General features: G+C 72.4%; 55 protein-coding genes and 1 pseudogene (1 of these 56 only partly in view). 28 read left to right on the plus strand and 28 right to left on the minus strand.

Going from position 1 to position 54,006, the window contains the following annotated elements; all coding sequences use genetic code 11:
- Window positions 1-263: pseudogene (locus tag J5Y09_RS19145) on the minus strand (hypothetical protein); the annotation flags it as partial.
- Window positions 264-501: 238 nt separating this feature from the next.
- Between J5Y09_RS19145 and J5Y09_RS19150 the strand changes: the two are divergent.
- Both J5Y09_RS19150 and J5Y09_RS19155 read left to right on the plus strand, forming a co-directional pair.
- On the plus strand, window positions 502-1,548 hold the full coding sequence (locus J5Y09_RS19150) for a patatin-like phospholipase family protein (RefSeq protein WP_209353431.1): 1,047 nt from the start codon (window positions 502-504) through the stop codon (window positions 1,546-1,548).
- Between the two features lie 3 nt (window positions 1,549-1,551).
- Window positions 1,552-3,006, plus strand: a complete 1,455-nt coding sequence (locus tag J5Y09_RS19155; RefSeq protein WP_209353432.1) for a GntP family permease — start codon at window positions 1,552-1,554, stop codon at window positions 3,004-3,006.
- Between the two features lie 14 nt (window positions 3,007-3,020).
- On the opposite strand, the gene J5Y09_RS19160 is transcribed toward J5Y09_RS19155, so the two are convergent.
- Window positions 3,021-4,052, minus strand: a complete 1,032-nt coding sequence (locus tag J5Y09_RS19160) for an AI-2E family transporter (protein ID WP_209353433.1) — start codon at window positions 4,050-4,052, stop codon at window positions 3,021-3,023.
- A gap of 68 nt (window positions 4,053-4,120) precedes the next feature.
- Between J5Y09_RS19160 and J5Y09_RS19165 the strand changes: the two genes are divergently transcribed.
- From J5Y09_RS19165 to J5Y09_RS19210, 10 genes are all read left to right on the plus strand, one after another.
- Entirely contained in the window at window positions 4,121-5,575 is a 1,455-nt protein-coding gene (locus J5Y09_RS19165) for an alpha/beta hydrolase (RefSeq protein ID WP_209353434.1), read from the plus strand.
- Window positions 5,576-5,726: 151 nt separating this feature from the next.
- A complete protein-coding gene (locus tag J5Y09_RS19170; RefSeq protein ID WP_209353435.1) occupies window positions 5,727-6,806 on the plus strand; it encodes an efflux RND transporter periplasmic adaptor subunit in 1,080 nt (359 codons plus the stop codon).
- Window positions 6,803-9,859 carry an efflux RND transporter permease subunit gene (locus J5Y09_RS19175; RefSeq protein ID WP_209353436.1) on the plus strand — a complete coding sequence of 1,019 codons (3,057 nt, stop codon included), beginning with the start codon at window positions 6,803-6,805 and terminating at the stop codon, window positions 9,857-9,859. The genes J5Y09_RS19170 and J5Y09_RS19175 overlap by 4 nt, the downstream gene beginning before the upstream one ends.
- Before the next feature lies 1 nt (window position 9,860).
- A complete protein-coding gene (locus J5Y09_RS19180) occupies window positions 9,861-10,334 on the plus strand; it encodes a Na+/H+ antiporter subunit E (RefSeq protein WP_209353437.1) in 474 nt (157 codons plus the stop codon).
- Window positions 10,327-10,581: a monovalent cation/H+ antiporter complex subunit F gene (locus tag J5Y09_RS19185; RefSeq protein ID WP_209353438.1), complete on the plus strand. Its 255-nt coding sequence runs from the start codon at window positions 10,327-10,329 to the stop codon at window positions 10,579-10,581. Before J5Y09_RS19180 ends, J5Y09_RS19185 begins: the two co-directional genes overlap by 8 nt.
- Window positions 10,578-10,871 carry a cation:proton antiporter gene (locus tag J5Y09_RS19190; RefSeq protein ID WP_209353439.1) on the plus strand — a complete coding sequence of 98 codons (294 nt, stop codon included), beginning with the start codon at window positions 10,578-10,580 and terminating at the stop codon, window positions 10,869-10,871. The genes J5Y09_RS19185 and J5Y09_RS19190 overlap by 4 nt, the downstream gene beginning before the upstream one ends.
- A complete protein-coding gene (locus J5Y09_RS19195) occupies window positions 10,868-11,782 on the plus strand; it encodes a hydrogenase subunit MbhD domain-containing protein (protein ID WP_209353440.1) in 915 nt (304 codons plus the stop codon). The genes J5Y09_RS19190 and J5Y09_RS19195 overlap by 4 nt, the downstream gene beginning before the upstream one ends.
- The gene (locus J5Y09_RS19200; protein WP_209353441.1) at window positions 11,779-12,066 is read left to right on the plus strand and encodes an NADH-quinone oxidoreductase subunit K; all 288 of its coding nucleotides are present in this window, start codon (window positions 11,779-11,781) and stop codon (window positions 12,064-12,066) included. Before J5Y09_RS19195 ends, J5Y09_RS19200 begins: the two co-directional genes overlap by 4 nt.
- Window positions 12,063-13,523 carry a complex I subunit 5 family protein gene (locus J5Y09_RS19205; RefSeq protein WP_342451507.1) on the plus strand — a complete coding sequence of 487 codons (1,461 nt, stop codon included), beginning with the start codon at window positions 12,063-12,065 and terminating at the stop codon, window positions 13,521-13,523. The genes J5Y09_RS19200 and J5Y09_RS19205 overlap by 4 nt, the downstream gene beginning before the upstream one ends.
- Entirely contained in the window at window positions 13,520-15,121 is a 1,602-nt protein-coding gene (locus J5Y09_RS19210) for a complex I subunit 5 family protein (RefSeq protein ID WP_209353442.1), read from the plus strand. The genes J5Y09_RS19205 and J5Y09_RS19210 overlap by 4 nt, the downstream gene beginning before the upstream one ends.
- On the opposite strand, the gene J5Y09_RS19215 is transcribed toward J5Y09_RS19210, so the two are convergent.
- From J5Y09_RS19215 to J5Y09_RS19240, 6 genes are all read right to left on the minus strand, one after another.
- Window positions 15,099-16,091, minus strand: coding sequence for a lipid A deacylase LpxR family protein (locus J5Y09_RS19215; RefSeq protein ID WP_209353443.1), 993 nt, complete (start codon window positions 16,089-16,091; stop codon window positions 15,099-15,101). The two genes, J5Y09_RS19210 and J5Y09_RS19215, sit on opposite strands and share 23 nt — an antisense overlap.
- Window positions 16,088-16,594 (minus strand): DUF1269 domain-containing protein, encoded by a 507-nt coding sequence (locus J5Y09_RS19220; protein WP_209353444.1) that lies wholly within the window; start codon window positions 16,592-16,594, stop codon window positions 16,088-16,090. Before J5Y09_RS19220 ends, J5Y09_RS19215 begins: the two co-directional genes overlap by 4 nt.
- A 12-nt stretch (window positions 16,595-16,606) precedes the next feature.
- Window positions 16,607-17,590 (minus strand): asparaginase, encoded by a 984-nt coding sequence (locus tag J5Y09_RS19225; RefSeq protein WP_209353445.1) that lies wholly within the window; start codon window positions 17,588-17,590, stop codon window positions 16,607-16,609.
- Window positions 17,587-19,239 (minus strand): MFS transporter, encoded by a 1,653-nt coding sequence (locus tag J5Y09_RS19230; protein WP_245217240.1) that lies wholly within the window; start codon window positions 19,237-19,239, stop codon window positions 17,587-17,589. Before J5Y09_RS19230 ends, J5Y09_RS19225 begins: the two co-directional genes overlap by 4 nt.
- A 28-nt stretch (window positions 19,240-19,267) precedes the next feature.
- On the minus strand, window positions 19,268-20,272 hold the full coding sequence (gene glsA / locus J5Y09_RS19235; RefSeq protein WP_209353446.1) for a glutaminase A: 1,005 nt from the start codon (window positions 20,270-20,272) through the stop codon (window positions 19,268-19,270).
- Window positions 20,273-20,416: 144 nt separating this feature from the next.
- On the minus strand, window positions 20,417-21,430 hold the full coding sequence (locus tag J5Y09_RS19240; RefSeq protein ID WP_209353447.1) for a helix-turn-helix domain-containing protein: 1,014 nt from the start codon (window positions 21,428-21,430) through the stop codon (window positions 20,417-20,419).
- A 411-nt stretch (window positions 21,431-21,841) separates the two neighbouring features.
- Between J5Y09_RS19240 and J5Y09_RS19245 the strand changes: the two genes are divergently transcribed.
- Window positions 21,842-22,819, plus strand: a complete 978-nt coding sequence (locus J5Y09_RS19245) for an NAD(P)H-dependent glycerol-3-phosphate dehydrogenase (RefSeq protein WP_209353448.1) — start codon at window positions 21,842-21,844, stop codon at window positions 22,817-22,819.
- A 6-nt stretch (window positions 22,820-22,825) separates the two neighbouring features.
- Here the strand turns inward: J5Y09_RS19245 and J5Y09_RS19250 are convergent, their stop codons facing one another.
- The 3 genes from J5Y09_RS19250 to ccmA form a co-directional block, all read right to left on the minus strand.
- Window positions 22,826-23,101 carry a hypothetical protein gene (locus J5Y09_RS19250; RefSeq protein WP_209353449.1) on the minus strand — a complete coding sequence of 92 codons (276 nt, stop codon included), beginning with the start codon at window positions 23,099-23,101 and terminating at the stop codon, window positions 22,826-22,828.
- A 388-nt stretch (window positions 23,102-23,489) separates the two neighbouring features.
- Window positions 23,490-24,149 carry a heme exporter protein CcmB gene (gene ccmB / locus J5Y09_RS19255; protein WP_209353450.1) on the minus strand — a complete coding sequence of 220 codons (660 nt, stop codon included), beginning with the start codon at window positions 24,147-24,149 and terminating at the stop codon, window positions 23,490-23,492.
- The gene (gene ccmA / locus J5Y09_RS19260) at window positions 24,146-24,757 is read right to left on the minus strand and encodes a heme ABC exporter ATP-binding protein CcmA (RefSeq protein ID WP_245217241.1); all 612 of its coding nucleotides are present in this window, start codon (window positions 24,755-24,757) and stop codon (window positions 24,146-24,148) included. The genes ccmB and ccmA overlap by 4 nt, the downstream gene beginning before the upstream one ends.
- Window positions 24,758-24,858: 101 nt before the next feature.
- On the opposite strand from ccmA, the gene acnA reads away from it, so the two are divergent.
- Both acnA and J5Y09_RS19270 read left to right on the plus strand, forming a co-directional pair.
- The gene (gene acnA / locus J5Y09_RS19265; protein WP_209353451.1) at window positions 24,859-27,555 is read left to right on the plus strand and encodes an aconitate hydratase AcnA; all 2,697 of its coding nucleotides are present in this window, start codon (window positions 24,859-24,861) and stop codon (window positions 27,553-27,555) included.
- Between the two features lie 165 nt (window positions 27,556-27,720).
- The gene (locus tag J5Y09_RS19270) at window positions 27,721-28,014 is read left to right on the plus strand and encodes a hypothetical protein (protein WP_209353452.1); all 294 of its coding nucleotides are present in this window, start codon (window positions 27,721-27,723) and stop codon (window positions 28,012-28,014) included.
- A 19-nt stretch (window positions 28,015-28,033) separates the two neighbouring features.
- Here the strand turns inward: J5Y09_RS19270 and arfB are convergent, their stop codons facing one another.
- From arfB to J5Y09_RS19285, 3 genes are read right to left on the minus strand one after another with little or no spacing between them, the layout of a single operon-like run.
- Window positions 28,034-28,459, minus strand: a complete 426-nt coding sequence (gene arfB, locus J5Y09_RS19275) for an alternative ribosome rescue aminoacyl-tRNA hydrolase ArfB (RefSeq protein WP_209353453.1) — start codon at window positions 28,457-28,459, stop codon at window positions 28,034-28,036.
- Window positions 28,456-29,244 carry an ethanolamine ammonia-lyase subunit EutC gene (gene eutC, locus J5Y09_RS19280; protein WP_209353454.1) on the minus strand — a complete coding sequence of 263 codons (789 nt, stop codon included), beginning with the start codon at window positions 29,242-29,244 and terminating at the stop codon, window positions 28,456-28,458. Before eutC ends, arfB begins: the two co-directional genes overlap by 4 nt.
- A complete protein-coding gene (locus J5Y09_RS19285) occupies window positions 29,241-30,605 on the minus strand; it encodes an ethanolamine ammonia-lyase subunit EutB (protein WP_209353496.1) in 1,365 nt (454 codons plus the stop codon). The genes eutC and J5Y09_RS19285 overlap by 4 nt, the downstream gene beginning before the upstream one ends.
- An 84-nt stretch (window positions 30,606-30,689) precedes the next feature.
- On the opposite strand from J5Y09_RS19285, the gene J5Y09_RS19290 reads away from it, so the two are divergent.
- The 5 genes from J5Y09_RS19290 to J5Y09_RS19310 are packed head-to-tail and all read left to right on the plus strand — an operon-like array spanning window position 30,690 to window position 35,240.
- The gene (locus J5Y09_RS19290) at window positions 30,690-31,241 is read left to right on the plus strand and encodes a thiamine pyrophosphate-binding protein (protein WP_209353455.1); all 552 of its coding nucleotides are present in this window, start codon (window positions 30,690-30,692) and stop codon (window positions 31,239-31,241) included.
- Between the two features lie 4 nt (window positions 31,242-31,245).
- Window positions 31,246-31,848 (plus strand): thiamine pyrophosphate-dependent enzyme, encoded by a 603-nt coding sequence (locus J5Y09_RS19295; protein WP_209353456.1) that lies wholly within the window; start codon window positions 31,246-31,248, stop codon window positions 31,846-31,848.
- A 58-nt stretch (window positions 31,849-31,906) separates the two neighbouring features.
- Window positions 31,907-32,875: a Bug family tripartite tricarboxylate transporter substrate binding protein gene (locus J5Y09_RS19300; protein WP_209353457.1), complete on the plus strand. Its 969-nt coding sequence runs from the start codon at window positions 31,907-31,909 to the stop codon at window positions 32,873-32,875.
- Window positions 32,876-32,884: 9 nt separating this feature from the next.
- On the plus strand, window positions 32,885-33,859 hold the full coding sequence (locus J5Y09_RS19305) for a hydroxyacid dehydrogenase (protein ID WP_209353458.1): 975 nt from the start codon (window positions 32,885-32,887) through the stop codon (window positions 33,857-33,859).
- Window positions 33,860-33,869: 10 nt separating this feature from the next.
- Window positions 33,870-35,240, plus strand: coding sequence for an MmgE/PrpD family protein (locus J5Y09_RS19310; RefSeq protein WP_209353459.1), 1,371 nt, complete (start codon window positions 33,870-33,872; stop codon window positions 35,238-35,240).
- A gap of 46 nt (window positions 35,241-35,286) precedes the next feature.
- Here J5Y09_RS19310 and J5Y09_RS19315 read toward each other — a convergent pair whose 3' ends face one another.
- The 6 genes from J5Y09_RS19315 to J5Y09_RS19340 form a co-directional block, all read right to left on the minus strand.
- The gene (locus J5Y09_RS19315) at window positions 35,287-35,517 is read right to left on the minus strand and encodes a hypothetical protein (protein ID WP_209353460.1); all 231 of its coding nucleotides are present in this window, start codon (window positions 35,515-35,517) and stop codon (window positions 35,287-35,289) included.
- Window positions 35,518-35,530: 13 nt separating this feature from the next.
- Window positions 35,531-35,704 (minus strand): hypothetical protein, encoded by a 174-nt coding sequence (locus J5Y09_RS19320; RefSeq protein WP_209353461.1) that lies wholly within the window; start codon window positions 35,702-35,704, stop codon window positions 35,531-35,533.
- Window positions 35,705-35,765: 61 nt separating this feature from the next.
- Window positions 35,766-35,972 carry a cold-shock protein gene (locus tag J5Y09_RS19325; RefSeq protein WP_198374655.1) on the minus strand — a complete coding sequence of 69 codons (207 nt, stop codon included), beginning with the start codon at window positions 35,970-35,972 and terminating at the stop codon, window positions 35,766-35,768.
- Between the two features lie 229 nt (window positions 35,973-36,201).
- The gene (locus J5Y09_RS19330; protein WP_209353462.1) at window positions 36,202-37,170 is read right to left on the minus strand and encodes a Bug family tripartite tricarboxylate transporter substrate binding protein; all 969 of its coding nucleotides are present in this window, start codon (window positions 37,168-37,170) and stop codon (window positions 36,202-36,204) included.
- Window positions 37,171-37,222: 52 nt separating this feature from the next.
- On the minus strand, window positions 37,223-38,200 hold the full coding sequence (locus J5Y09_RS19335) for a Bug family tripartite tricarboxylate transporter substrate binding protein (protein ID WP_209353463.1): 978 nt from the start codon (window positions 38,198-38,200) through the stop codon (window positions 37,223-37,225).
- A 55-nt stretch (window positions 38,201-38,255) separates the two neighbouring features.
- Window positions 38,256-39,038: an enoyl-CoA hydratase/isomerase family protein gene (locus J5Y09_RS19340; RefSeq protein ID WP_209353464.1), complete on the minus strand. Its 783-nt coding sequence runs from the start codon at window positions 39,036-39,038 to the stop codon at window positions 38,256-38,258.
- A 118-nt stretch (window positions 39,039-39,156) separates the two neighbouring features.
- Here J5Y09_RS19340 and J5Y09_RS19345 point away from each other — a divergent pair, with 118 nt between their 5' ends.
- Window positions 39,157-40,332, plus strand: coding sequence for a CaiB/BaiF CoA transferase family protein (locus J5Y09_RS19345; RefSeq protein ID WP_209353465.1), 1,176 nt, complete (start codon window positions 39,157-39,159; stop codon window positions 40,330-40,332).
- 4 nt (window positions 40,333-40,336) lie between these two features.
- Here J5Y09_RS19345 and J5Y09_RS19350 read toward each other — a convergent pair whose 3' ends face one another.
- Complete coding sequence (locus tag J5Y09_RS19350) at window positions 40,337-41,302, minus strand: Bug family tripartite tricarboxylate transporter substrate binding protein (RefSeq protein WP_209353466.1); 966 nt, start codon at window positions 41,300-41,302, stop codon at window positions 40,337-40,339.
- A gap of 221 nt (window positions 41,303-41,523) precedes the next feature.
- Here J5Y09_RS19350 and J5Y09_RS19355 point away from each other — a divergent pair, with 221 nt between their 5' ends.
- Genes J5Y09_RS19355 through J5Y09_RS19370 form a run of 4 tightly spaced genes read left to right on the plus strand, consistent with a single transcriptional unit; the run spans window position 41,524 to window position 45,467 of the window.
- Entirely contained in the window at window positions 41,524-42,702 is a 1,179-nt protein-coding gene (locus J5Y09_RS19355) for an enolase C-terminal domain-like protein (protein ID WP_209353467.1), read from the plus strand.
- Between the two features lie 2 nt (window positions 42,703-42,704).
- Window positions 42,705-43,355, plus strand: coding sequence for a class I SAM-dependent methyltransferase (locus J5Y09_RS19360; RefSeq protein WP_209353468.1), 651 nt, complete (start codon window positions 42,705-42,707; stop codon window positions 43,353-43,355).
- On the plus strand, window positions 43,352-44,200 hold the full coding sequence (locus J5Y09_RS19365) for a MipA/OmpV family protein (RefSeq protein WP_209353469.1): 849 nt from the start codon (window positions 43,352-43,354) through the stop codon (window positions 44,198-44,200). The genes J5Y09_RS19360 and J5Y09_RS19365 overlap by 4 nt, the downstream gene beginning before the upstream one ends.
- Before the next feature lie 4 nt (window positions 44,201-44,204).
- Window positions 44,205-45,467 carry a cation:proton antiporter gene (locus tag J5Y09_RS19370; protein WP_209353470.1) on the plus strand — a complete coding sequence of 421 codons (1,263 nt, stop codon included), beginning with the start codon at window positions 44,205-44,207 and terminating at the stop codon, window positions 45,465-45,467.
- Here the strand turns inward: J5Y09_RS19370 and J5Y09_RS19375 are convergent.
- Genes J5Y09_RS19375 through J5Y09_RS19405 form a run of 7 tightly spaced genes read right to left on the minus strand, consistent with a single transcriptional unit; the run spans window position 45,464 to window position 50,516 of the window.
- A complete protein-coding gene (locus J5Y09_RS19375) occupies window positions 45,464-46,207 on the minus strand; it encodes an ABC transporter ATP-binding protein (protein ID WP_209353471.1) in 744 nt (247 codons plus the stop codon). The two genes, J5Y09_RS19370 and J5Y09_RS19375, sit on opposite strands and share 4 nt — an antisense overlap.
- A gap of 10 nt (window positions 46,208-46,217) precedes the next feature.
- The gene (locus J5Y09_RS19380) at window positions 46,218-47,267 is read right to left on the minus strand and encodes a FecCD family ABC transporter permease (protein WP_342451508.1); all 1,050 of its coding nucleotides are present in this window, start codon (window positions 47,265-47,267) and stop codon (window positions 46,218-46,220) included.
- Window positions 47,255-48,382: an ABC transporter substrate-binding protein gene (locus J5Y09_RS19385; protein WP_209353472.1), complete on the minus strand. Its 1,128-nt coding sequence runs from the start codon at window positions 48,380-48,382 to the stop codon at window positions 47,255-47,257. Before J5Y09_RS19385 ends, J5Y09_RS19380 begins: the two co-directional genes overlap by 13 nt.
- Before the next feature lie 15 nt (window positions 48,383-48,397).
- Window positions 48,398-48,859 carry a copper chaperone PCu(A)C gene (locus J5Y09_RS19390; protein WP_209353473.1) on the minus strand — a complete coding sequence of 154 codons (462 nt, stop codon included), beginning with the start codon at window positions 48,857-48,859 and terminating at the stop codon, window positions 48,398-48,400.
- Between the two features lie 56 nt (window positions 48,860-48,915).
- Window positions 48,916-49,290, minus strand: coding sequence for a DUF2946 family protein (locus tag J5Y09_RS19395; RefSeq protein ID WP_209353474.1), 375 nt, complete (start codon window positions 49,288-49,290; stop codon window positions 48,916-48,918).
- 44 nt (window positions 49,291-49,334) lie between these two features.
- Window positions 49,335-49,886 carry an RNA 2',3'-cyclic phosphodiesterase gene (thpR, locus tag J5Y09_RS19400; protein WP_209353475.1) on the minus strand — a complete coding sequence of 184 codons (552 nt, stop codon included), beginning with the start codon at window positions 49,884-49,886 and terminating at the stop codon, window positions 49,335-49,337.
- Window positions 49,887-49,913: 27 nt separating this feature from the next.
- Window positions 49,914-50,516, minus strand: coding sequence for an arylesterase (locus tag J5Y09_RS19405; RefSeq protein WP_342451509.1), 603 nt, complete (start codon window positions 50,514-50,516; stop codon window positions 49,914-49,916).
- A gap of 76 nt (window positions 50,517-50,592) precedes the next feature.
- Between J5Y09_RS19405 and J5Y09_RS19410 the strand changes: the two genes are divergently transcribed.
- From J5Y09_RS19410 to J5Y09_RS19420, 3 genes are all read left to right on the plus strand, one after another.
- Window positions 50,593-51,321: an ABC transporter ATP-binding protein gene (locus J5Y09_RS19410; RefSeq protein WP_209353477.1), complete on the plus strand. Its 729-nt coding sequence runs from the start codon at window positions 50,593-50,595 to the stop codon at window positions 51,319-51,321.
- Window positions 51,321-53,819 carry an ABC transporter permease gene (locus J5Y09_RS19415; RefSeq protein WP_209353478.1) on the plus strand — a complete coding sequence of 833 codons (2,499 nt, stop codon included), beginning with the start codon at window positions 51,321-51,323 and terminating at the stop codon, window positions 53,817-53,819. Before J5Y09_RS19410 ends, J5Y09_RS19415 begins: the two co-directional genes overlap by 1 nt.
- A gap of 145 nt (window positions 53,820-53,964) precedes the next feature.
- Window positions 53,965-54,006 carry the start of a hypothetical protein gene (locus tag J5Y09_RS19420; RefSeq protein ID WP_209353479.1) on the plus strand. 552 nt of this gene lie beyond the right edge of the window, so only the first 42 of its 594 coding nucleotides appear in the window; the start codon lies at window positions 53,965-53,967; its stop codon lies beyond the right edge, outside the window.

Genomic DNA, 54,006 nt, shown 5'->3' on the forward strand with positions numbered 1-54,006 from the left:
TTGCGCGGCGGCGGCGGGCGGCGCGTCGCGGGTACGGGGGCGGGCGCGACGGCGACCGCGGGCGCGCCCTGGCGGGCAGCCGCGCGGGCCTCGAGCGTCTCGAGCCGGCGCCGCATCTCGTCGAGCTGGCGGCGCAACTCGGCGATGGTCGCCGCGTCGTCCGCGGCGCCCTGCGCGCGCGCCGGCGCCGCGACGCCGGACAGGAGCATCAGCGTGGCGGCCAATGCCGCGGAGGCGCCCGCCACGCGCGATGAACCGACCATGCCACCCTCGCTGCGCGTTGTCCGTCGCCAAGCCTGACCGAGCCCCGGCGGGCGCGGAACACGGCGCGATGAGCAACCCATTCCGGCCTTGTGCGCTGCGTCCCGCCCCTGCCCCGCACGTCCTTGCCGGGTGCGGCCCGGTGGCGAAGCACTCGCTCTCCTGGGCGCGAGGCTCTATTGTGCAGCGCACACAAAGCCGACCCCCGCGCCTCCGGCCGGGGCGACGAGGGAATCCGACATGGCCAGCCGCCCCCCCCGCAACGCCCCCCGCCCCAATCCGCTGCTCATCGACCTGGCGCTGCAGGGCGGCGGCAGCCATGGCGCCTTCACCTGGGGCGTGCTCGACCGGCTGCTCGAGGAGGAGTGGCTCGAGATCGAGGCCATCTCCGGCACCTCGGCCGGCGCGATGAACGCGGCGGTGTTCGCCTCGGGCTATGCGACCGGCGGGCGGGACGGCGCGAAGCAGGCGCTCGAGGCGTTCTGGCGACGCGTCTCGCGCGCCGCCGCCTTCAGCCCTTTCCAGCGCTCGCCGCTCGACGTCGCGCTGGGGCGCTGGTCGCTCGACCATTCGCCGATCTTCGTCGCGCTGGACGTGCTCTCGCGCGTCTATTCGCCCTATGAGCTCGCGCCCTGGGCGACCAACCCGCTCGGCGAGGTGCTCGCGGACAGCGTGGATTTCGTCGCCGTCGCGGCCGGGCCGGTGAAGCTGTTCATCACCGCGACCAATGTGCGCACGGGGCGCGGGCGCGTCTTCCGCAATCCGGAACTCTCGCCGGACGTGCTGCTCGCCTCGGCCTGCCTGCCGACGATGTTCCAGGCGGTGGAGATCGAGGGCGAGGCCTATTGGGACGGCGGCTATGGCGGCAACCCGACCATGACGCCGCTGATCCGCGAATGCGCCTCTGACGACACGATCATCGTGCCGATCAACCCGATCGAGCGGCCGGGCACCCCGCGGACGGCGCGGGAGATCATGAACCGGCTCAACGAGGTCTCCTTCAACGCGACCCTGCTGAAGGAGCTGAAGATGATCGCGCTGCTGCGCCAGACCGACGTGCAGCACACCGCCGAATGCCAGGGCTGGGCGCGCAACCGGGTGCACTTCGTGCGCAACGACGTCATGGTGACGCTTGGCTATTCCTCGAAGCTGAACGCGGAGTGGGACTTCCTCGCGATGCTGCATGCCGAGGGGCGCAAATCGGCCGACGCGTTCCTCGCCGACCATGCGGACGACCTCGGCAAGCGCTCGACCGCGCCGATCGAGAAGCTGCTGGAGGACATGTGACCGATGGGCCTGCTCGGAATCCTCGCCGGCCTCTCGCTGCTCGTCTGGCTGGCCTACCGGGGCTGGTCGGTGCTGCTGCTCGCTCCCGCCGCGGCGCTCATCGCGGCGGCGTTCTCCGGCGAGCCGCTGCTGGCCCATTGGACGCAGACCTTCATGGGCAGCGCGGGGCGCTTCGTCGCGCAGTTCTTCCCGCTGTTCCTGCTGGGCGCGCTGTTCGGCAAGCTGATGGAGGACAGCGGTTCGGTGAACGCCATCGCCGACTACATGACCGAGAAGCTCGGCGCGGAGCGCGCGGTGCTGGCGGTGGTGCTGGCCGGGGCCATCGTGACCTATGGCGGCGTCAGCCTGTTTGTCGCCTATTTCGTGCTCGCGCCCATGGCGACCGCGCTGTTCCGCCGGGCGGACATCCCCCGCCGGCTGATGCCGGCCGCGATCATCGTCGGGTCATCCACCTTCACCATGTCGGCGCTGCCGGGAACGCCGGCCATCCCGAACACCATCCCGATGCCCTTCTTCGGCACCACGCCCTTCGCGGCGCCGGGGCTCGGCATCATCGCCTCGGCGATCATGCTCGGCATCGGCCTGTGGTGGCTCGGACGGGCGGAAGCGCGCGCGCGCTTGGCCGGCGAGGGCTTCGGCGATGAGCGGCCACCCACGGCGGACACCGCGGTGGACGATCCGCTGATCCGCGAGCGCGCGGTCACGGCCCGCGAATTCGACCCGGCGGAACTCCATCGCAGTTCCGAGGCACAGGACCGTCCGGGCATCGTCGTCGCCGCCGCGCCGCTGGTCGTCGTGGTGATCGTGAACCTGCTGATGTCCTTCGCCGTGCTGCCGAACATCGACGCGTCCTTCCTGGCGGAACCGCGCTGGGGCGGGACGACGCTGTCCGCCGTCGCCGGCGTCTGGGCGGTGGCGACCGCGCTCGCCGCGGCGATCGCGACGCTGCTCGCGGTCAACGGCCGGCGCATCCCCTCGCTCCGCGCGACGATGGATGCGGGTGCCAATGCCGCCGTGCTGCCGATCTTCAGCGTGGCGAGCCTGGTCGGCTTCGGCGCCGTCGTCGCCGCCATGCCGGCCTTCGACGCGGTGCGCGACTGGGTGCTCGGCATCGGCGGCGGGCCGCTCGTCTCGCTCGCGGTCGCGACCAACGTGCTGGCGGCGCTGACGGGGTCGGCCTCGGGCGGGCTGACCATCGCGCTCGAGGCGCTGGGCCCGACCTTCATGGCGATCGCCGCCGCGCAGTCGATCGACCCCGGGCTGCTGCACCGGATCGCAGTGATCGGCGCGGGGACGCTCGATATCCTCCCGCACAACGGCGCCGTCATCACCCTGCTCGCGGTTTGCGGCTGCACGCACCGGGAAAGCTACATGGACATCGTCGTGGTGGGCATCGGCGGATCGCTCGCGGCCCTCGTCGCGGTCGTGCTGATCGGCGGGATGGTCGGGTCCTTCTGATGCGCCGGGCGCGGTCAGCCGGGGTCCGGATGGCGGCCCGACAGCAGGCGCGCCACCCAGGCGCCGCCGGGGAACTGCTCGCAGATCGTCAGGGCCGCGATCAGCACCGGCACGCCGATGAAGGCGCCGGGCACACCCCAGAGGAAGGCGCCGAAGAACACCGCCGCGAGCACCATGAAGGGGGAGACCGTCAGCTGCCGCCCCGCCAGCCGCGGTTCGAGGTAGGAGCCGATCAGGAACTGGATCACCTGCAGCGCGGCGAAGATCGTCGCCACCGCCTGCCAGGATCCGAACTGCAGCAGCCCGACCAGCGTCGGGAAGACGGTCGCGACGAGCGGGCCGATGAAGGGGATATAGTTCAGCACGAAGGCGATCACGCCCCATTCGGCCGCGAGGTCGAGCCCCATGAAGCGCGCGAAGGCGTAGACGAACACGCCCGTCAGCACGCTGGCGAAGCTGCGGACCAGCATGTAGGCGCGCAGCTTCGCCGCACTCGCGGCCAGGCCCGCCAGCACCCGCCGCGCCGCCGGATAGGCTTCGAGCCCTGCGAGCTGCGCGGCCGCCGGCCGCACTTCCAGCAGCCCGAGGATGACGAAGACCACCGTCACCACCACGAAGCTGACGATGCCCTGGAGTTGCGCGAGCACCCCCTGGGCGAGCCGCACGAGCCAGCGCACGTCGAACTGGTCCGACATGACGCCCGCCGCGGCGATGCCCTGCGATTCCAGCCAGGCAATCTTCGCCGCGTACAGGGATTGCAGCTGCCCGGCATTGGCCAGGACCCACTGCGCGACGCGGCCGAAGGCCCAGACGATGCCGTAGGCGAGGCCAGCCAGGACGGCGAGCGAGACGAGCACCGTGCCGATCAGCGCGATCCCCGCCGGGATACGGTCCTGCGCGGCCCGCTGCAGCGGCCAGACCAGCGCGATGACGAACAGCGCGAAGGCGACCGGCGCGAAGATCGCCTGCGCCGCCTGCAGCGCCGCACCGACGAGCACGGCGGCGCAGAGGCCCAGCAGCACGCGCCCGCCACCTTCGATCATCATGCCTCGCCATCCCGACCCATGCGCGCCAGCCTGGGTCGGCGTCCTTCATGGCGCAAGGGGAAGGCGGCATGATCCGCTTCACACGCCGCTGGCTTCTCCGCGCGGTCGGTGCGCTCGCCCTGCTGGTCGCGCTCGGGCTCGGCGTGCGCACCTGGGACCTGCAGCGCGGCCCGCCGCTCGGGCCCTGGCACACCGTCGTGCCGCCGGAACTCCCGCCCGAGGCGCTGGACCGCGCCGACTGGACGCGCTGGCTGGCCGCCGAGACGGAGGCCATGGCCACCGTGCGGCGCGAGGTGACGGACGCGCTGGAACCGCAGGAACAAGTCGCGCTGAACCGCTACTTCGCCGGCAGCCCGATGCACCCGGCGCGCTTCGCGCAGGACTGGAACCGATCCTTCATCCTGATGCCGCAGGGCACCCCGCGCGGCGGCGCCGTCCTGCTGCACGGGCTGACCGACACGCCCTATTCGGTCCGCCACCTGGCCGAGGCCTATCGCGCCCGCGGCTTCGTCGCCGTCGCGATCCGCCTGCCCGGCCACGGCACCGTTCCCGCAGGCCTGACGCGCGCGGCGTGGGAGGACTGGATGGCCGCGACGCGGCTCGCGGTTCGGGAGGCGCGGGCCCGCGCCGGCGAAGGACGGCCGCTGCACCTGGTGGGCTATTCGAATGGCGGCGCGCTGGCGATGAAATACGCGCTCGACGCGATCGAGGACGCGGCGCTGCCGCGCGCCGAGCGCGTCGTGTTGGTTTCGCCGATGATCGGCGTGACGGCCTTCGCGCGCTTCGCCGGGATCGCGGCGCTGCCCGCGCTGCTGCCGCGCTTCGCCAAGACCGCCTGGCTCGACCTGCAGCCCGAGTTCAATCCGTTCAAGTACAATTCCTTCCCGGTCAACGCCGCGCGCCAGACGCACCGGCTGACGGCGGCGCTGCAGGCGCAGATCGACCGGCTGGCGGTCGCGGGCCGGCTTGGCGCGCTGCCGCCGGTGCTGACCTTCCAGTCGGTGGCGGACGCGACCGTCTCCACCCCCGCGGTGCTCTCCGCGCTCTATGCGCGCCTGCCGGACAATGGCAGCGAGGTGGTGCTGTTCGACCTGAACCGCGGCGCGGGATTCGGGCCGCTGTTCAACGCCGGCGCCTATGCGGCGCTGGAACGTCTCGTGCCGCCGGCGCCACGCGCCTATGCCCTGACCGTGGTGTCGGATGCGCAGGGGTCCGTCCAGGCGCGCCGCAGCGCGGCCGGCGCGCTGGACGAAACCGTCCAGCCGCTCGACGAGACATGGCCGCGCGGCGTCTTCTCCCTCTCCCACATCGCCCTGCCCTTCCCGCTGAACGACGGGCTCTATGGGCTGGAGCCCGATCCGGCGGAGGATTTCGGCGTGCGGCTCGGTGAGGTCGCCATCCGCGGCGAGCGGGGGGTGCTGGCGATCGGGCTCGACGCGGCGGCGCGGCTGACCTCGAACCCGTTCTTTCCCTTCATGCTCGAGCGCGTCGTCGCGCCGCTCGACGCCGCGGCGCTGCGATGAGCGGGCTGAGACGCCCCGGGCAGGGATGGGACGCCCGGCACATCGCGCGCCCGGCCCCGCCGCCTGAGTCTCGGGCACAAACGAATTCCGGCGCGCGCGCTTCGCCGGCCATGATCGCATCACCCACCCTCGGACGGACCGGCCGCACGCCATGACGATCCAGACGCTCCGCCTCGCCGCCCTCGTCCTGCCCGTGATGCTGGCCGCCTGCGACGGGGGGCCACCCCCCGCCCCGCCCGAGATCCGGCCCGTGCGCGTGGTGACGGTCGAGCGCGCGGCGGAAGGGGAGATCGTGTCCCTGACCGGCACGGTGCAGGCGGAGAACGAGGTGAACCTCGCCTTCCGCATCGATGGCCGCATGGTGGAACGCCTGGTCAATGTCGGCGACCAGGTGCGCGCCGGGCAGGTGGTGGCGCGGCTCAACCGCGACAACGAGACGAACAACCTGCGCGCCGCGCGCGCTTCCCTCGCCGCCGCGCGCGCCCAGCTGACCGAGGCGCAGAACAACTACTGGCGGCAATCCGAGCTGCTGCGCGACGGCTGGACCACCCGCGTGCGCTACGACCAGGCGGCGCAGACGCGCCAATCGGCGCAGTCGGCCGTCGATGCGGCCGAGGCGCAGGTCGGCATCGCCGAGACGCGGCTGTCCTACACCGAGCTCGTCAGCGACGTGACGGGCCGCGTCACCGCCCGCGGCGCCGAGCCGGGGGAGGTCGTGCAGCCGGGCCGCATGGTCGTCCAGGTCGCGCGCGACGAGGGGCGCGACGCGGTCTTCGACGTGCCGGCGGCGATCAAGGACCAGGCACCGGCCAATCCGTTGATCGAGGTCGTGCTCGCCACCGACGCCGCCGTGCGCGCGAATGGCCGCGTGCGGGAGGTAGCACCCCGCGCCGACGCCGCGACCGGCACCTTCCAGGTGCGCGTGGGCCTGGCCGACCCGCCGCCCGGGATGCGCCTGGGTGCCACGGTCACCGGCCGGATGCGCCTGGGCAATACGGGCGGCTACAGCATCCCGGCCTCGGCGCTGACGCGCGCCGATCGCGCGCCGGCGGTCTGGGTGGTGAATCCGGCCGACCAGACGGTCGCGCTGCGGACGGTGGAGCTGCTGCGCCATGACCCCGCGCATGTGGTCGTCTCGACCGGCCTCGCCGCGGGCGACATCGTGGTCACGGCGGGGGTGCAGGCGCTGCGGCCGGGGCAGAAGGTGCGGCTGCTCGGGGCCACCCGATGATCGGCCCGAACCTCTCGGAATGGGCGATCGGGCGGCGCTCCCTCGTCGTCTACTTCATGATCGTCGCGCTGGTCGCGGGCAGCTTCGCCTTCGTGAAGCTCGGCCGGAACGAGGACCCCGCCTTCACCTTCCGCACCATGGTGGTCTCCGCGGTCTGGCCGGGCGCCACGATCGAGGAGACGCTGCTGCAGGTGACCGAGCGGCTCGAGCGCACGTTGCAGGAGACGCCAAACCTCGACCGGCTGCGCTCCTACACCGTGCCCGGGCAGACGACGATCTTCGTGGACCTCAAGGGCACCACGCCGCCCGCGGTGGTGCCGGACATGTGGTACCAGGTGCGCCGGCGCGTCGCCGACATGCGCCACACCATGCCCCAGGGCGTCGTCGGGCCGTTCTTCAACGACGATTTCGGCGACACCTTCGGCATCATCTACGGCTTCACGGCGGACGGCTTCACCCAGCGCGAGCTGCGCGACTTCGTCGAGGCGGCGCGGTCCCGCCTGCTGCTGGTGCCCGACGTCTCCAAGGTCGAGATCCTGGGCGCGCAGGATGAGCGGATCTTCATCGAATTCTCCCTCGAGCGCCTGGCCGGCCTCGGGCTGAACTATCCGGCGCTGGTCTCGGCGCTCCAGGCGCAGAACCTCGTCCGCCCCGCCGGCGTGGTCGAGACCGGGCAGGAACGCCTCCTGCTGCGCGTCTCCGGCGCCTTCGAGACCGAGCAGGACATCCTGAACGTCAATTTCGTGCTGGGCCCGCGCGTATTCCGCCTCGGCGACATCGCCGAGGTGCGCCGCGGCTTCGCCGACCCGCCCCAGCCCATGTTCCGCGTCAACGGGCAGGAGGCGATCGGGCTCGCCGTCGCGATGCGCGAGGCCGGCGACATCCTGGCCCTGGGGCGCAACATCAAGGCGGAGATGGACCGGATCCGCGCGGACCTTCCTGTCGGCATCGAGCCCATCCTCGTCGCCGACCAGTCGGTGACGGTGGACGAGGCGATCGGCGACTTCATGGAAAGCCTGTGGCAGGCGATCCTGATCATCATGGCGGCGTCGTTCATCGCGCTGGGCATCCGCCCGGGGGCGGTGGTGGCGCTGTCCATCCCGCTGACGCTCGCCATCGTCTTCCCGCTCATGTCGCTCGTCGGCATCGATCTCCAGCGCATCTCGCTCGGCGCGCTGATCATCGCGCTGACGCTGCTCGTCGACGATGCGATGACGACGATCGACGCGATGATAAGGCGCCTGGGCGCGGGGGATTCGAAGGAGGCGGCGGCGACCTTCGCCTATCGCACCCTGGCATCGTCGATGCTGACGGGCACGCTGGTGACCATCGCGGGTTTCGTGCCGATCGGCTTCGCGCGGAGTTCCGCCGGCGAATACACCTTCTCGATCTTCGCGGTGGTGGCGATCGCGCTGCTCGTCTCCTGGTTCGTCGCCGTGATCTTCGCGCCGCTGCTCGGCATGGCGATGCTGAAGCGGCCCGCGCAGGCCGAAAGCGCCGAGCCCGGCGCGGTGCTGCGCGCCTATACCCGCTTCCTGACCTTCGCGATGCGGGCACGCTGGGTGACGATCGGCTTCACCGTCGCGATGTTCGCCGCCGCGGTCTTCGCCATGCAGTTCGTGCCGCGGCAGTTCTTCCCCTCCTCCGACCGCACCGAGCTTCTGGTCGAGGTGACGCTGCCGCAGAACGCCTCGATCTTCGCCAGCGAGGAGGCGTCACGCCGCCTGGATGCCGTGCTCGCGCAGGATCCGGACGTCGCGCGCTGGAGCACCTATGTCGGCCGCGGCGCGATCCGCTTCTACCTGCCGCTGAACGTCCAGCTCGCCCTGCCCTTCTTCTCCCAGGCGGTGGTGGTGGCGAAGGACCTGCCGGGGCGGGAACGCCTGCAGCGAAGGCTCGAGACGCTGCTCGCCGAGCAGTTCCCCGCCGCCGTCGCGCGCGTCTATCCGCTCGAGCTCGGCCCGCCCGTGGGCTGGCCGCTGCAGTACCGCGTGAACGGGCCTGACATAGAGAGGGTGCGCGAGATCGCGCAGGACGTCGCGAAGCTGCTGGCCGAGACGCCCGGCACGCGGCACGTGCATTTCGACTGGATGGAACCCGCCCGCCAGCTGCGCCTGGTGGTGGACCAGGACGAGGCCCGCCGCCTCGGCCTCTCCTCCGCCCAGGTCGCGGCGACGCTGAACGCGGCGGTGACGGGCACGACGGTCACGCAGGTTCGCGACGACATCTACCTGATCAACGTCGTCGCGCGCGCCACCGCGGAACAGCGCCTGTCGCTCGAGACGCTGCGCTCGATCCAGGTGCCGCTGCCGGGCGGGCGCACGGTGCCGCTCGCGCAGCTCGCCCGCTTCGAGCACGCGCAGGAATACCCGCTGGTCTGGCGCCGCGACCGGGTGCCCACGCTCACGGTCCGGGCGGACGTCAATCCGGGCGTGCTGCCCGATTCCGCCGTCGCGGCGCTCGCGCCGCGCATCGCGGCGCTGAATGCGACGCTCGAGCGGCCCTATCGCGTCGACCTCGGCGGCATCGCGGAGGAAAGCGCCTACAGCCAGGCGAGCGTCATGGCGGTCGTGCCGGTCATGCTCGCGCTGATGCTGACCCTGCTGATGTTCCAGCTCGGCTCCTTCCGCCGGCTGTTCCTGGTGCTGGCGCTGTTGCCGCTCGGGATCATCGGCGTGGTGCTCGCGCTGCTCGTCTTCAACCGGCCGCTCGGCTTCGTCGCGATCCTCGGCATCCTCTCCCTGCTGGGCATGATCGCGAAGAACGCCGTCATCCTGATCATGCAGATCGAAAGCGACCGGGCGGAAGGCAAGGAGGTCTGGGATGCGGTGATCGCCGCCGCCTCCTCCCGCCTCCGGCCGATGATGCTGACGGCGATCTCGACGGTGCTGGGCCTCATTCCCATCGCGCCGACGGTGTTCTGGGGGCCGATGGCCTTCGCCATCATGGGCGGGCTGGCGGTGGCGACGCTGCTGACGCTCGTGTTCCTGCCGACACTGTATGTCACGGTCTTCGGCGGCCGGCCGCCACGGGCCGCGCCCGCGCGTGCCTGAGATGGCCGCCGCCACCGCCCTGCGCGCCACGCTCCTGCTCGGGCTGTGGTGCGCGCTGGCGGGCGCGGCGCCGGCCGACATGCCGGTCGGGATCGCGGCGGCGGCGCTCGGCGCCTGGGCGAGCCTACTCATGGTGCCGCCGGTCAGGGCCCGCATCCGCCCCGGCGCGCTGGCGACGCTGCTGCTGCAGCTTCCGGCGAAGGCACTCGGCGCCGGGATCGCCGTGGCGCGCGTGGCGCTCGATCCGCGCCGCCGGCCGAACCCGCGCACCATCGCCTGGACGCCGCGCCTGCCGCCCGGGCGCGCGCGCGACGCCTTCCTGGCCTATGCGAGCCTGCTGCCGGGCACCCTTCCGGCGGGCGTCGGCCCCGACGGGACGGTGCTCGTCCACGCGCTGGACGGGGAGGCCGATGTCGCGGCCGCCATGACGATGGAGGAGGCGCTGTTCGCGCGCGCCTTCGGGCTCGATGTCTAGCCTGCTTGGCGTCGCGGCCTTCGCCGTGCTGCTCACGCTCGTGCTCGGCCTGCTGCGCGTGCTGCGCGGACCGGCGGCGGCGGACCGCATCGCCGCGGCGCAGCTCCTCGGCACCGCCGGCATCGCGGCGCTGCTGCTCTGGGGTGCTGCGGCGGATTCGGCCACGCATGCCGACCTGGCGCTGACCCTCGCGGTGCTCGCGCCCTTCGCGACCATCGCCATGGTGCGCAAGGATCCCGGGGCATGAGCCTGCTCGCGGACGCTTTCACCGTCATCTGCGTCGTCGCGGGCGTCGGCTTCTTCGCGGCCGGCACGGCGGGGCTGCTCCGCTTCCCGGACACGGGCAGCCGGCTGCATGCGCTGACCAAGGCGGACCATCTCGGCCTCGGCCTCATCGTGCTGGGGCTGTTGCCGCGCGCCGAAGCGCTGGGCGGCGCCTTCCGGCTGCTCGCGATCTGGGCGCTCGTGCTGCTGGCCAGCGCCGCGACCGGGCCGCTGCTCGCACGGGTCGCGCAGCGGCGAGACCCGTCGGCGTGATCGTGGACCTCGCCCTGGTCGCGGGCATCCTCGCCCTGGCGCTGGGCGTGCTGGCGGCGCGGCAGGCCTTCGCCGCCGTCGCCTTCTTCATCGCCTATGGGCTGTTGCTGGCGCTGGCCTGGGCGCGGCTCGGCCTGCTGGACGTGGCGCTGACCGAAGCCGCGATCGGCGCGGGGCTCTCGGGCGTTCTGCTGCTCGCCGCGGCGCGGCGGCTCGCCTCGGCGCCCGCGCCGGAGGATCCGCCGTCGGGCCGCGTGACGCGGGGGCTGATCGGCGCCGGCTGCACGATCCTTGCCTGCGCGCTCGGCACCGCGGTGCTGCTGCTGCCGGAGCCGCCACCGGGCCTGGCGGCCGAGGTGGCGGCGAACCAGGCGGCGACCGCGCTGGGCAATCCCGTCGCCAGCGTGCTGATGGCCTTCCGCGGGCTCGACACGCTGCTCGAATCCGCAGTGCTCGTGCTGGCCGTCATTTGCACCGTGGCACTCGCGCCGGATGATGGCTGGGCCGGACCGCCCGGCGCGCCGCAGCCGCTGGCTGACGGGCCGCTCGCCCTGCTCGCGCGGCTGCTGCCGCCGCTCGGCATCGTTGTCGCCGCGCATATCTTCTGGATCGGGGTGGACGCGCCGGGGGGCAAGTTCCAGGCGGCGGCGATCCTCGCCGCGATGTGGCTGCTGCCCTGGATGGCGGGGCTCGTACCGGCGCCGCCGGTCGGGGCGCGCGCGCTGCGCGTCACCGTCGCGGCGGGGCCGGCGCTGTTCATCGCGGTCGGCCTGCTCGGCGCGATCGTGACGGGCGCATTCCTCGCCTGGCCACCGGGCTTCGAGAAGCCACTGATCCTGCTGGTGGAGGTCGCGCTCACGCTGTCCATCGCCGCCGCGCTCGCGCTTCTCGTCATGGGGCCGCGGACATGACCGCCGGAATCTATGGCCTGCTCGGCGCAGCGCTGACCGGGCTCGGCCTGTATGGCGTGCTGGTGCGGACGGAGCCGCTGCTGCGCATCCTTGCCTTCAACCTGCTCGGCGGGGGCGTGTTCCTGGTGCTCGGCGCCATCGCGCAGCGCGGCGCGGGCGCGGGCTTCGCGGCCGACCCCGTGCCGCAGGCGATCATCCTCACCGGCATCGTCGTCGCCTTCGCGGCGACCACGATTGCGGTCGCGCTGGTGCTTCGGCTTGCCGCCCGGAAGGATGGGGCGTGAGCGACTGGGGCATGCTGCCGCTGCTCGCGGTCATGCTGCCCGTGCTTGGCATGGTGCTGGCCCCGGCGCTCGGGGCGCGTGGGGCGGAAAGGCTGACGCTCGCGCTCCTGCCGGCGGGCTTTGCACTCGCGCTCGGCACGGCGGCGGCGGTGCAGGCCGGCGGCGCGCCGCTGGTGCATCACCTGGGCCATTGGGCGCCGCCGCTCGGCCTCTCGCTCGGCGCGGACGGGATCGGGACGGCGATGCTGCTGACCTCGGCCGTGGTCGTCGCCGGGGTCGCGGTCTTCGCGCGCGCCGGCTTCGGCACGGCGCCGGGCATGCCGGAACGCCGCACCGCCTTCGTCTTCTGGCCCCTGCTGCTCGCCATCTGGGGCGGGTTGAACCTGGCCGTCACCGCGCGCGACCTGTTCACGCTGTATGTCGCGCTGGAACTGCTGACCTTCGCGGCGGTGCCGATCGTCTGCCTCGACGGGCGGCGGGAAACGCTGTCGGCGGCGCTGCGCTACCTGCTGTTCGCGCTACTCGGCTCGGTGCTCTACCTGCTCGGCGTCGCGCTGATCTACGGCGCCGCGGGCACGCTCGACATCGGGCTGCTCGCGGGCCGGCTGTCGGCGACGCCGCCGGTGCTGGTCGCGGCCGCGCTGATGACCGCGGGGCTGATGGCCAAGACCGCGCTGCTGCCGCTGCATCTGTGGCTGCCGCCCGCACACGCCGGCGCGCCGGCGGCGGGATCGGCGCTGCTATCGGCGCTGGTGGTGAAGGGCTCCTTCGTCATCCTCGTCCGGCTCTGGGCCGGCGTGCTGCCGCCATCGCCGGCCGCGATGCAGGCGCTGGCGGGCTGCGGCGCGGCGGCGATCCTGCTCGGCGGCGTCGCGGCGCTCGGCCAGGCGCGGCTGAAGCTGCTGGTCGCCTATTCGACCATCGCGCAGATCGGCTACCTGGTGCTGATGTTCCCGCTGCTGGCTGTGCCCGGCGTGGCGGAGAAGGCCTGGACCGGCGGCGTGCTGCAGGCGGTCTCCCATGCGCTTGCCAAGTCCGGCATGTTCCTCGCGGTCGGGCTGATGGCCGAAAGGCTGGGCCATGATCGCGTGGCGGACCTTGCCGGCGCGTCGCGCATCGCGCCGCGCGCTGTGCTCGCCTTCGGCCTGTCCGCCCTGACGCTCATGGGCGTGCCGCCCTCGGGCGGCTTCGCGGCGAAGTGGCTGCTGCTGAGTGCCAGCATCGAGGCCGGGCAATGGTGGTGGGCCCTGGTGGTCCTGGCCGGCGGATTGCTGACCGGCGGCTATGCCTATCGCGTCCTGTCCACGGCGCTGCGCGCCGGGCCTGTCTCGGCCGTACCCGTGCCACACGATTCACGGGACACGGTCGCGCTCGGCCTCGCCTTGCTGTCGGTGCTGCTGGGCATGCTGCCGCTGGCCAGCTTAGGCCTGTTGCAGATCGGACGCGTCGCGCCATGACCGCAGCGCTGATGCTCGCCACGCCGCTCATGCCGCTGCTGCTGCTGGCGGCGCTGGCGCGAAGCGACTGGCGCACGGGGGCGGCCGGGCTGGTCTGGGCGGCACCCCTGCCGGGGCTCGCCTGCGCGCTGTTCGCCAGCGGCGGCAGCCTCGTCCTCGACGACCGGCTGCGGCTGACGCTCGGGCTCGATGCGCCGGGGGCGCTGCTGCTGGGCGCGGCGGCGCTGCTGTGGTGCGGCGCCTCGGTCTTCGCGCGCGGCTACATCGCGGCCGAGGCCCTGCCGCGCTTCGCCGCCTGGTGGCTGCCGACCATGGCGGGCAGCCTCGGCATCTTCCTGGCCGGCGACCTGATCGGCTTCTACCTGCTGTTCGCGCTGGCAAGCCTGCCGGCCTGGGGCCTCGTCATCCACGACCGGACGCCGCGCGCATGGGGCGCGGGCGCGACGTACATCCTCCTCACCGTGGTGGGGGAGGCAGCGCTGCTCGCGGCCTTCGCGCTGCTGGCGGCGGCCGCGCCGGGGGACAGCGTGGCGCTGGCCGATGTCGTGCCCGCACTCGCCGGGTCGGCGCTGCGGGAGGTGACGATCGCGCTGCTGCTGGTCGGCTTCGGGCTCAAGGCGGGGCTCGTGCCGCTGCATGTATGGCTGCCCATCGCGCATCCCGCCGCGCCGATGCCCGCTTCCGCGGTGCTGAGCGGCGCGATCGTCAAGGCCGGCATCATCGGGCTGATCCGCTTCCTGCCGATCGAGGCGACGCCGGTCGCCTGGGGCGGCGCACTGCTCGCGGCGGGCTTCGCCACGGCCTTCTGGGGCGTCGGCTTCGGCGTGCTGCAGCGCAATCCGAAGACCGTGCTGGCCTACTCCACGGTCAGCCAGATGGGCGTGACGATCGCCGCGCTCGGCGCCGGCATCGCGGGCGGCATCGGCGCGACGCCCCTCGCGGCCGCCTTCTACGCGATGGTGCATGTGCTGGCGAAGGGCGCGCTCTTTCTCGCCGTCGGGGTCGCGGCGGCGAGCGGCGGGCGCGCGCGCGGGCTCGTCCTCGCCGCCGCGATCCCGATCGCGCTCGGCTTCGGCGGCCTGCCCGGCACCGGCGGCTGGCTGGCGAAGGAGGCGGTGAAAGACCAGCTCGGCGACGGCGTCGTGGGACTGCTCTCCGCGATCTCGGCGGCGGGATCGACATGGCTGATGCTGCATTTCGTCCGGCGGCTGGCGGTCGAGGACGGCGCGGATGCGGATGCGCGGCCGGCCCCGTCCCTCCTGCTGCCCTGGCTCGGCCTGACGCTCGCGGCGCTGCTGCTGCCCTGGCTGCTCGCCGCCGACGCGGCCGGCGGGGATTGGGCGAAGGCAATGCTGCCGGTGGCGGCGGGGATGGCGGCCTTCGGCCTGGCTTGGCGACTCACGCCGCGCCTGCCGACGCCGCCCGAAGGCGACGTGATCGTGCTCGCCCGCGCCGTGGCGGCGCGGGCGGCACCCATCGCGCGCTTGCTGCCGCGGATGGAGGCCACGCTGCGCGCCTGGCCCGCGGCGGGACTCGCGCTGCTGGCCGTCACGCTGACGTTGGGCGCGCTGCTGTTCAGTAGCGGAAGGACAGGCTGATCGAGCCATACTGCGCCGTGTTGCGCTGCGTCTCGAACTCGCGCGACCGCGCGGTGTAGGTCACGGTCAGCCGCGCGAAGGGCATGATGATGGCGACGCCGGCGCTCGCGTCGCCCACGAACACCTCCCGGTCCACGCTGCGGCTGTCGCGCCAGGTGTTGCCGTCCAGGAAGATGTCCCGCCCCACCACGCGGCCTTCGAGGCCGCCGAAGACATACCAGCCCCAGCGCCCGTCCGGCTGGTAGAAGGCCGATCCCGCGACCGAGGGTCGCATCCGCGGCGGCCCGAAATCCGCCTGCAGCTCGTTGCCGAACCTGACCATCAGCCCCGCGGCGCCATAGGTCTGCACATTGCCCAGGCTCGCCGTCAGAGTCGGCACGATGCCGATGGCGATGTCGTCCCAAACCGGGTCGGTGTTGTAGCGCCACTGCCGCGTCAGGATCAGGTTGACGCCGGGCTCGTCCTTGAGCTGCCGGTCCCAGCCATAGGCGCGGTCGATGTTCAGCAGGTCGTGGACGTTGTTCTGCGTCTGCTCGCCGAGCGCGGAGGGCCCGACGACGCCCAGTTGCAGCTCGATGCTCCCATAGGTGGTCGGCGTGTAGGAGGCGAGGTTGATCGCGCCGTACAGCCAGCCGGCATAGGGCCGGTCGCGCGGATCCGGGTCGCGCCGCGCGGTGTCCGCCGGGGTGAAGATGTTCTGGCCGAAGGCGAGGCCCCAGCGCGGCGTCCCGCCTTCCGGGAACAGCGCGCTCGAGGTCACCGCGGCGAGCCAGGCCGGAGGATCGTAGGAGGAGGATCGCCAGGCGAACTGGAAGCCGCTGGTGTAGTAGCGGTCGGTGCCCGCGAGCAGGTCGTTCTCGTAGGTGAAGCTCCAGGTGCCGAGATGGTCGCCCGGCACGCGGTCCTCCGCGCGCGCCGGCGCGGCCGCCGCCGCGAAGACCAGCGCGGCGGCGCAGATGCGCAGCGTCACGGCTTCCTGGCCGCGTCCTGCGCCGCGGCGAGCGCCTCGCGCAGCGCCGCCTCCTTCGTCTCGTCGAAGGAGGACCGCATCACGGTGCCGCCGATGCCGCGGAATTCCTCCAGCACCTTGTCCGCCGTGACCTTGCGGATGAGCAGGAACAGCGCGGCATGGCCTGCGTCGAGCGTGGTCGCGACGTCCTTCATGAAGGCGTCGTTGATGCCGACATCGGTCAGCTTGCCGCTGAGCGCACCCGAGGCCGCGCCGATCGCGCCGCCGACCAGCGGCGAAAGGAACAGCATCCCGATCAGCGTGCCCCAGAGCGCGCCGGAGGCCGCGCCCATCGCCGCCGGGCTGAACACCTGGTTGAGCTTCACCGTGCCGTCGGGCCGCTTCACCGCGACCACCGCGTCGCCGAGTTCGATCAGGTATTCCTTCTGCATGGCAAAGAGGCGCGTGCGCACCTCCTCGGCCTGGGCTTCGGTCGGGAAGGAGACGACGAGAAGATCGGCCATGACGGAACGTCCTTACTGATATGGGGTGAAGGCGGCCTCGGCCGCCGCGCGGCCGGCGCCGCCGCGCAACGCCAGGCCCAGCAGCAGCCGGGCCTTGAGGCCGGAGAGAAGCCCGGCGGGGATCGCGCCGCGCCGGATCAGGTCGATCTCCCCGCCCGGATAGCCATAGGTGCCGGTGAAGACCGGCCCGGCGGCGGAGCGCGAGGCGAGCACGACGGGCATGCGGCGCGCGAGGTCGCCGACCGCCTCCGCCGCGCCAGCGGGCACATGGCCCGCGCCCATCCCCTCGATCACCGCGCCCGCGTAGCCCAGGCCCGGCAGCGCGGCGAGCAGCCGGCCATCCTCGCCCATCGCCCAGCGCAGCAGGGCGATCGGCGGGGGCGGGCCGGCCTCGGCGGGATAGGTCGGCAGGCGCTGCACGCGCGCGAAGAAGCGCGGCCGGCCTTCCGCAACGGCGCCGATCGGCCCGAGCATCGGGGATGCGAAGGCGGAGGGCAGCGTCGTGTGCGTCTTCTGCACGAAGCGCGCGGCGTGGATGTCGTAGTTCAGCACCGCAAGGGTGCCGAGGCCACGCGCCTCGGCGCCGGCGGCGACGCGCGCCGCGGCGAGAAGGTTCGCCGGCCCGTCCGCGCCCGGCGCATCCGCGCCGCGCATCGCCCCGGTCATCACCACGGGCCTGTCACCGGCGACCAGCAGATCGAGCAGGAAGGCCGATTCCTCGATCGTGTCCGTGCCCTGGATGACGACGGCGCCATCGGCACCGGCGGCGAAGGCCTGCCCGATGCGCGCGGCGACGGCGACAAGGTTCTCCGGCGCGAGGGACGGGCTCGGCAGCCGCGCCAGGCTCTCGGCCTCGATCTGCGCGACCTCAGCGAGTTCGGGCACCGAGGCGACGAGTTCCGCCGCGCCGAGCCGGGGCGCGATGCCGCCCCTGGCCTGCGGCACCATGGTGATGGTGCCGCCGAGCGAGAGCATCAGAAGGCGTGCGCGGGTCACGCCGCGGCCTCCTCCTCCCGCCGCGCAGGCTGGGGCTGCGGGACGCGCCCGGAGGGAATCTCGCCGGGGCGGTAGGCGGGCAGGCGGCTCGCCGGGATGATGGCGAGCGCCGCGACGGCGGCCATGATGAGCAGGCCGATCTTGAGCGCCTGGAGCCGCGCCTCGGTGTTGACGCGCACCGCCTCGGCGACCTGCTCGGGGTTCGCGCCGGTGCGCTGCATGATGCCCAGCAGCCGGTCGTTCGAGACGAAGTTGATGCTGTCGAGGTCGATCTGCGACACCACCCCGGGCGGCAGCTGCGGGTTCTCGGCGATGCGGTACATGATGCCGGCCGACAGCAGCCCGACCAGCAACGCGCCGGCCACCGCCGTGCCGACGCCGGCGGCGAGGTTCTGCGTCGTGCCGCGAAGGGATCCGACGTCGCCTGCCAGGTCCTTGGGCGCGGCCGTGACCAGAACGTTGAAGACCAGCGTCACCAGCGCCCCCTGGCCGAGCCCGAAGGTGATGAGGCCGAACATGACCGGGATGGCCGACCAGTCGTTGCGCACCACGAAGGCGAGCCAGAGCAGGCCGACGATGCAGAGCAGGAAGCCGCCCTGCGCGATGCGCCGCGGCGGCACCTTGTCGTATAGCCGCACCACCAGCATGGCGGTGAAGAACACCGTCAGGTTGAAGGGCATCATGGCGATCGCGGTTTCGATCGGCGTGCGCCCCTGCACGATCTGGATGTAGAGCGGGACGGTGAAGTTCAGCATGGCCTCGAGCCCGACCACGGTGAACATCGCGTAGACCGCCGCGCGCTCCTCGCCCGAGGTGATGACGCGCAGGTCGAGCAGCGGCGTCCGCCCGCGCGCGGCGACGCGCCTGCACCAGGCGAGGAAGACCTGCAGCAGGATGATGCCGGTCACGATCATCAGTGGCGCGGGGGACATGCCGAACACGCTGAACGGGGCGCCCGGCCGCGCCACGCCGAGCCCCCAGCGGTTGAGGTTGTTGAAGCCGAACACGACCATGATGATCGCCGTCGCGGCGAGGATCACGCCGACGATGTCGATCTTCACCTCGGGCCGCTGCTCCTCCGGCTTCAGCCGGAAGGACAGGAAGAACACGACCCCGGCCAGCACGACCAGGATTCCGAAGACCGGCCGCCAGCCGATGAAGGTGCCGAGCATGCCGCCGATCATGAAGGCGGCGACACCCGCGCCCGCGCGCGCCGAACCGAGCGCGCCCACCGCCGTCGCCTGCTGCGGCCCGCGATAGTGGTGCGCGATCAGCGCGACCAGCGCGGGCACGATCACCGCCGCGGCGAGGCCCGCGAGCAGCTGCGCGACCATCATCACGGGCGCCGCCGTCGCCAGGACCATCAGCACCTGGGCCACGCCGAACAACCCGACCACGACGCGGAACACCGCGGTCGATCCGAAGCGCTGCACCAGCTTCGCCCCCAGCATCACGAAGCCGGCGACCGAGAGCGAGTACATCACGATGCCCGTCGCGATCGTCGTCGGCGGCACCTCGAAGCTCGCGACCATGCCGGCCAGCGAGACCGGCAGCGCGGCGACGTTGAAGGACATCAGGACCTGGCCGAGCGCGATGGCGATCATCGGCACCCAGGATTCGCGCGGCGGCGCGGTGTCCGTGCTGCTCATCAGGCGTTTCCTCGTGCTTGCCCCACCCCTAGCCCACGGGGGCGGAGGCGAAGAGGTTCAGTCCCAGCCGTTCCGACAGGAAGCGCGTGACGAGCTGCCCGCGCACGCTGTTGCCCGCGGCATCGAGCGGCGGTGAGAAGACGCCGAGCCCGCCCTTGCCCGGGGCGATGGCGACGATGCCGCCGGCGACGCCGCTCTTGCCGGGAAGGCCGATCTCATACAGCCAGTCGCCGGATTGCTCGTAGAGCCCGGCGGTCGCCATGACGGCGAGGACGCGGCGGCACCTCTCGGGTTCCAGCACGCGTTCCTTCGTCACCGGATTCACGCCGCCATCGGCCAGCGTCGCGCCCATCACGGCAAGGTCGCGCGCGGTGACGTTGACCGCGCATTGGCGCGTGTAGATGTCCGTCGCCTCGTCCGGGTCGCAATACATCCGCCCGTAGCCGTGCAGCAGCCGGGCGATGCCCTGGTTGCGCTGGTTGGTCGCGGCTTCGGAGGCATAGACCTCCTCGTCCATCGCCAGCTCGCGCCCGGCGAAGCGGGACAGGCCCTCGCGGATGAAGCGCCAGCGTTCCTCGGCGTTCGCGCCGGGGGCCAGGCTCGTCGTCGCGATCGCGCCCGCGTTCACCATCGGGTTCACGGTGCGCTCCCCGTTCAGCTCGATCGCCATGACCGAGTTGAAGGGCAGGCCGGTGGCGTTGACGCCGATCGCCGCGCGCGCGCGCCCGCCGCCGAGCGCCTCGCACACCAGCGCGAAGACGAAGGGCTTGGAGATGGACTGGATCGAGAAGGGCAGCGCCGCCTCGCCGATCGCGAAGGTCTGCCCGTTCACGCCGGCGACGCAGATGCCGAACCAGGCGGGGTCGGCCTTGGCCAAGGCGGGGATGTAGTCCGCGACGGTGCCGTCGGCCACGGCGCCGTAGCGCTCATGCGCCTCCCGCACCAGGGCCGAGACCGTGCCGGGCGGCGGCAGGTTGCCGGTGGAGACGGCGGCGGGGCCGATGGCCTCCTCGGCGTGCAGCCGCTCATGCATGGGCGGACGCCGAGCGCCGGTTCATCGCCGGGATCGCATGGACATGGACCAACATCGCGGCAGCCTAACAAGCGCGGGCGCGGCACGGATCGACCCCGCGTCCCGCCACTGGACGGAGGGTTCCAAAGCGCCGCTGCGGGCGAGCTAGAGGCGCCGCAGGATCTGGCTGACGTTCGGCGCGCCGCCGTCCGCGCTCGGCTGGGCCCGGGCCAAGACATCCGTCCTGCCCTCGAGCGCGGCGGCGCGCAGGTCGCGCGGCGCGATGCCGAACTCCGCGCGGAAGGCACGGCTGAAGCTCGACGGCTCGAAGAAGCCGACGGCCTCGGCCACCTGCGCGATGCCGCGCCGGTCGGCCGGGTCGGCGAGCAGCCGGTAGGCCGCGCCCAGCCTTTCACGCTGGATGTGCCGGGCCACGCCGCCGAGCGGCTCGAACAACCGGTACAGCGCCGAGCGGGACACGCCGCTCATCGCGCAGAGGCGGGCGGGGCCCAGCGTCGCGGAGCCGAGCTTCTCGCGGATCAGCCGCTTGATGCGCGCGAGCTGAAGGTGCTCGAGCTGCGGCCGCGCGGCATCGACGCTCTCGCAGCGGCTGTTGAGCGCCGCGGCGAGCATGGCCTTGGTCACCGAGGCCAGGTGCGGCAGGTCGCTCGTGCGGAACTGCCCGGCCTCCTCGCGCATGCTGTCGAGGAAGGATGCGAGCATGCGGCCCGCCGGGCCCTCGAGCGGCGCGTTGAGCGCGGCGGAGAGCATAGGCTCCAGCTCCTGCACCGCATCGCGCGCGAGGAACAGGGACTGCCATTCCATCTCCGCGCCTTCGCGCTCGGCCTCGAAGGTGCGGGCCATGGTCAGCACGTAGGGAACGCCGGGCCGGAAGACGACGTCGTCGTCGCCGCTGCGCTGGCGCTGCGTGCCGCGCTTGCACACCGCGACGATCCAGTGGTCGAGGGAGTCGCGCCGGATGCGCGCCGGGGTGCGGCTGTAGTCGTAGGGCGGCAGGGCGGCGTGGTAGTACATGAAGGACCCGAAGGGCAGCGCCGTGCCGCTCGCCTGGAAGCCGGATGCGGGCGGCGTTCGTGGGCGGCCGGTGTCGAGATACGGCACGCAGAGGTCGCGCCACGCCTCGAACTGCTGGTTCGGCGGAAGGCCTGTCGTGGACACGACGAGGGGGCGGATCGCGGCGTTCCGATCCGCGGACGCGTTCTCGGCCTCGCCTTCTCCGCACGATGCGCGCGGCCGCCAACGCCCGGATCCGGTGTCCATGTTCCTCTCCCCGGCCGTCGGCGGTGCCGCGGCGCCCGTTGAGGGTGCAGGGTAATACCGTGGCCCAACCAATCCTCAATAATAAATGAGCGTTGATGGCAAGTTATGCTCACGCCTCCGTAAATCTGAGGTCCGCCGGCGGCAGCCCGCTGATCGCGCCCCGGCCCCGGGCGTCGCTCGGCGACGGGGCCGGCGGGGCAGACATCGCGCCATGCGATGCTACCCTCGCGCCATGCCGCATCAGCCTGCCCTTCCGTTCCGCACGCGCAGACCCGCTGGCGCGCTTCGCCCGCCGCCGGGACGCCCGGCATGAAGATCGCCGTCCTTGGCGCCGGGGCCTGGGGCACCGCGCTGGCGCTCCAGGCCGCCCGGGCCGGCCGCGATGTCGTGCTGTGGGCGCGCGACCCCGCGCGCGCGGGCGAGATCGCCGCGGCGCGGGAGAACACCCGATACCTCCCGGGCGCGGCCCTGCCAGCGGCGATGGCGGTGACGGCGGATGCGGCGGCGGCGCTCGACGGCGCAGCGCTCGTGCTGTGCGTGGTGCCCGTGCAGGCGCTGCGCGGCGTGCTGGCCCGCCTGCCGGCACGGGGCGCGCCGATGCTGGTCTGCGCGAAGGGGGTCGAGGCCGCGACGCAGCGCCTGCCGCTCGAGGTGGTGGCGGAGGCGCATCCCGACCGGTCCGCCGGCGTGCTCTCCGGCCCCAATTTCGCGCATGAGGTCGCGCGCGGCCTGCCGGCGGCGGCCGTCGTCGCGGCCGCCGATCCGGCGCTGCGGGAGGCGGGGCTGGCGCTGCTCGGCTCGGCCGCCTTCCGGCTTTATGCGGGGGAGGATCCGGTCGGCGCGCAGGTCGGCGGGGCGGCCAAGAACGTCATCGCCATCGCGGCGGGCGCAGTGATCGGCGCGGGGCTGGGCGAGAATGCGCGCGCGGCGCTGGTGACCCGCGGCCTGGCGGAACTGTCGCGGCTGGCGGTGGCGCTCGGCGGCCGGGCGGAGACGGCGGCGGGGCTGACGGGCCTCGGCGACCTGGTGTTGACCGCGGCGGGGCCCGGCAGCCGGAACATGTCGCTGGGCCTGGCGCTCGGGCGCGGGGAAAGGCTGGGCGATGTGCTGGCAGGCCGCGCCGGCGTGACCGAGGGGGTGAAGACTGCGCCGGCGCTGGTGGCGCGGGCCGCGGCGGTGGGCGTGGAATTGCCGATCTGCGCCGCAGTGGCGGAACTGGTCGCCGAGCGGATCACGGTCGCGGAGGCGATGGCGCGCCTGCTGGCGCGCCCCTTCCGCGCCGAATAGCGCCGGTCAGGCGCGGCGGGACTGGTCCTGCGCGTGCAGGCTGCGGACCGCGGCGACGTAGCCGGACTGGGTGCCGGTGACGAGCGCCTCGTTCAGCTGGCGCAGCAGGCGCTCGAGGTCGCCGGTGCGGCAGAGCTCGAGCGAGCCGAGCCCGGCGCGATGCGTGGCGCGGTAGGAGCCGTCCTCGAGCCGATCGATCTCGATCGTGCTCGACCCGCCGGCGACCGGGCGCAGGGTGATGATCACGTCCTCGGGGTTCGGTCCGGAATCGACATCGGCCATGGGCGACCAATCCTTCCTGGCGTTGCGGACGCGGGGCCGCCCCTCTGGCTGCGTCCGGCGGTGTCTCCGCGCTCTCGTCATCCTGGCGAGGCAGCGGTTTTGATAGCGCAAGAGAATCACCAAACGGCTTACGGGGGCCAGCGACCAGCGGTAGCGCTGCCAGCGCGAGGAATCGCATTTGGCGCCCGGATGCGGTTGCGCAGCGGCCCGGCGCTGCCCGCGGCGCCAGGAAACGTGTTCGTGATCAGGGACTTAGGGAAATTGCATGACTTGGCGTGATTCGCGCAGGCCGTCCCAAAGCAAGGGAATTCGACAAAAATAAACACATGTCACGAAAATGTGATATCGGGCGACGGATGAGATCGCGCGGCGCCCGCGTCGGCAGCCCCTAATCGCCCGTCAGCGCGGCCCCCGCCGCCAGCGGCGCGAGCGGCACCGCCAGCGAAACCCCCGCCCCAAGCAGCAGCAGGAAGGGCGCCGGGGACAGGCCCGCCCCCGCCGCCTCGATCGCCGCCGCGCCGAAGATCACCGCGGGGATCGCCAGCGGCAGCACCAGCAGCGGCAGCAGCACCCCGCCCCGCCGCGCGCCCAGCGTCAGCGCCGCCCCCGCCGTGCCGAGCAGCGACAGCAGCGCGGTCGCCAGCGCCAGCGCCGCGATCGCCGTGCCCCAGGCTTCCACCGGCAGGTTCAGCATCGCCGCGGCGACCGGCGTCGCCGCCATCAGCGGCCATCCCGTCGTGATCCAGTGCGCCAGCGCCTTGGCCCCGGCGATCCCGGCCCGAGGCAGGCCGGAGACCAGCAGCTGGTCGAGCGTCCCGTCCTCCGCATCCGCGCCGAACATCCTGTCGAGCGGCAGCAGCGCGGCGAGCAGCGCGGCCGCCAGCAACGCGCCGGGGGCGATGCGCGCCAGCGTCTCCGGCGCCGGCCCGACGCCGAAGGGAAACAGCGCGGCGACGATCACGAAGAACAGCACGGCCGCCAGCGTGTCCGCCGGGTGGCGCAGCGCCAGGCGGACCTCCCGGCCCAGCAGGGCGAGGAAGGCGGTCACAGGCGCAATTCCTCGGCATCCTCGATCGGCAGCGGGATATGCGTCGCGGCCAGCACGATTCCGCCCGCCGCGCGGTGCGCCGCGAGCAGCGGCCGCAGCCGCTCGACCGAGGCGGCGTCGAGGCCCGTCGTCGGCTCGTCCAGCAGCCACAGCGGCGCGGGGGCGAGCGCCAGGCGCGCCAGCGCCAGCCTTCGCTTCTGGCCTGAGGACAGGACCCGCCCCGGCAGTTCCGCCAGCGCCTCGAGCCCCAGGGCGGCGAGCGCCGGGGCGACGTCCCCGCCCCAGAGCCGGGCGAAGAAATCGAGGTTCTCGGCGACCGTCAGCGCCGGCTTCACCGCATCCTGGTGGGCGAGGTAGCGCAGCCGCGCGGCATGGGCGCCGGGGTCCGCCGCCACATCCTCCCCCCGCCAGAGGATCGCGCCCTCCGCCGGGCGCAGCAGCCCGGCGAGCAGGCGCAGCAGCGTGGACTTCCCCGCGCCGTTGGCGCCGGTCAGCAGCACGGCCGATCCCGCCGCCACCCGGAACGAAAGGCCAGCGATCACCGCCCGCTCGACCCTGAGGCAGGCGAGGTCGCGCACCTCCAGCACCGCCCCGCCGACCTCAGTCAAACCCGCCCCCATCCATGGACCGTTGCCGGCCGCCATGCTTTAAACCGCCCGTTTGTGCGGCCGCGAACGGCCGCGCCATACTGAGGAAGGGCAACGCGACCATGCGGATGATCGGGCAGGACAGCCTGAAGACCCGCCGTACCCTCAACGTGGACGGCAAGACCTATCACTACTTCAGCCTGCCCGAGGCGGCCAAGAGCATCGGCGACATCTCGCGCCTGCCCTACAGCCTCAAGGTGCTGCTGGAGAACGTGCTGCGCTTCGAGGACGGGCGCTCCTACACCGTCGACGACGCGAAGAAGATCGCCGAATGGGTGAAGGAAGGGCGCTCCACCAAGGAAGTGCCGTTCCGCCCCGCGCGCATCCTGCTGCAGGACTTCACCGGCGTGCCCGCGGTGGTCGACCTCGCGGCCATGCGCGACGCGCTGCTCAAGCTCGGCGGCGATCCGCGCAAGGTGAACCCGCTGGTGCCCGTCGACCTCGTCATCGACCACTCGGTGATGGTGGATTTCTCCGGCTCCGCCGCCGCGCTGCAGAAGAACGTGGACGTCGAGTTCGAGCGCAACGGGGAACGCTACGAGTTCCTCCGCTGGGGCCAGGAAGCCTTCAACAACTTCCGCGTCGTCCCTCCGGGCACGGGCATCTGCCACCAGGTGAACCTGGAATACCTCGCGCAGGTGGTCTGGACCGCGACCGACACGGGCGAGACCTTCGCCTTCCCCGACAGCTGCTACGGCACGGACAGCCACACGACGATGGTCAACGGCCTCGGCGTGCTGGGCTGGGGCGTCGGCGGGATCGAGGCCGAGGCCGCGATGCTCGGCCAGCCCATCGCCATGCTCATCCCCGACGTGATCGGCTTCAAGCTGACGGGGAAGCTTAAGGAAGGCGTGACCGCGACCGACCTCGTGCTGACCGTCACGCAGATGCTGCGCAAGAAGGGCGTGGTCGGGAAGTTCGTGGAATTCTTCGGCGCGGGCCTCGACGACCTGCCGCTGGCCGACCGCGCGACGATCGGCAACATGGCGCCGGAATACGGCGCGACCTGCGGCTTCTTCCCCGTCGATGAGACGACGCTCGACTACCTGCGCGTCTCCGGCCGCGACGAGCATCGCATCAACCTGGCGCGCGAGTACCTCAAGGCGCAGGGCATGTTCCACGAGAAGGGCATGCCGGACCCGGTCTTCACCGACACGCTGGAACTCGACCTCTCGACGGTCGAACCCTCCATGGCCGGGCCGAAGCGGCCGCAGGACCGCGTGGCGCTGGGCAATGTCGCCGGCGCCTTCGGCAAGGACCTCGCCGCCGGCACCATGGGCGTGCCGGGCGACAAGGCCGAGCTGCGCGTGCCGGTGGCCGGCGCGAACTACGATCTCGGGCACGGGGACGTGGTGATCGCGGCGATCACCTCCTGCACCAACACCTCCAACCCCTATGTCCTCGTGGCCGCCGGCCTCGTGGCCAAGAAGGCGGTGGAGAAGGGCCTGACGGCGAAGCCCTGGGTGAAGACCTCCCTCGCCCCCGGCTCGCAGGTCGTGACCGAATACCTGACCAAGTCCGGGCTGCAGACGCATCTCGACGCGCTGGGCTTCCAGACCGTCGGCTATGGCTGCACCACCTGCATCGGCAATTCCGGCCCGCTGGCGGACCCGATCGTGGACGCGGTCGAGAACAACAAGCTGGTGGTCACCTCCGTCCTGTCGGGCAACCGCAACTTCGAAGGGCGCGTGCATGCCAATGTCCGCGCGAACTACCTCGCTTCCCCGCCGCTGGTCGTCGCCTATGCGCTCGCTGGCACGGTGAAGAAGGACCTGACGAAGGAGCCGCTCGGCACGGGCAAGGACGGCCAGCCGGTGTTCCTGAAGGACATCTGGCCGACTCAGAAGGAAGTCTCCGACACGGTGCACGCCGTGGTGACGCGCGAGATGTTCCAGTCCAAGTACGGCGACGTGTTCAAGGGCCCGCAGCAGTGGCAGGCCATCCGCGTCGACGCCGACAGCGACACCTATCGCTGGAACTCGGGGTCCACCTACGTGCAGAACCCGCCCTATTTCGAGGGTATGACGATGGAGCCGGCCGCGGTCGGGTCCATCAAGGGCGCGCGCATCCTGGCGCAGCTGGCCGATTCCATCACGACCGACCACATCTCCCCGGCCGGTTCGATCAAGAAGGCCTCGCCGGCCGGCGAGTACCTGCTGGAACACCAGGTGCGGCAGGCGGACTTCAACAGCTACGGCGCGCGCCGCGGCAACCATGAAGTGATGATGCGGGGCACCTTCGCCAACATCCGCATCAAGAACGAGATGGTCCCCGGCGTCGAAGGCGGCATCTCGAAGCACCATCCCTCGGGCGAAGTGGCGCCGATCTACGACGTGGCGATGCGCTACAAGCGCGAAGGCGTGCCGCTGGTGGTGATCGGCGGCAAGGAATACGGCACCGGGTCCTCCCGCGACTGGGCGGCGAAGGGCACCTTCCTGCTCGGCGTGAAGGCCGTCATCGCCGAATCCTTCGAGCGCATCCACCGCTCGAACCTGGTGGGCATGGGCGTGCTGCCGCTCGTGTTCAAGGACGGCGAGAGCCGCGCCTCGCTGGGCCTGACCGGCGACGAGACGGTCGACATCATGGGCGTTGAGAACCTCTCGCCGCGCATGATGATGGACGTGGTCTTCACGCGCGCCGACGGCACGCAGGTGAAGACGCAGGTGATGTGCCGCGTCGATACGGCAGACGAGGTCGAGTACTACCGGAACGGCGGCATCCTGCACTACGTGCTGCGCGGGATGGCCAAGGCGGCCTGATCGCCGGCCACGCGGGCCGACTTCGACGGGGGCGCGGACCGCAAGGCCGCGCCCCTTTTTCGTGGCGTCGCAGCCACCGCTTGCGGTCGATCAATTCAGAATCATGCATGGATGCTCACGATTTCGTGACGCCGGGCAAGGCGCCCGGGAGCGGAGGAAATGCCCATGCGCGCCAATCGTTTCGCCGCGACAATCGCGGCGGCGGCCCTTCTCGCGGCCTGCGCCACACCTGACGACTATCGCCCGGCCTGCCGCGCCGAGCACGCGGACAGCGCGGAAATCGAGACCTGCGCGAACCAGCGCGCCGACAGCGCGAACACCACCGCGACGGTCGTCACGGTCCTCGGCGTCGTTGCCATTGGCGCGATCGCCGCCCTCGCGGCCGGTTCGGGCGGCGGGGGCGGCGACAGCCGGAACGACTACAGCGGCCTTTGCGCGCTCGCGCTGAAACGGTGTTGAGGCGCGCGGGGCGGTCGCGTCAGTCGATATCCCGCGCCCCGCGCAGCCGCTTCGTCGCCCCGCGCCGCGCCTTGCCTTCCAGCCGCCGCACCTTGGACCCGAGCGTCGGCTTCGTCGCCTTGCGCGGCGGCGGGGGCGGCGTCGCGGCGTCCCGGATCAGCGCGAGCAGCCGCTCCAGCGCGTCCTCCCGGTTCCTCTCCCGCATGCGGTGGCGCTGGGCGGTGATGACGAGCACGCCGTCCTTGGTCATGCGCCGGCCGGCGAGCGTCGCAAGCCGCGCCTTCACCGCGTCCGACAGGTTGGGCGATGCCATGGCGGCGAAGCGCAGCTGCACCGCCGTCTCCACCTTGTTGACGTTCTGCCCGCCGGGGCCGGAGGCGCGGAGGAAATCCTCCTCGATCTCGGCCTCGTCCAACGCGATGCGGCCCGTGACGCGGATGCTCATGGCGCGGGCAGGACGCCTGCGGGCATCTCGTCCTTCAGCGCGACGCCGGTCGCGCCCAGCCCCGCCGCGGCGCGCAGCAGCCAGGCGGCCTTGGCCGCGGCCTCCCCATATGAGAGCCCGCCGGGGCGTACATTGCTGATGCAGTTGCGCTCGGCATCCGTGCGCCCGCGCCGCGGCGCCCAGGTGATGTAGAGGCCGAGGCTGTCGGTCGCCGACAGCCCGGGCCTTTCGCCGATCAGCACCACCACCGCCGCGGCGCCGATGCGTTCGCCGACCTCATCCCCCAGCGCGACACGCGCCTGTTCGGCCACCAGGATCGGACCGACGGGCAGGGGCAGCGCGGGGATCAGCCGTTCCAGCACGGCGGGCGCGTGGCGCTGTACGCCGGTCGCGCAGAGCCCGTCGGCGACAACGAAGGCAACGCTGCCGGGTGCGGAAGGCAGCGTGGCGCCCTCGGCCAGTCGCCGACCGAGATCGGGACGCAGGAGGTACGTGCGGCGCTCCGGCGCGGCGCTGCGAACATGCAGCACCGGCGAGCCAAGCGGCGCGAGCGCCTGGCGCAGCGCGGCAGGATCGAGCGCCGACCACACCGCGTCCCGCGCGCGACCATGCGCTTCCTGGAAGTCGAGATGCGCCGCGGTCGGCAGTGCGGTGCCGGTGCGGCCGAGCCCGACGCGGGCATCGGTGAAGCGGCGCAGGTCGCGCCAGGCGGTCGTCGCGCTTGTTTCGCGCGACCGATCCGGATCTCCGCGCCCTTCGGCGCTGCGATCATCGGGCGCGCTCACGTCAGCCCGATCAGCGCGGGCGACAGCCGCGCGGGGATGCGGTCCCCGTCGGCGCCGATGCCCATGCGCGCGAGCCACGCCTCGAATTCCGGCGCGGCGCGCTTGCCGAAGACGGCGCGCGCGGTCAGGCCATCGTGGAAGGAGGTGGACTGGTAGGCGAGCATCACGTCATCCGCCCCCGGCACGCCCATTACGTAGGTCACGCCCGCGGCCGCGAGGCACGCCAGGAGCGCATCCATGTCGTCCTGGTCCGCTTCCGCGTGGTTGGTGTAGCAGACATCGACCCCCATCGGCAGGCCGAGCATCTTGCCGCAGAAATGGTCCTCCAGCCCCGCACGCAGGATCTGCTTGCCGTCGAACAGGTATTCCGGGCCGATGAAGCCGACGACGCTGTTCACCAGCAGGGGCGAGAATTCGCGCGCCACGGCATAGGACCGCGCCTCGATCGTCTGCTGGTCGACGTCGTGATGGGCATCGGCGGACAGCGCGCTGCCCTGCCCGGTCTCGAAGTACATGACGTTGTCGCCGAGCGTGCCGCGCTTCAGCGCCAGCGCCTGCTCCCGCGCCTCCTTCAGCAAGGCGAGCGAGACGCCGAAGGACCGGTTCACCCCCTCCGTCCCGCCGACCGACTGGAACACCAGATCGACAGGCGCGCCGCGCTCCATCGCCAGCATCGTCGTGGTCACATGCGACAGGACGCAGCTCTGGGTCGGGATGTCGAAGCGGTCCCGCACCCGGTCGAGCATCTCGAGCAACCGCATCACCGCCTCGACATTGTCGGTCGCGGGGTTCACGCCGATCACCGCGTCCCCGGCGCCGAGCAGCAGCCCGTCCAGCACGCCGGCCGCGACGCCGCGCGGATCGTCGGTCGGGTGGTTCGGCTGCAGGCGGATCGACAGCGTGCCCGCCAGCCCGATCGTGTTGCGGAAGCGCGTGACGACGCGGCACTTCGCGGCGACCTGGATCAGGTCCGCGACGCGCATGATCTTCGCCGTTGCCGCGACCATCTCGGGTGTGAGGCCGCGGGCGAGCGCCGTCACGGCCGCGGGCTCCGCCGCCAGCAGCCAGTCCCGGAAGCCGCCGACCGTCAGGCTGCGCACCGGGGCGAAGGCGGCCGCGTCATGCCGGTCGAGGATGAGGCGCGTGACCTCGTCCGCCTCGTAGGGGATCACCGCCTCGTCCAGGAAATGCGCGAGCGGCAGGTCCGCCAGCGCCCGCTGCGCCGCGACCCGTTCGGCCGCCGAGGCCGCCGCGACCCCCGCCAGCGCATCCCCCGACCGGAAGGGGGTGGCGCGCGCCAGCAGCGTCTTCAGGTCCCCGAAGACGTAGCGCGTGCCGCCGATGGTCTGCGCGAAGGCCATGCCAGCCATGATGGTGTGCCCCGGGCGACCTTGCCAGCCCGCCGCGCGCCCCTAGGATGCGCCGACTTCGTCCCGAGGAAACGCATGGACCAGAATGCGATCGACAAGGCCCCCGACGCCGCAGCGTCCTGGCCCGACCAGATCTTCGACCTGTTGAAGAAGCACGAGATCCGCCAGGTCTGCCTGGTGCCCGATGCCGGTCACTCGCGCCTGATCAAGCGCTGCCTGGCCGACAACAGCATTGCCGTGACGACGCTGACGACCGAGGAGGAGGGGATCGCCCTGCTCCAGGGCGCCTGGCTCGGCGGCGACAAGGGGGTGCTGCTGATGCAGTCCTCCGGCGTCGGCAACTGCATCAACATGCTCTCGCTCAGCCACATCCATCGCTGCCCGATGCCGATGCTGGTGACGATGCGCGGCGATTTCGGCGAATTCAACCCGGCCCAGGTCCCGATGGGCAATGCGACCCAGGCGGTGCTGGAGGCGATGGGCACCATCGTGAAGCGCGCCGACACGCCCGAGGACATCGCGCCCACCGTGGATGCCACGATCCGCATGGCCTTCAACACCTTCCGCCCGACCGCGACGCTGATCGGCCAGCGCGTCATCGGCGCGAAGACCTTCGGCAAGGACTGAGACGATGCTCGCACCTTCCGGAAAGCTCGACCGCCGTGAGCTGGCGCGCGCGCTGCTCGCCGACCGCGGGGAGATGGTCTGCATCGCCGGCCTCGGCGCGCCCGCCTGGGACATCACCGCGGTGGGCGACCATCCGCTGAACCTGCCGCTGTGGGGCGGCATGGGGGGCGCGGCCATGATCGGCCTCGGCCTCGCGCTCGCGCAGCCTTCCCGCCCCGTGCTGGTCCTGACCGGCGACGGGGAGATGCTGATGGGCATCGGCGCGCTCGCCACCATCGCGGTGAAGAAGCCGCGCAACCTGTCCATCGTGGTGCAGGACAACGAGCACTACGGCGAGACCGGGATGCAGGAGACGGCCACGCGGCACGGCGTCGACCTCGTCGCCATGGCGCGCGGCGCGGGCTTCGAGCGGACCATGTTCGTGACGAAGGCCGAGGAGGTGCCTGCGCTGAAGGCGGCGCTGCATGCCGGCGAAGGCCCCTTCTTCGCGGTCGCCAAGATCGACGAGGCCAGCAAGAAGCTCGTCCTGCCGCCGCGCGACGGTTCGATCATCCAGAACCGCATGCGGGAGGCCATTCTCGGCCCGGCGGCGCACCACCAGCTTTAGCGCGCCGCGCCAAGCCGGCGGAGACCGGCGGCGCGGCCCATATCCAGGGAGGAACGCCATGCACCGTCGCACGCTTCTCGCCGGCGCCGCCGCGCTCATCGCGGCACGCCCGGCCCTCGCCCAGGCGCCGTGGAGCCCGGACCGCCCGGTCCGCGTGATCGTCCCCTTCGCCGCCGGCGGCGGGACGGACCTGACGGCGCGCGTGGTGGCCGAAGCGCTGACCGCGCGGCTCGGCCAGCCCGTGCTGGTGGAAAACCGCCCCGGCGCCGGCGGCAACATCGGCGCCGAGGCCGTCGCCCGCGCGACGCCGGACGGGCTGACGCTGCTGCTGACGACCAGTTCCACCCACGCCACCAACCCCGCGCTGTACCGCAACCTGCCCTTCCACCCGCTGCGCGACTTTTCACCGATCAGCCAGGTGGCCTTCGTGCCGAACCTGCTCGTCGTGCGGCCGGACCTGGCGGCGCGGAACCTGGCGGAGCTGGTCGCGTTGGCGAAGGCCCGGCCGGGGACGCTGAATTTCGGCAATGCCGGCTCCGGCTCCTCCCAGCACATCGCGGCCGCGGTGCTCGCGGCGCGGACGGGGATCGAGATCACCCACGTCTCCTATCGCGGCGGCGCCCCGGCGGTGACCGACCTGCTGGGCGGCAAGATCGACGCCATCGCGACGCCGTTGGTCGAGGTGATCGAGCATGTGCGCGCGAACCGGCTGCGCGCGCTGGCCGTCACCACGGCCCGCCGGTCCGGCCTGCTGCCGGACGTCCCGACGATCGGGGAGACGATCCCGGGCTACGAGGTCGCGCTGTGGAACGGCCTGTTCGCCCCGGCCGGCACGCCGCCCGCCGCCGTGCGCCGCATCGCCGCCGAGGTCGCCGCCGCGCTGCGCACCGATGCGGTGCGCGCCAAGATCGCCGAGCAGGGCAGCGACCCGGTCGGGTCGGACCCCGAGACCTTCGCCGCCTTCGTCGCCGCCGAGATCCCGAAATGGGCGGAACTCGTCCGCCTGTCCGGCGCCCGCGTGGAATAGGATCGTCGCATGCCGCACATCGTCTGCCTCCGCCCGCTGCACCCGGATGCCATGGAGCGCCTGCGCTCCGAGCCCGGCACCACGGTCACGCTGCTCGACCCCGTCACGCCCGAGACGCTCGCCGAGCCGATTAAGACCGCGGATGCGATCATCGTGCGCGCGACGCGGATCGACCGCGCCTTCCTCGCCAACGCGCCGATGCTGCGCATCTGCGCCCGGCACGGCGTCGGCTACGACGCGGTGGATGTGGAGGCGCTGACGGAACGCGGCATCCCGCTGACCGTGACGCCCGACGCGAACGCCGTGTCGGTCGCCGAGCACGCGCTGATGCTAATGCTGACGACGGCGCGCCGCACCATCGACTACGACCGCAACACGAAGGCGCTGGACTGGGGGCCGAAGCCCTCGATCAAGACCTTCGACCTGGCCGGGCAGACCGTGCTGGTGGTGGGCTTCGGGCGGATCGGCGGGCGCGTGGCCAGGCTCTGCGGCGCCTTCGGCATGAACGTGCTGGTGCACGACCCCTACATCCCGCAGAACACCATCAAGGGCGCGGGCTTCACGCCGGTGAAGGTGCTGCACGAAGGGCTGGCGCAGGCGGACATCGTCACCACGCATTGCCCCTCGAACCCCGAGACGCGGGGGATGGTCAACGCCGCCTTCCTCGCCGCGATGAAGCCGGGCGCGGCCTACATCAACACCGCCCGCGGGACCCTGGTCGACGAAGCCGCGCTGACCAACGCGCTGAAGTCGGGGCACCTCGGCGCCGTCGGCCTCGACGTGTTCTGGGAGGAACCCGTCACCACGAAGCTGCCTTTCCTCGACTTCCCGAACGTCGTGGTCTCGCCGCATTCGGCCGCCGCGACGGAACAGTCCACGCGGCGCATGGGCCTGTCCTGCGCCGAGAGCATCTTCGCCTATTTCCGCGGCCAGCTCGATTCCGACGTCGTCATCAACAAGGAGGTGCTCCGCGGCAACGCGTGAGCAGCACGCCATGACGAATCCGCTCCTCGTCCTCGCCGATCATGCCGCGTCCTGGCGGGCGCGGGAGATGCCCGCCGATGTCGCGCACCATGCCCGCCGCGTACTGGTGGATTGGTTCGCCGCCACCCTGCCCGGCTGCCCCCGCCCGCCGGCAACGCTGATCGCCGCCGCGCTGGAAGACGAGACGCGGGGCGGCGGCGGCGCCGTCTGCTACGTGACCGGGCGGCGCGTGCCGCTGCGCCACGCGGCGCTGGTGAACGGCACGGCGTCCCACACCGTCGAGTTCGACGACATCTACCGCTACGCCGTCTATCACCCGGGCTGCCCGACCATCGCCGCGGCGCTCGCCGCGGCGCAGTCCCGCGGGACGGAAATGGAAGCGCTGCTGCGCGCCATCGTTGCCGGCTACGAGGTGTCCTGCCGCATCGGCGTCGCGGTGCAGCCCTCGCACTACGATTTCTGGCACACCACCGGCACCGTCGGCACCTTCGGCGCGGCGGCGGCCGTGGCCGTGCTGCTCGACTGCGACGCCGACCGGACCGCCCATGCGATCGCCACCGCCGCGACCATGGCGGGCGGGCTGCAGCAGGCCTTCCGCGGGGAAGGCATGTCGAAGCCGCTGCATCCGGGGCATGCGGCGGAAGCCGGCGCGCTCGCCGCCATGGCGGCGGCGCGCGGCATGACCGGCGCGCTGGACGTGCTGCACGGCCCGGCCGGCTTCGCCGCGGCGACGAGCGAGGACACCGGCAAGTGGGACAAGGCGCTGGCCGGCATCGGCAAGCCCTATGCCGTCACCGACATGACGGTGAAGAACCATGGCTGCTGCGGGCACATCTTCGCGGCGCTCGACGCCGTGCGCGACCTGCAGCTCGAACACGGCTTCAAGGCGGACGACGTCGCCGCCATCGCGGTCGGCGGCTACAAGGCGACCAAGGATGTCTGCGACCGTCCGGATGCGCGGACGGAACAGGATTGCCGCTTCTCCACCCAGTTCACGGTGGCGACGATGCTGCTGCATGGCGGGGTGCGGCTCGCGGCCTTCGAGCCGGACCGGCTGACCGATCCCGCGATCCGCGCGCTGATGCCGAAGGTGACGGTCGCGCTCGACGCGGAATGCGCCGCGGCCTTCCCGTCGAAGCGGTCGGCCAAGGTCGAGATCAGGCTGAAGGATGGCCGCGTGCTGAACCGCCACCAGCACACGCGCAAGGGCGACCCCGACGCGCCGCTGACCGACGGCGACCTGTCGGACAAGTTCCTGGAGCTGACATCGGACGTGATCGGCGCCGCGCAGGCCAAGGCGCTGCTGGCCCAGCTGTGGGAAGGCAATGCCCTTCCCGGCCTCGTCCCGCTGGTGACGCAGGCCGCCCGCGCCGCGGAATAAAAGACGAAGGGAAGGAGGCTCGGGGGAGCTTCTCCTCCCCCGGCCTTTACTTCCGCTTGCCGCCGACGCGCAGAAGCTGCGCGATCGGGAGCGACGCCTTGCCGGACGCCTTGGCGATCTCGTTGTCCTGTTCCTCGATGACCTTGCGCGCGGGCTCGTCGCCGTCGAGGCCACCGAGGATCTCGGCGGGCACCTTGCGGTTCGAGCGGCGGCTGCCGTCGGCGTAGATCACATCGAACAGGACGAAGGCAGACTTGCTGCCGGGCTTGCTGGCCATGTCGCGTGGTCCCTCAGTCGCGGCCCGCGGTCTCGGTCGGGGCGGGCGAACCGGCCTCCTCCTCGTCCGCGACGGCCTTGCGCTTCGCGACCGCTTCCTCGCGTTCGCGCAGCTTCGCTTCCTTCTTCGCCTGCTTGGAGCGGTTCACGTCGGCCCGCTGCTGGCCGTAGTTGGGCTTGCGCGCCATCGGCGTGCTCCGGACTTCAGGAAAAGGAAAGGGCGGCCCGAGGGCCGCCCCCTGGCAGGCGTCAGGCGAGGCGGAGGTTGCCCGCCGAAAGCTTGCCCTGCTGGCCGCGCTGCAGCTCGAACTCGACCTTGTCGCCTTCGTTCAGGCCGTTGAGGCCCGAGCGCTGCACGTCGCTGATGTGGACGAACACGTCCTTGCTGCCGTCTTCGGGCTGGATGAAGCCATAGCCCTTGGTCGCGTTGAACCACTTGACGGTGCCGATGCTCATGCGGAATCTCCGGGGTTGAGCGTTGCCGCCGCACGACATGCGCGACGGTGATGCCGTCGCGCGGGCAAACGCGCGACGGGTGTGCCGGCATGCTGATGCGCACGACGGGCCGCCATCGCTGAAGCTCAACCTGGAAAAGGCACGGAGAGCGGGGTCCGTCGAAGCGGACCGGACGAGGTGACGAGAGGGATATGGACCTCCCGCCCCCCGAAAGCAAACCTAATCGACGTCAGCCGGCGCGTGCGCCGGTGGCGCGCAGGATCGGCAACCATTTCTGCAGCTCGGCTTGCAGGAAGTTGCGCAGCGCGGCGGCGTCGCCGGTGCGCGGTTCCACGCCGCGCTCGGCATAGCGCTGCTGCAGGGCCGGATCGGCAAGGACCTCGAGCGTCGCGGCCGAGAGCAGCTGCACGATCGGCGCGGGCGTCGCCGCGGGCGCGTAGAGCGCCTGCCAGGAGGACGTTTCGTAGCCGGCTACGCCGCCTTCCTGGAAGGTCGGCAGCGTCGGCACCAGGCGCGACCGCCGCGCCGTCGTCACCGCGATGCCCTTGGCGCGGCCGTCCTGCATCATGGGCGCGAGCAGCGTCTGGCTGTCGATCATGAAGTCGACGCGCCCGGCGACGAAATCGGTCACCGCCGCCGGCGTGCCGCGGTACTGCACGACGGTGAAGTCGACCCCCGCGAGCTTCTTGAGCAGTTCCCCCGCCAGGTGCGACGCGGCGCCGATGCCGGTGGTGGCGAATGTCGCCTCCCCGTTGCGGCTGCGCAGCCAGGCGAGAAGCGACGGCACGTCGGTCGCCGGCACGCCAGGATGCACGGCGGCGATGAAGGGCTGTTCGCCCAGCAGCGCGATGGGGGCGAAATCCGTCGCCGGATCGACGCCCGCATCCGGAAACAGCGCGGGAATGACGGAATGCGCCGCGCCGTTCAGCAGCAGCGTGTAGCCATCCGCGGGCGCGCGCATGACGTTGCGCGCGCCGATCGTGCTGCCCGCGCCGGGCGTGTTCTCGATGACGATGGGCTGGCCGAGGCGGCGCGAGAGCGGTTCGGCGACGATGCGCGCGACGACGTCGATGATGCCGCCGGCCGCGAAGGGGACGACGATGCGGATGGGGCGGCCCGGATAGGCGCCCTGCGCGCGCGCCACGGCAGGCGCGGCGAGCAGGGCGGCGGCGAGGAGGCTGCGGCGTTCGAGGCTCATGGCGGGTTTCCCGGAAGAAGGCCCCCCAGGATAGCCCGCCCGCCGCCGGCCGTCAGTCCAGCCGGATCGCGGCGTTGCGCACCAGCGTGGCATAGCGCTCGGCGTCGTTCAGCAGCATCGCCTGCGCCTGCTGCTGCGTGCCGCCGCCGATGACGAAGCCGGCATCGCTGATCCGCTTGCGCAGATCCTCGTTGCGATAGGCCTTGTTCACCGCCTCCACCCAGCGGTCGGCGATCGGCTGCGGGATGCCCGGCGGCGCCATCAGCATGTACCAGACCACGGCGTCGAAGCCGGGGAAGCCGAGCTCGGCGACGGTCGGCGTCTCCGGCAGCCATTCCACGCGCTGCGGCATCGTCACCGCCAGCGCGCGCACGCGCCCGGCGCGGATATGCGGCAGGTAGGTGGGGAAGGTGTCGAGCGCGAGGTCGATGCGCCCGGCCAGGATCTCGTTCACCGCCTGGCCCGTGCCGCGGAAGGGGACATGCGTCATGCGCACATTCGCCTGCGAGGACAGCAGCTCCGCCGCCAGGTGCTGCTGCGTCGCGACGCCGGAGGAGGAATAATTCAGCACCCCCGGGTTCCGTCGCGCCCGCTCCAGCAATTCGGGCAGGCTGCGGTCGGGCGCATTGGCCGGCACCACGGCGACCAGCGGCACCGTCGCGGCGTGCACGACGGCGGTCTGGTCGCGGCGGATGTCGAAGGGCGGCGGGTTCATCAGCGGCGGCACGACGGCGGATGCGCTGATCGTCGTCATCAGCATCGTGTAGCCATCGGGCCGCGCGCGCGACATGGCCAGCACGGCGAGCGTGCCGGACGCGCCGGGGCGGTTCTCGACCGCGATGGTCTGGCCGAATTCCTCCTGCAGCACGGGGGCGAGGAAGCGGCTGATGATGTCGGTGCCGCCGCCCGGCGCGAAGCCGACCAGAAGGCTGATGGCGCGCGTCGGATAGGCCTGCGCGATCGCCGGCGCCGGCACCAGCGGCGCGAGCGCCGCGGCACCCAGCGCGCGGCGGGGGATGCGGAAGGTCATGGCGTTTCCTCCTCGGCTGGCCGCCCGGCGTCTTGCGCGCCGGTGCGGCGATGGATCACTTCCCCTGGAACTGCGGCGCACGCTTGTTGAGGAAGGCGCTCACCCCTTCCTGGAAGTCCGCGCTGGTGAAGCACATGGTCACCAGGTCGTCGCCCTCGACCTCGCCGACGGCGTGGCGCAGGCGACGCAGCGCGATCTTGGTCGCCTTCAGTGTCAAAGGCGCCAGGTCCTTCATGGTGGTGGCGAGTTCCATGGCGCGCGCGGCCACCGCCTCGGGCGTGTCCAGCACTTCCGACACCAGGCCCAGGTGCTTCGCCTCGGCCGAGGAGAACAGGCGCGAGGTCATGATCATCTCGGCGATCGCCGCCGGGCCGACCAGCGCGTAGAAGCGCGCGAAGTTGTTCATGTTGAGGATGTTGCCGAGCGTCTTGGCGATCGGCAGCCCGAACCGCGCAGAGGTGTCGCAGATGCGGATGTCGCAGCAGCCCGCGATGCCGAGCCCGCCGCCCGTGCAGGCGCCGGCGATGGCGGCGATGATCGGGGTGTTGCAGTTCTCGAGCGCGCCGAGGACCTTGTCGATCCGCGCCTCGTAGCCGAGCGCGTCCTCGGCAGTCTTGAACTCGCGGAACTGGCTGATGTCGGTGCCCGAGGCGAAGGCCTTGCCGCCGGCGCCGGTCAGCACCCAGACGCGGATCGACGGGTCCTTGTCGATCTGCGCGGCCAGTTCCTGGATGCGCTGGTACATGCTGAACAGCATGGCGTTGCGCGCCTGCGGCCGGTTGAAGGTGGTCCAGGCGATGCCGCCCTCGCGGACCTCGTGCAGAATCTCGTCGCTCATGGCGCTCCGTCCCTTGGCTTCGGCGCAAGGGGTAGCGGGCTGGGCCGGGCCGTCAAGCGGGTGTCTTGCCGTCCCGCCCGGCCGATGCGAACAGAAGCGCCGCCGAGGAGGATGCCCCATGACGATGCCGCTTGCCCGCTTCACCGTGCTCGACCTAACGCGCGTGCGCTCCGGCCCCACCTGCGTGCGCCAGCTGGCCGACTGGGGCGCCAACGTCATCAAGATCGAGGCAACGGACGAGGTCGATACCGGCAAGGGCCTGGGCGGGGAGCGCGACGGGCCGGACTTCCAGCATGTCCATCGCAACAAGCGCGGCATGACGCTGAACCTGAAGTCGCCCGAGGGCCTGGCGGCCTTCCGCCGCATGGTCGCCCGCGCCGATGTGGTGGTGGAGAACTACCGCCCGGACGTGAAGACGCGCCTGGGCATCGACTACGACAGCCTCGCCGCGATCAACCCGCGGATCGTGCTGGGGTCCATCTCCGGCTTCGGGCAGGACGGGCCCTATGCCAAGCGCCCGGGCTTCGACCAGATCGCCCAGGGCATGGGCGGGCTGATGTCGGTCACCGGCCTGCCCGGCCAGGGCCCGGTGCGCGCCGGCATCCCGGTCGCCGACCTGACCGCCGGGCTCTATTGCGCGCTCGGCATCATGGTCGCGCTGCTGGAACGGGAGGTCACGGGCCGCGGCCGCTGGGTCCATGTCTCGCTGCTGGAAGCCATGATCGCGATGATGGATTTCCAGGCGACGCGCTGGACGATGAAGGGGGAGGTGCCGAAGCAGGCCGGCAACGACCACCCGACCACCATCCCGACGGGCCTTTTCCGAACGTCGGACGGCGTCATCAACATCGCCGGCGGCGGCCAGGTGATGTGGGACCGCATCGTGAAGGTGCTGGGCCTCGAGGCGGAGGCCGCCGACCCCGACATCGCCACCGACAAGCTGCGCAGCCAGAACCGCGCCAAGGTCAACGCGATGATCGAGCGGGTGACGCAGACCGACAGCTCCGCCAACTGGGTCGCGAAGTTCAACAAGGAAGGCGTGCCCTGCGGCCCGGTCTATTCCATGGACCAGGTCTTCGCGGACGAGCAGGTGAAGCATCTGGGCGTGGCGATGACGGTGCAGCATCCCCGACTGGGATCGCTCGACGTGGTGCGCGCGCCGATGCAGATCGCCGGCGTGGATTGCGCGCGCAACCCGACGCCCGAGCGTGGCCAGCACACCGAGGAGGTGCTGGCGGAATTCGGCTTCACCGCCGCGGAGATCGCGGCGCTGAAGGCGGCGAAGGCGGTCTGAAGGGTCAGTCCGCGCGGATGTTGCCGCGCCGGATCACCTCGCCCCAGCGGGCGCGGTCGCGGGCGATCAGCGCGGCGAATTCCGCCGGCGTGCCGGCCATCGGCTCGACGCCCTGCGCGGCGAGCTTCGCGCGGAATTCCGCCCGGCCCAGCAGCGCATTGACCTCCCGGTTCATGCGCTCGACCACCGCGGCGGGCGTGCCGGCGGGGCCGAGGATGCCGTACCAGCCGAGCGCCTCGTAGCCCGGCAGCGTCTCCCCGATCGTCGGCACGTCGGGCAGCGCCGGGTCGCGCCGCGCCGAGGTGACGGCGAGCGGCCGCACCCGCCCGTCGCGGATATGCGGCAGCGCCGTCGGCGTGGTGTCGAACATCATGGTCAGCCGCCCGCCGACGGTATCGACCATCGCCGGCCCGGTGCCGCGATAGGGCACGTGGGTGATGTCCACATTCGCCTGCTGCTTCACCAGTTCCGAGAACAGGTGCTGCGCCGATCCGATGCCGGAGGACCCGTAGTTCAGCCGCCCCGGCTCCGCCCGCGCGAGGGCCAGCAGATCCGCCAGCGTGCGCGCGTTGACCGAAGGATGCACCACCAGCACCGAGGCCACCGCGGCAACCAGGGCGATGGGCACCAGGTCACGCTCCGGATCGTAGGAAAGGCGCTGCAGCGCCGGGTTGATGGCGAGCGGCCCGGTGCTGCCCATCACCAGCGTGTAGCCGTCCGGCGCCGCGCGCACCGTCGCTTCCGTGCCGACGCTGCCGCCCGCGCCGGTGCGGTTTTCCACCACCACCGATTGCCGGAGGAGCGGCGTCAGCTCCTCCGCCAGCGCGCGCGCCAGCAGGTCGGCGGCACCGCCCGGCGGGAAGGGCGAGATCATGCGGATGGACCTGGCGGGCCATTCGCCCTGCGCGGCGGCGGGCCCGGCCAGCGCGGTGCCGGCCGCCAGGCCGAGAAGGAGGCGTCGCGTCGTCATGGCAGGCTCCCGTTTCCGATACGCGACGATGCTAGAGCAATATCCGACCGGCCGGAAACGGCCGATCGGATCTCTTGCTCCAGAAACCATTGATTCTACAGCACGAAATTCGATCACACTGATTCAGTGTGATCGGATAGTGCTGTAGGCCTGCTGCTGTTTGCGCGCCAAGCCGCCCGCCGCTAGGAAACCGCGCTTCCGCAGGCCCGAGGACGTCCCGCATGCGCATCGCCTCCATCCGCCAGGGCGTCGTGCCCATCAGCAGCGCCATTGCCAACGCCTATATCGACTTCTCCAAGATGACGGCGAGCGTCGTCGCCATCACGGTGGAAGACGGCGCCGGCCGCAGCGCCACCGGCTACGGCTTCAATTCCAACGGCCGCTACGCCCAGCCCGGGCTGCTGACGGAACGGTTTATCCCCCGCCTCGAAGCCTGCGACGAGGCGACGCTGACCGCCAAGGACGGCACGCTGAACGTCGCCGGCGCCTGGGCCGCGATGATGCGCAACGAGAAGCCGGGCGGGCATGGCGACCGCTCCGTCGCGGTCGGCGTGCTCGACATGGCGCTGTGGGACGCGGCGGCGAAGCTGGAAGGCAAGCCACTGTGGAAGCTGCTCGCCGACCGCCATCGCCGCGGCCAGGCGGAGGAGTCCGCCTGGGTCTACGCCGCCGGCGGCTACTACTACCCGGGCAAGGGCGTCGATGCGCTGGTCGAGGAGATGAAGCGTTATCTCGGCCTCGGCTACACCACGGTGAAGATGAAGATCGGCGGCGCGCCGGGCACGCCGCTGAAGGACGCGCTGGCCGAGGACCTCGCCCGCATCGAGGCCGTGCTGAAGCTGCTGGGCGGCGACGGATCCCGCCTCGCCGTCGACGTCAACGGGCGCTTCGGGCTGCATGCCGCGCTCACCTACGGCGCCGCGCTGCAGCCCTTCCGGCTGCGCTGGTACGAGGAACCGCTCGACCCGCTCGACTACGCGACCCATGCGGTGCTTGCCGAGCAATACGCGCCGCCGCTCGCGACCGGGGAGAACCTGTTCTCCATGCTCGACGCGCGCAACCTGATCCGCCATGGCGGGCTGCGGCCGGACCGGGACGTGCTGCAGTTCGACCCGGCGCTGTCCTACGGTCTGGTCGAGTATCTCCGCACGCTGGAGATGCTGGTGCAGCACGGCTGGTCGCCGCGCCGCTGCGTGCCGCATGGCGGGCACCAGTTCGCGCTCAACATCGCGGTCGGGCTCGGGCTTGGCGGCAACGAATCCTATCCGGAGGTCTTCGCGCCCTTCGGCGGCTTCGCGGACAGCACGCCGGTGGTCGATGGCCGCATCCGCATGCCGGACCTTCCGGGCATCGGCTTCGAGGGGAAGAACGACCTCTGGGCGGTGTTCAAGGATCTCTAGCGATGGCCGACCTGGCCGGGCAGGTCGCGGCGCGCTACCGGGACGTCTCCCGTACCGAAAGGGGCTTCATCCGCGGCAAGCTCAAGGGCGACCCCGCGGTGGCGGCGCTGCTCGCGCTCGGCGCCGCGCGGCCCTTCGGCCGGGTGGTGGATCTCGGCTGCGGGCGCGGGCAATTGGCGATCGCCTTGCTGCTGGCAGGTGTGGCGGAACACGTCACCGGCGTCGACATCGACGCGGCCAAGATCGGCGTCGCGCGCGCGGCGGCCGATGGCCTGCCCGCGCGGTTCGAGGTCGCGGACCTCGCCCATGCGCCCCTGCCCCCCTGCGACACGCTGCTGATGATCGACGTGCTGCTGCAATTGCCGCTGCCGGCGCAGGACGGGCTGCTCGCGCGCATCGCGGCCTCCGGCGCGGGCCGCATCGCCGTCCGCGCCTTCGATCCGGAGCGCGGCTGGCGCAGCGCCCTGGGCTTCGGGATGGAGCGGGTGCGCCGCCTGCTCGGGGGCGACCGGGGGCTGGCCGGCGCGGTGGCGCCGCGGCCGCTGCCCGAGATCGCAGCACCCCTTGCCGCCGCCGGCTACCGGGTGGAGATCACGCCATGCTGGGCTGGCACGCCGCTGCCGAATGTGCTTCTGCTCGCGGAACGCTCATGACCCGCCGCATCCTCCCCCTGCTGCTCCTCCTCCTCGCCGCCCTGCCGGCGCGGGCCCAGCAACTCCCGGTGTTCGAGATGGGGGTCGCGGCCGGCGGCGGCTGGCTGCCGGCCTATCCGGCCTCGGACCAGAATCGCTGGCGGGCGCTCGCCGTTCCCTACCTGATCTATCGCGGCGACCTGTTCCGCGCGGATGACAGCGGGCTGCGCGCCCGCACGCGCCTCGCCGACGGGATCGAGCTCTCGGTCAGCGCCTCGGCCGGCTTCAACGGATCCTCGCGCGACATCACGGTGCGCGAAGGCATGCCGGACCTCGACTGGCTGGGGGAGATCGGGCCCACGCTGCGCTTCACCCTCTGGCGCGGGGAGGATGAGAGCCAGCCGCGCCGCATCCTGATCGACACGCCGCTGCGCGCGGTGTTCTCCACCGACTGGTCCTCGGTTTCGTTCCGCGGCTTCACCTTCGCGCCCGACATCGCCTACGAGCACGTCAACTTCCTCTCGCCCTTCGCGCGGCTGCGGGTGTCCGCGGGCCTGCTGTTCGGCACCGAGCGCTACGGCGACTATTTCTACCAGGTGGACCCCGAATTCGCGCGCGCGGGGCGCCCCGCCTATGACGGCCGCGCGGGCTATATCGGGTCCCGGCTGTCCGTCTCCTACCGCCTGCCGCTGAGCGAGCGCGTCTCGCTCGTCGCCGGCGGGCGGATCGAGAACTTCACCGGCGCGGCGAATGACGACAGCCCGCTGTTCCGGCGCGACTGGAACGCTTCGGTCGTGGGCGGCGTCGCGATCTCCCTCTGGCGGTCGGAAGCGCGCGTGGACATCGCCGCGCAGCCCTTCGACTGATGCCATGAACGCCAAGGTCGGGCTGCTCTGCGTCGCCGCATTGCTGGTCGCCGGCCCCTGGCTGCTCTGGCGCATCGGCGCGGTCCGCGCCGTCGCCCCGCTCGCCGTCCTGCAGATCCTGGGCGGGGTCGCGCTCGGCCCTTCCCTGTTCGGGCGGCTGGCGCCGGAAACCCATGCGGCGGTCTTCACCGCGCCGGTGCTCTCTGCGCTGCAGGGCCTCGCGGCGGTCGGCGTGCTGCTCTATGTCTTCGTCTCCGGACTACACCTCGATCCCGCGCGGCTGAAGGGCGAGGCGCGCGGGCTCAAGCGCATCACGGCGGGCTCCTTCCTCCTGCCCTTCCTGCTCGGCCTCGGCGTCGGCGCCTGGATCGCGGCATCGGTGCCGGGCGCGATCGGGCCGCGCGGCGATGCGCTGACCTTCACGCTCGCCATTGGCGTCTGCATCGCGGTGACCGCGCTGCCCATCCTCGCCGCCATCCTGCGGGAAGCGGGCTGGATCGGCACGCGGCTCGGCCAGACGGCGCTGGCGCTGGCGGCGGTGAACGACGCAGCGCTGTGGCTCGTGCTCGCCGCGCTGCTCGCCATCGCGGCCGGCGCGGCGGAGCAGATCGGCACGACGCTGCTGTTCTCGCTGCTGTGGGGCGCGGCGCTGCTCGGCGGCGCGCGGCTGCTGCGCGGCCAAGCGGACGGCGAAGGCGCCGAGACGCGGATGCTCGTCCTCGGCGTCGCGTTCTGCTTCGTCTCGGCGGCGGCGGCGGAGGCGATCGGCCTGGGCTACATCCTGGGCGGCTTCGCGGCCGGCGTCGTCATGCCGCCGGCCTGCCGCGTCGCGCTGATCGCGCGGATCGAGCCGCTGACCGCGACCGTGCTGCTGCCCTTCTTCTTCGTCTCGACCGGGCTCAAGGCAACCATCGATCCGGGCTCGGCGGCCTTCCTCTCGGTCCTGCTGCTGGCCACCGTCGCGACCTTCGCGGGCAAGGTCGCGGGCACCGCGCTGCCGGCGCGCCAGGCGGGGGAGACCTGGTCCTTCGCGCTGGCGCTCGGCGTGCTGATGCAGACCAAGGGGCTGATGGAGGTGGTGGTGCTGGCCGCGCTGCTCGAGGCCGGGATGATCGGGCCGGTCGTCTTCTCCGGCCTGATCGCCATGGCGGTCGTCACCACCGTGGTCGCGGCGCCGCTGGCACGGCTCGCGCTCGGGGCAGGCTGGGCGGCGGCCGGATCGAGCGATGCCCCCGCGGAGGCTCCACCCCGCCGGACGCCGGTCTAGTCGATCGCCCGGCAGGGCGAGATGGCGACATGCCCGTCCGGCGCCGCATGCACATGCGCGGCGACGCCGTAGGCCTCGGCGATCCGCGCCTCGGTCAGCACCTCGCGCGGCGCGCCCTCGGCCAGCAGCCTTCCGTCCTTCAGCAGCGCGACGCGGTCGGCGAAGCGCGCCGCGGCATTCAGGTCGTGGATCGCGACCAGCGTGACGAGGCCCGAGGCCGCCGTCAGCTCCCGCACCAGCGTCAGCAGCGAGAGCACGTGGCGGATGTCGAGCGCCGAGGTCGGCTCGTCCAGCAGCAGCACGGCGGGTTCCGCCGCCAGCACCTGCGCCAGCATCACCATCTGCCGCTGCCCGCCGCTGAGCTCCCCCAGCAGCCGCCCGGCCAGCTTCGCGATGCCGAGGCGCCGCAGCGCGTCCGCGGCGCGGGCCAGCTCGGCCTCCGGCACGCGCCAGCCGAGCGCGCGGCGCCGGCCGAGCAGCACCGTCTCCATCACGGTCAGCGCCGCGCGCGCACCGTGGTCCTGCGGCAGGAAGCCGACCGGGCCGGTGGTGGCGCCATCGATCCGCACCGTGCCGCCATGGCGCTGCAACCCGGCGACGGCGCGCAGCAGCGACGACTTGCCGGCGCCGTTCGGCCCGATCAGCGCCAGCACCTCCCCGCCCCGCGCCTCGAGCGCGACAGCATCGAGCGCGGCATGGCCGCGGTAGCGGACGGAGAGGTCGACGACGGTCAGCCGCATCGCCGGTCGCCTACCATTGCGCCTGTCGCGCGCGCAGCACGAGCCAGGCGAAGAAGGGAACGCCGACCACGGCGGTGACGATGCCGATCGGCAGCAGCGCGCCGGGGGAGAGCGTCTTGCTCGCGACCGAGGCGGCCGAGAGCAACAGCGCGCCGGCCAGCGCCGAGCCCGGCAGCAGCCAGCGCTGGTCCTCCCCCAGCAGCATCCGCGCGAGATGCGGCGCGACCAGGCCGATGAAGCCGATCGTGCCGACGAAGGCGACCGCCGCGCCGGTCGCGAGCGCCACGAAGACGAAGGCGCGCAGCCTGAGCCCGCGCACGCCCACGCCGAGTGCCGCCGCCCTTTCCTCCCCCAGCCGCAGCGCCGTCAGCGACCAGGCGTCGCGCATCAGCATCGGCGCGGCGAGGGCGAGGATCGCCAGCACGATGCCGAGCTTCCCCCATGTCGCGCGCTGCAGGCTGCCGAACAGCCAGAAGACGATCTGCTGCAGCGCCTCGGGGGAAGCGAGGAACTGCAGCAGCGCGAGCAGCGCCTGGAACAGGAACATCAGCGCGATGCCGGCGAGCACGAGCGTCTCGGCCGTCGCACCCCGCCGCCCGCCCAGCAGCCACACGGCGGAACAAGCGAGCGCTGCGAACAGGAAGGCCGAGGCCGGCACGGCGAAGGCGTCCGGCACAGGCAGCGCCGCGCCCAGCACGATGACGAGCGCCGCCCCGAACCCCGCCCCCGCCGAGATGCCGACGGTGTAGGAGGACGCGAGCGGGTTGTTCAGCACGGTCTGCATCACCGCGCCCGTCATGCCGAGCGCGGCACCGACGGCGACCGCCATCAGCGCGACCGGCAGGCGGATCGACCAGACTATGGCGTCGATCATCGGATCCTCCGCCAGCCGCAGCACGGACCGCGCGACCGCGCCGGGCGAGAGCATCGCCGGCCCGGTCGCGGCATCGAGCGTGACGACGAAGGCGAGCGCGGCGAGCCCCGCGGCCATCGCCGCGGCGCGCCGCGCCGAGAGCGCCCTCCAGGCTGCCTCCGGCGCCGCCGCGCTCAGCCCCGCCACGGCACCATCCAGCTGCCGGAGAAGCGCACGGGCAGGAAGCGCGCGTGATAGTCGGCAAGCGAGGCGATCGGGTCGTCGTCCACGAAGGCGCCCGGATAGAAGCGCTTCGCCATGTAGAGCAGGGCGGTGTCGTCAAACAGCGTGCGGGCGAGCCCGTGCTCGATCGCGTGCAGTTCCCCCGTACGGATCGCCGACAGCCCCGCCCAGCCCGGCCGCCCGGCATAGGGGGCGAGGCTCGCGCGCGTCTGTTCGCGCGTCGCGTCGTAGCCGGTGCGCACCGCGCGCGGCCGGTTCACCCAGGAGGACGCGCCGATGAAGATGAATTGCGGGTCGAAGGCGAGCACCGCCTCGGCCTGCAGAGGCGCGAAGCCGCCCTGGATGCGGCCCGCGGCGGCGTTGCTCGCGCCCAGGTGCTCGAAGAAGCGGCCCCAGAGGCTGTGCGGCGGATAGGAATTGCCGATCACCTCCGGCCCGCCCTGGCCGAGCTCGACATAGGCGCGCGGCTTCTGCGCGCCGGCGGCGCGGGCGGCGCGCTCGACGATTGTTTCGAAGTTGCGGCGGTAGCGCTCGATCAGCGCCCCGGTGCGCTCCGTCGCGCCCATCGCCGTGCCGATGGCGTTCGTCGAGGCGATGTGGCTCTCGAGCGTCTGGGCATTGTAGTCGAAGACCAGGACCGGGATGCGGGCGGCCTCGATCTGCGCGCAGGCGGTCTGCGCCGCGCGCCACAGCCAGGCCGGCACCATCAGCAGGTCCGGGCGCAGGCCGATCACCTTCTCGGCCGAGAAGGTGCCCTCGTCCGTGTTGCCGACATCGGGCATCGCCGCGAGGTTCGGGATGAGCGGCAGGTAGCGCGCGAAGATCGCGGGCCGCCAGCCTTCCCACACCACGCGGTTCATGCCGACGAGGCGATGCCAGCCCTCGAGGCCGGCGATCGCCGTGAACTCCTCGTAGTTGAAGGTCATGACGGCGCGGCGGGCAGGGCCGGCGAGCGGCACCTCCCGCCCGAGCGCGTCGACGATGGTGCGGGCGGAGGCGAGCGCGGGTGCCGCCGGCGCGGCGAGCGCGCAGGCCATCAGCGCCCGCCGGCGCAGCACGCCGGCCGGAGGATGCATCATGGCGGGATCCGGCGGCTAGTGGTGGTGGCCGCTGCCGCGCGCGCCCGCGGCTTCCACCGCGAGTTCGACCGTCACCTCGCCCGCGCGCTCGAAGCGCAGCGTCACGGGCACGCGCGCGCCCTGCTGCAGCGGCGCGGTGAGGCCGATAAGCATCACATGCAGCCCGCCCGGGCGCAGCTCCACGGTCTGCCCGCCCGGAACGGGGATGTCGTTCACCGGGCGCATGCGCATCACCTCGCCTTCGCGGATATGCGTGTGGAGTTCCACGGCGCGGGCGATGGGCGATGCGGCGGAGATCAGCCGGTCCGGCTGCGCCCCCGTGTTGGCGAGGCGCATGAAGCCCGCGCCGTTGGCATTGGCTCCGGCGGCGCGCGTCCAGGGATGGCCGATGCGAAGGTCGCCGGCGGTGTAGTCATGCGCGGCGGCGGGCAGGGCGAGCAGGGCCGGCACGGCGGCCAGCAGGGTACGACGGAACATGGTTCGGAGTCCTTCGGTGAGACGTGACGGCGGGTGCGCGCGGGCGCGCGGGGGCGTCAGCCGAAGGAAGGCGGGGCGCGGGATCCGAAAGGCGGGCCGCGCGCCGGCGGCGCGAGCGCGGCGGGCACCGCGGCGTGCCAGGCCGGCGTCGAATGGCCCCAGGCGAAGGCGGCGACCGCCGGCGGGTCCGGCAGCGAGGCCTGCGCCGGCATCGGGCAGGCGGCGCAGAAGCCGCCATCCTCATGCCCCGCCGGCATCTCCTGCCCATCCGGGCCGAGATGCACGGTGCGCATGCCCTCCGCCGAGCAGATCACCGCCTCCATCCCCGCCGGCGCGGCGGCCATGGCGAGGCAATGCGCCGGCGCGACCACCGTCTGCAGCAGCAGTACGGCGGCGATCAGTCGCATCAGGGGGCGGGTCAGGCGGGCCACGGCCACGGTCCTAGCCGCCCGCGGAACGGGCGGCAAGCACGGCCTCAGGCCGCCGCGCGCGCGGCGAGGTCGTACTCGACCTCCGGCGTGTAGACCGAGGCCTCCTTGCCCAGGCGGGAGGAGAACAGCGTGAAGTGCTCCACCCGCAAGGGCGGGGCGCGGAACAGGTTGTGCGCCTGGACGAAGGCGATGACCTTGTCGGGCGGCGCGCGATCGGTCCGCGCGATGGTGACGTGCGGGGAGAAGCGCTTGCGCTCGGGCGGCAGGCCCACGCGCTGCAGCGCCGTCTCCACCTTGCCCTGCAGATGCGCCAGCGCGGCGTTGCGTTCGGCGCCGACCCACAGCGCATGGATCCGCCCCGCCTTCTCGAAGGTGCCCAGGCCGTGCAGCGACAGGTCGAAGGCGCTGCCGCGGATCGCGGCCAGCGCGTCGTCCACCTCCTGCGCGCGCCAGTTCTCGATCTCGCCGATGAAGCGCAGGGTCAGATGGTAGTTGTCGGGCGGCACCCATTTCGCGCCCGGTATCCCGCCGGTCAGCGCCGCGAGCGTCGTGCGGAACTCGGCGGGAAGGGCGAGGGCGACGAACAGGCGCAGCATTCCGGGTCCCCCTCGAACGGGGGCGGTTCAGCCCGAGGGCACCCGCCCCAGCAGCGACTCGACGGCCGGCAGCATGCGACGGACGAGTTCCGCCACGCCAGCCTCATTCGGATGAATTCTGTCGGGCTGGTTCAGCGCCGGATCGCCCGCCACGCCGTCCAGCAGGAAGGGGTAGAACACCACCTCCGGCCGCGCCTCGGCCAGCCGCGTGAAGGTGGCGGCGAAGTCGCGCCCGTAATCGGCGCCGAGGTTGGGCGGCGCGAGCATCCCGGCCAGCATGGCCGGCAGGCGGCGCGCGGCCAGCGCATCGAGGATCGCGGCGAGGTTCGCCTGCGTCGCGGCGGGGGCCAGGCCGCGCAGCCCGTCATTGCCGCCGAGGGCGACGATCACCGCGTCCGGCCGCTCCGCCAGCGCCCAGTCGAGCCGCGCCCGCCCGCCCGCCGTGGTGTCGCCCGAGACGCCGGCATCGAGCACGCGCACCGTCCGCCCGCGCTCGCGCAGCGCGGCCTCGAGCCGCACCGGCAGCGCCTGGCCGCGCGGCAGGCCGTAGCCCGCGGTGATCGAATCCCCCAGCATCATCAGCCGGATCTCGCGCGCGGCCGCCGGGCCGGCGGCCAGCAGGGGCAACACTCCGAAACAGGCCGGAAGTTTGCGGATCAGCGCGCGGCGCCCATATCGGGCGGTGAAGACCGGAAACCGAGACGACATGGACACCCTTCCACACCCCGCCCCGACGACGCTCGGGACAGGGGCCGGAGCGCCGCTGATCGCGGCCAACGGCCTCGCCTTCCAGGTGAGGTCCCAGGCCGGGGAGATCAATATCCTGCGTGGCGTCGACCTTTCGGTCGCCGCCGGGGAGGCGGTCGGCATCGTCGGGCCGTCGGGGTCGGGCAAGACCTCGCTGCTGATGCTGCTCGCGGGGCTGGACCGGCCGACCGGCGGAACGCTGAGCGTCGCCGGCCATGACCTCACGCGCATGGACGAGGACGCGCTGGCGCGCTTCCGGCGCGAGCATGTCGGCATCGTCTTCCAGGCCTTCCATTTGGTGCCGACCATGACGGCGATCGAGAACGTCGCCGTGCCGCTGGAATTCGCCGGCCGCGCCGATGCGTTCGAGCGCGCGGAGGAGGCCCTCGTCAGCGTCGGCCTCGGCCATCGCCTCACGCACTATCCCGGACAGCTCTCGGGCGGCGAGCAGCAGCGCGTCGCCCTTGCCCGCGCCTTCGTCGCCGGGCCGCGCCTGCTGCTGGCGGACGAGCCGACCGGCAACCTCGACCGCACCACGGGCCAGCATGTAATGGACCTGCTGTTCGGCCTGCGCGAGCGCTTCGGCACGACGCTGCTGCTGATCACCCACGACCCGCTGCTGGCCGAACGCTGCGAGCGGCAGGTGCGGATCGAGGATGGCCGCATCGTGTCCGACGGCGCGCGCTGATGGGCACGCTGTCGCTCGCGCTGCGCTTCGCGCGGCGGGACCTGCGCGGCGGCGTGAAGGGGCTGCGCATCGTGCTCGCCTGCCTCGCGCTCGGCGTCGCCGCCATCACCGCGGTGGGTACGCTGCGCGCGGGCGTCAATGCGGGCATCGCGGCCGATGGCGCGCGGATCCTGGGCGGCGAGGTGGAGGTGACCTCCACCGCCGGCCCGCTGCCGGACGCGGTGCGGGACTGGGCGCGGGCGCGGGGCGCGCGGACCTCCGACATCGTGCAGATGCGCGCCATGGCCGTCGCGGCCGATGGCGAACGCACGCTGGTCGAGCTCAAGGCCGTGGACGGCGCCTATCCGCTGTTCGGCGAGCTGCGGCTCGACCCGCCCGGCCCGCTACTGCCGGGGCAGGTGGTGGTCGAACGGGTCGTCGCCGACCGGCTCGGCATCGCGCCCGGCGCGACGCTGCGGCTGGGGGAGGCGCGGCTGACGCTGCGCGGGACCATCGCGGCCGAACCAGACAAAGTGGCGAGCCCGGCCATCCTCGGCCCGCGCGCCATGATCGCCATGGCCGACCTCGCCGCGACGGCGCTGATCCAGCCGGGCAGCCTCGTCACCCACGAACTGCGCATGGACCTGCCGGACGGCGCCGATCGCCGCGCCTTCGCGGAGGACCTGCGCGCCGCCTTCCCCGGCACGGGCTGGCGCGTGCGCACCGCCGACGCCGCCGCCCCGGCGGTCAACCGCTTCGTCGACCGCGCGGCCTTCTTCCTGACGCTGGCGAGCCTGACCGCGCTGCTGGTGGGCGGGATCGGCGTGGCGACGGGCGTGCGCTCATGGCTCGACCAGCGGGCGCGGACCATCGCGACGCTGCGCTGCCTGGGCGCCGCGCCGGGCCTGATCTTCGCCACCTACCTGATGCAGGTGCTCGCGCTCGCCGCGCTGGGCATCGGCATCGGGCTGCTCGCGGGCTTCGGGCTGACCATGGCGGGGGCCGCGGCGCTGGCCGATGCGCTGCCGGTGCCGCCGCGCATCGGGCTCTATCCGGAACCGCTCGCCCTCGCCGCGCTGTACGGGCTGCTGACGGCGCTCGCCTTCGCGCTCTGGCCGCTCGGCCGCGCCATGGAGATCCCCGGCGCGGCGCTGTTCCGCGACGCGCTGCAGCCTTCCGGCGCGCGGCCGCGGATCATGCTGGTTGCGGCGACGGCCGCGGCCGGCGCGGCGCTCGCCGCGCTCGTCATCGGCACGGCGGAAAACCGCGCCTTCGCGGGCTTGTTCGTGGCCGGCGCGGTGGCGACGCTGATCCTGTTCCGGATCGGCGCGCTCGCGCTGATGGACACCGCGCGGCGCTTCCGCTTCATCCGGCGGCCATCCGTGCGGCTGGGCCTGGCCAACCTGCACCGGCCGGGCTCGCCGACTCCGCTGATCCTCGTCTCGCTCGGCATCGGGCTGACCACGCTCGCCGCCATCGCGCTGATCGAGGGCAATCTCCGCCGCCAGATCGCCGAGCAACTGCCCGACGCGGCGCCGAACTTCTACTTCATCGACATCCAGTCCGATCAGGTGCGCGAGTTCGACCGCGTCGCCGCCGCGCAGCCGAGCGTGACCGAGGTGAAGCGCGTGCCGTCGCTGCGCGCCCGCATCGTCGCGGTGAACGGCACGCCGGCGGAGGAGGTGCGCACCACGCCCGAGACCGCCTGGGCATTGCGCGGCGACCGCGGCCTGACCTACGCCGCAACCCCGCCCGACGGCACGCGGCTGGTCCAAGGCACCTGGTGGGCCGCCGATTACCGCGGGGAACCGCTGGTCTCCTTCGACGCGAACCTCGCGCGCGGCTGGGGCGTGGGCATCGGGGACACGGTCACGGTCAACGTGCTCGGCCGCGACATCGCGCTACGCATCGCCAATCTTCGGGACATCGAGTGGCGCGGGCTCGGCATCAACTTCGTGCTCGTCGCCTCCCCGGGGCTGCTGGACCTGGCGCCGCACACGCACATCGCCACGGTGCGCAGCGACACGGCGCGCGAAGGGGCGGTGCTGCGCGCGATCAGCGAGGCGTTCCCCAACGTCTCCGGCATCCGGGTGCGGGATGCGCTGGAACAGGTGGCGGAACTGCTCGGGCGGATCGGCACGGCGCTGTCGGCCACCGCGAGCCTGACGCTCGCCGCCGGCGCGCTGGTGCTGGCCGGCGCCGTGGCGGCGGGGCAGCGGCGGCGGGTGCGCGACGCGGTGGTGCTCAAGACCGTCGGCGCGACGCGGGCGCAGATCCGCCGGGCCTTCCTGGTGGAATTCGGGCTGCTCGGCGCGACCGCGGGCGTGATCGCGGCCGGCGTCGGCACGGCAGCCTCCTGGGGCGTGGTCACCTACATCATGCGGGCGGACTGGGTGTTCCTGCCGGGCACGCTCGCCGCCGTGGTGCTGGCCTGCACCGCGCTGACCCTGGCCTTCGGCTACGCGGGAACGGCGCTGGCGCTGCGCGCGAAGCCGGCGCCGCTGCTGCGCAACGAGTAGGGCACGGAGATCGGGCCGGGCGGGCCCGATCTGTCCCGGACCCGATACATGAGGGTGCCGGGACCGATACATGGGGGTATTGTCCGATTCGCGCGCCCGTTAGGATGATCCTGCCGGAATCGCGAAAAATCCTTTGAGGAATGCCATGCCCGCCTCCCCCTTCCGTCTTGCCGCGCTCGTCGCGCTG

The sequence above is a fragment of the Roseomonas nitratireducens genome, assembly GCF_017813355.1.
Classification (GTDB): domain Bacteria; phylum Pseudomonadota; class Alphaproteobacteria; order Acetobacterales; family Acetobacteraceae; genus Neoroseomonas; species Neoroseomonas nitratireducens.

Bases quoted from the DNA above. Each gene is read 5' to 3' on its own strand.
- J5Y09_RS19150 (WP_209353431.1), top strand. From the start codon at position 502: ATGGCCAGCCGCCCCCCCCGCAACGCCCCCCGCCCCAATCCGCTGCTC.
- J5Y09_RS19155 (WP_209353432.1), top strand. From the start codon at position 1,552: ATGGGCCTGCTCGGAATCCTCGCCGGCCTCTCGCTGCTCGTCTGGCTG.
- J5Y09_RS19160 (WP_209353433.1), bottom strand. From the start codon at position 4,052: ATGATGATCGAAGGTGGCGGGCGCGTGCTGCTGGGCCTCTGCGCCGCC.
- J5Y09_RS19165 (WP_209353434.1), top strand. From the start codon at position 4,121: ATGATCCGCTTCACACGCCGCTGGCTTCTCCGCGCGGTCGGTGCGCTC.
- J5Y09_RS19170 (WP_209353435.1), top strand. From the start codon at position 5,727: ATGACGATCCAGACGCTCCGCCTCGCCGCCCTCGTCCTGCCCGTGATG.
- J5Y09_RS19175 (WP_209353436.1), top strand. From the start codon at position 6,803: ATGATCGGCCCGAACCTCTCGGAATGGGCGATCGGGCGGCGCTCCCTC.
- J5Y09_RS19180 (WP_209353437.1), top strand. From the start codon at position 9,861: ATGGCCGCCGCCACCGCCCTGCGCGCCACGCTCCTGCTCGGGCTGTGG.
- J5Y09_RS19185 (WP_209353438.1), top strand. From the start codon at position 10,327: ATGTCTAGCCTGCTTGGCGTCGCGGCCTTCGCCGTGCTGCTCACGCTC.
- J5Y09_RS19190 (WP_209353439.1), top strand. From the start codon at position 10,578: ATGAGCCTGCTCGCGGACGCTTTCACCGTCATCTGCGTCGTCGCGGGC.
- J5Y09_RS19200 (WP_209353441.1), top strand. From the start codon at position 11,779: ATGACCGCCGGAATCTATGGCCTGCTCGGCGCAGCGCTGACCGGGCTC.
- J5Y09_RS19210 (WP_209353442.1), top strand. From the start codon at position 13,520: ATGACCGCAGCGCTGATGCTCGCCACGCCGCTCATGCCGCTGCTGCTG.
- J5Y09_RS19220 (WP_209353444.1), bottom strand. From the start codon at position 16,594: ATGGCCGATCTTCTCGTCGTCTCCTTCCCGACCGAAGCCCAGGCCGAG.
- J5Y09_RS19230 (WP_245217240.1), bottom strand. From the start codon at position 19,239: ATGAGCAGCACGGACACCGCGCCGCCGCGCGAATCCTGGGTGCCGATG.
- glsA (WP_209353446.1), bottom strand. From the start codon at position 20,272: ATGCATGAGCGGCTGCACGCCGAGGAGGCCATCGGCCCCGCCGCCGTC.
- J5Y09_RS19245 (WP_209353448.1), top strand. From the start codon at position 21,842: ATGAAGATCGCCGTCCTTGGCGCCGGGGCCTGGGGCACCGCGCTGGCG.
- J5Y09_RS19250 (WP_209353449.1), bottom strand. From the start codon at position 23,101: ATGGCCGATGTCGATTCCGGACCGAACCCCGAGGACGTGATCATCACC.
- acnA (WP_209353451.1), top strand. From the start codon at position 24,859: ATGCGGATGATCGGGCAGGACAGCCTGAAGACCCGCCGTACCCTCAAC.
- J5Y09_RS19270 (WP_209353452.1), top strand. From the start codon at position 27,721: ATGCGCGCCAATCGTTTCGCCGCGACAATCGCGGCGGCGGCCCTTCTC.
- arfB (WP_209353453.1), bottom strand. From the start codon at position 28,459: ATGAGCATCCGCGTCACGGGCCGCATCGCGTTGGACGAGGCCGAGATC.
- J5Y09_RS19285 (WP_209353496.1), bottom strand. From the start codon at position 30,605: ATGGCCTTCGCGCAGACCATCGGCGGCACGCGCTACGTCTTCGGGGAC.
- J5Y09_RS19290 (WP_209353455.1), top strand. From the start codon at position 30,690: ATGGACCAGAATGCGATCGACAAGGCCCCCGACGCCGCAGCGTCCTGG.
- J5Y09_RS19295 (WP_209353456.1), top strand. From the start codon at position 31,246: ATGCTCGCACCTTCCGGAAAGCTCGACCGCCGTGAGCTGGCGCGCGCG.
- J5Y09_RS19300 (WP_209353457.1), top strand. From the start codon at position 31,907: ATGCACCGTCGCACGCTTCTCGCCGGCGCCGCCGCGCTCATCGCGGCA.
- J5Y09_RS19305 (WP_209353458.1), top strand. From the start codon at position 32,885: ATGCCGCACATCGTCTGCCTCCGCCCGCTGCACCCGGATGCCATGGAG.
- J5Y09_RS19310 (WP_209353459.1), top strand. From the start codon at position 33,870: ATGACGAATCCGCTCCTCGTCCTCGCCGATCATGCCGCGTCCTGGCGG.
- J5Y09_RS19315 (WP_209353460.1), bottom strand. From the start codon at position 35,517: ATGGCCAGCAAGCCCGGCAGCAAGTCTGCCTTCGTCCTGTTCGATGTG.
- J5Y09_RS19320 (WP_209353461.1), bottom strand. From the start codon at position 35,704: ATGGCGCGCAAGCCCAACTACGGCCAGCAGCGGGCCGACGTGAACCGC.
- J5Y09_RS19325 (WP_198374655.1), bottom strand. From the start codon at position 35,972: ATGAGCATCGGCACCGTCAAGTGGTTCAACGCGACCAAGGGCTATGGC.
- J5Y09_RS19330 (WP_209353462.1), bottom strand. From the start codon at position 37,170: ATGAGCCTCGAACGCCGCAGCCTCCTCGCCGCCGCCCTGCTCGCCGCG.
- J5Y09_RS19335 (WP_209353463.1), bottom strand. From the start codon at position 38,200: ATGACCTTCCGCATCCCCCGCCGCGCGCTGGGTGCCGCGGCGCTCGCG.
- J5Y09_RS19340 (WP_209353464.1), bottom strand. From the start codon at position 39,038: ATGAGCGACGAGATTCTGCACGAGGTCCGCGAGGGCGGCATCGCCTGG.
- J5Y09_RS19345 (WP_209353465.1), top strand. From the start codon at position 39,157: ATGACGATGCCGCTTGCCCGCTTCACCGTGCTCGACCTAACGCGCGTG.
- J5Y09_RS19350 (WP_209353466.1), bottom strand. From the start codon at position 41,302: ATGACGACGCGACGCCTCCTTCTCGGCCTGGCGGCCGGCACCGCGCTG.
- J5Y09_RS19355 (WP_209353467.1), top strand. From the start codon at position 41,524: ATGCGCATCGCCTCCATCCGCCAGGGCGTCGTGCCCATCAGCAGCGCC.
- J5Y09_RS19360 (WP_209353468.1), top strand. From the start codon at position 42,705: ATGGCCGACCTGGCCGGGCAGGTCGCGGCGCGCTACCGGGACGTCTCC.
- J5Y09_RS19365 (WP_209353469.1), top strand. From the start codon at position 43,352: ATGACCCGCCGCATCCTCCCCCTGCTGCTCCTCCTCCTCGCCGCCCTG.
- J5Y09_RS19370 (WP_209353470.1), top strand. From the start codon at position 44,205: ATGAACGCCAAGGTCGGGCTGCTCTGCGTCGCCGCATTGCTGGTCGCC.
- J5Y09_RS19375 (WP_209353471.1), bottom strand. From the start codon at position 46,207: ATGCGGCTGACCGTCGTCGACCTCTCCGTCCGCTACCGCGGCCATGCC.
- J5Y09_RS19385 (WP_209353472.1), bottom strand. From the start codon at position 48,382: ATGATGCATCCTCCGGCCGGCGTGCTGCGCCGGCGGGCGCTGATGGCC.
- J5Y09_RS19390 (WP_209353473.1), bottom strand. From the start codon at position 48,859: ATGTTCCGTCGTACCCTGCTGGCCGCCGTGCCGGCCCTGCTCGCCCTG.
- thpR (WP_209353475.1), bottom strand. From the start codon at position 49,886: ATGCTGCGCCTGTTCGTCGCCCTCGCCCTTCCCGCCGAGTTCCGCACG.
- J5Y09_RS19410 (WP_209353477.1), top strand. From the start codon at position 50,593: ATGGACACCCTTCCACACCCCGCCCCGACGACGCTCGGGACAGGGGCC.
- J5Y09_RS19415 (WP_209353478.1), top strand. From the start codon at position 51,321: ATGGGCACGCTGTCGCTCGCGCTGCGCTTCGCGCGGCGGGACCTGCGC.